Here is a 57,671-nt window from a genome sequence, read left to right on the forward strand (position 1 = left end):
TGGCTAAAGACCAAGGCGGTACGATTGCCGACATGCGTCGCTCAGTGGAAGCTTCCGGTGAAAGCTTCGCCCAATTCCGTGAAGATATTCGTAAAGAGATCACCACTCAGCAGGTACTGCGCGCTAACGTTGATCGTCGTATCTACATTAGCTTGCAAGAGATTGAAAACCTTTTGCAAATTATGGAGCAGCAAGGCGGCAACAGTGAAGAATATGATATTGGCCATATTCTTATCGACATTCCCAGCTCTGCAACGCCAGAGGAAATTGCCAGTGCGCAAGACCGTGCAGCTAAAGTTATTGAATTACTTGAAGAAGGCCGAGAGTTTAAACGTATCGCAATCGCCTCATCCAGTGGCTCGAAGGCGCTCGAAGGTGGACAGCTAGGGTGGATGAGCACCAATGAAATGCCTTCATTATTTGCCGAGGCAGTCAAAGGTAAGAAAAAAGACACGATTGTTGGCCCATTGCGCAGTGGCGCGGGCTTTCACATAATTAAAGTACAAGACGTGCGTGGCCGCCAAGTGGTGGAAACAGTCGAGATGCGCTCACGTCACATTCTTCTCAAGCCCTCAATTATATTGAGTGAAGAGAAAGCACGCTCAATGCTTGAAGGCTTTGTCAAAGACTTGCGTGCCGGTGATGCTGACTTTGCCGAATTGGCGAAAGAGTACTCTGAAGACCCGGGCTCAGCGCTTAAAGGGGGTGAGTACGATTGGACCGACCCTACTACCTATGTGCCTGCGTTTCGCGATACGTTAATGTCGCTAGAAAAAGGCGAGATCAGTGAACCGTTCCGTTCCACTTTCGGCTGGCACATCGTGCAGCTGTTAGATAAACGCGTCGCCGATAAAACCGATTTAGCGAAGAAAAACCGTGCTCAGCAGCTGCTCTATAATCGTAAGTTCAAAGAAGAGAGCTTTGCGTTCCAGCAGGAGATCCGCGAGCAAGCGCACATTGAGATCTTCGCAGAGGATTAATGGTTATGACCTTACGTATCGCCATTACTCCGGGGGAGCCGGCTGGCATAGGCCCGGATTTATTGCTTGAATTAGCACAGCAGCAGTGGCCCGCACAGCTGGTCGCTATTGCTGATGCTAAGCTATTGCAACAACGAGCCAAAGCGCTGGGTCTGCCTCTACGGTTAACGCCTTTTGATGAGCAAGCCCCTGCCCAGCCCAGCGAAGCGGGTGAGTTGTATATCCATCAAGTCGATTTAGCAACGCCTGTGGTGGCTGGTGAACTTGATGAGAAAAATGGCGAATACGTGCTTGATACTCTGCGTATCGCCTGTGAGAAAAACATGGATGGCACGTTCGATGCCATCGTCACAGGCCCAGTTCACAAAGGTATCATTAATAAAGCGGGTATTTCTTTTAGCGGGCACACCGAATATTTTGCACAACAATCAAATACCCCGGATGTCGTGATGCTGTTAGCAACACAAGGACTGCGAGTTGCGTTAGTCACCACGCACATCCCGCTGGCCTATGTAGCCAAAGCTATTACAGAAGATCGCTTGAAAAAGGTAATTGGTATTCTTGAGCACGATTTACGTACTAAATTCGCAATTGCCAAACCCCGCATTTTAGTCTGTGGTTTAAACCCACACGCTGGCGAAGGCGGGCACCTTGGCCGTGAAGAAATTGAAGTGATCACTCCGACCTTGGAAGCGCTAAATCAACAAGGTATGAACTTAGTGGGCCCCCTTCCTGCAGACACCCTTTTCCAAGATAAATACCTCAATGAGGCGGATGCAGTACTGGCTATGTATCACGATCAGGGGTTGCCTGTGTTAAAATATAAGGGTTTTGGAAATTCCGTAAATATCACCCTTGGCCTTCCTTTTATTCGCACCTCAGTCGATCACGGCACTGCCCTTGACTTAGCTGCGAGTGGCCAAGCAGACGCTGGCAGTTTTCGCGTTGCTTTAAATGAAGCAATCAAAATGGCGAGCAAAAAAGCTAAGAGACAATGACAGATAAATTACACCTAGGCCACTATGCTCGAAAGCGATTCGGGCAAAACTTTCTTCATGACGAAACCGTCATTGATAAAATAGTCACCGCTATCGACCCGCGTCCGGGCGATAACCTAGTCGAGATTGGCCCTGGTTTGGGCGCAATCACCGAACCGGTGTGCGAGTTGACTGACCACCTTAACGTGGTTGAGCTTGATAAAGACTTAGCCGAGCGCCTGATTCACCACCCTTTTATGGCGCCGAAGCTAACGGTACATCAAGGCGATGCGATGAAATTCGATTTTTCCTCGCTGCTACGCAACGACGCCAAATTAAAAATATTTGGTAATCTGCCTTACAATGTTTCAACACCACTGCTATTCCATCTATTCAACTTTGTTGATGAGGTAGAGCATATGCACTTTATGCTGCAAAAAGAGGTGGTTAATCGTATGGTCGCAGGTCCTGGTAGCAAAGCCTTTGGCCGTTTGAGCGTAATGACACAATATTACTGCCATGCCATTCCTGTTATTGAAGTGCCGCCTAATTGCTTTAAACCAGCACCTAAGGTGGATTCGGCCGTGGTACGCTTAGTGCCTAAAGACAAAGCACAACGCTGCGCTAAAGATACTAAGTTACTTAATACCGTGTGTTTAGAAGCGTTTAATCAGCGCCGTAAGACACTGCGAAATAGCTTGAGCAATTTATTGGATGAAGCGCAGCTAAAAAGCCTAGGTATCGATCCAAGTTTGCGAGCAGAAAGCCTGAGTTTACAACAATTTATTGAGATTGCGAATTGGTTATATGACAACAAGCAGTAGTACAGATTCAGCGATTAAAGTGAATGTCGAGACCTTCTACGTTGAAGGTCAATCGGAGCCAGAGCAAGACAAATACGTATTTGCTTATAACATCACGATAAAGAATCACAGCCTGAGTAGCGCCAAGCTCGTCAGTCGTTATTGGCTTATCACCGACGCTAATGGCAAAGAAGTCGAGGTAGAAGGTGAAGGCGTGGTTGGTGAACAGCCAACCATCGGCCCGGGTGAGAGTTACAGTTATACCAGTGGCGCTGTGTTAGAAACTCCCGTGGGCACCATGCAAGGCTACTACGTGATGCGCAGCGAGTTTGGCAATGAGTTCCAGGCGCCCATTGATGTTTTCCGCCTGAACTGCCCCAACATTTTACACTAAGCTCATGGCGTTATATGCAATAGGTGATCTGCAAGGCTGTTATCATGAATTTGATGCACTGTTGCGGCGCGTTAATTTCAACCCCAGCCAAGATCATCTCTATTGTGTAGGTGATATCGTTGCGCGCGGCCCCGACTCGCTGTCATGTCTGCGCCGACTTGTGCAATTGCAAGGCAGTGTGAGTGTCACCTTAGGTAATCACGATTTACACCTACTGGCTTGTGCAGCATTAAATAAAGAACCCAACCCAAAAGACAAACTCGCCCCTTTATTTGCCGCCGACGATTTTGATTCCTTACTCGCGTTTTTACGTAACCAACCCTTAGCTCTTTGGTTAGCGCCACTGAACACGCTGGTATGTCATGCTGGCTTGTCTCCACATTGGTCACTTACGCAAGCTCTTGAGCAAGCGCAACAAGCGCAGCGCTGTTATCAAGGAAAAGACGCGGCTCATTATTTCGCGCACATGTATCAAAACAGGCCTGTAAAATGGTGCGATTCTCTCAGCGAAATGGAAAAGTTTGTCTATACTATCAATAGTTTCACCCGCATGCGCTTTGTGGAACCCAGCGGTGCTTTAAACCTAAAAGAAAAAGGTAAACCAGGGTGCGATGATCAGCTTGTACCTTGGTTTGCTCACAGCCATCGTCAGCATGATGATTTTGACATTGTATTTGGGCATTGGGCGGCACTAGAAGGTAAAACAGGGCGAGATAATGTACATGCTTTGGACACAGGATGTGTTTGGGGTGGCAGCATGACTCTGATGGACTTGCAGAGTAAGAAAAAAGTTGTAAAGCAATGCGAATTTTTATCGCAATAAGCTGATAAAAACGCAAAAAGTTGTTACATTTTAGCAATAGTTACCTTAATTTATCCTTAATCCTGCCGATAAGTTAAGATATTTTATGTAGTTAGGAACATCTATGAAGCTTACTGTGAGTCAACGTATCTGGGGTGGATTCATCTTTATCACCCTCCTCCTTTTGGTTATAGGTGGCAACTCTCTTGTTCGCATTGCGAATATTGATAGCTCGACGCAAAGTGTTAACCAACTTTCTTTACCTGCTTTAGATAAAAGCTCTGAGCTACAAGTTGAATTTGTGCTCATGAGTAAAGCAGCATTGGGCGCCTACAATAGCGAGGATGAAAAGTCCCTTGCTGAGCTAAAGCAAGCTTACAATAAAGAGCAAAAGCGCTTTGATAAGTCCATGGCTAACCTTATGGATGTGGTTGCTAATGAGCCAGAATTAAAACAGCTCGCGCAAACCGTAGAAAAAACTTACACACAGTTTGAGAGCCAAGTCACTCAGCTGTTTAACAACAAAGCGAAAGCGCTGGCACTTCGCAATACACTGCGCAGCCAGTTTGACGATATCGACTTAAATGCAGAAGATGCCATTTCTGTGGTTCTTGATATTTCTGACTTAGACGGCCTAGAAGAAGACTCACCACGCGCTTACCAGGCAGTTACGCAATTGGAAAATAACCTCACCGCGATTGCCACCACAGGCAACGATATTCTGTCTGTTAAGAATAAACAAACACTGGAAATTATTAAGAACGACCAGCTGTTTTATATGGACGAGCTTGAACGCTCAATGGGACTGATTGAAGAAGCTGTAAGCGCTAAAGATGCGTCGCTGTACAGTGATTTAAATACCTATGTGAGTACCATTAGCGATGCGGTTAAAGGCTCAAGTTCACTTGCCGCAAACAAGTTGGAATTACTTAACACCTTAGATAAAACCACGGTTAATCTTGAAAACTCAGAAGTAACCACTGAGCAGGCGATCAAAAACCTGACCACCTTAGTGAAGCAAGTGAATAACCTTGCCTTCAAGCAACAAGAAGGTGTACGTGCTGATGTCAGTGCCGCTAACCTGTGGACTTGGTTAGGCATGATCATAGCCACCATCATCGCAGTGATTGTTGCTTATTTCACCGTAAGCCGTATTACTAAACCATTGAGTGAGGTAAACAGCGTGCTTAATATTGTTGCCTCAGGAGATATGACGCAGCGCTTAGACGACAGTGCACAAGATGAATTCGGTGAGCTGGCACGCAGTTGTAATACCCTAATTGACAGCTTGCGAGCTTTGATTCAGGGCATCATCTCGCGTTCAACGCAACTTGCTGCAGCATCAGAGCAGACGTCGACCATCACCTCTGAGTCAAGCCACGCAATTCAATCGCAGCGCGCTCAGGTAGAGCAAGCCGCGACTGCCACAACCGAAATGAGTAGTACTTCTCAGGCGGTGAACGACAGTGCTCAACAAGCACTGAGTGAGATTAAGAATGCCGACAGCGAAGCTAGTCGTGTTAAAGGGATCTCTAACCAAAACAAAGAGACTATCGAACAGTTGGCTATTGAAGTTGATAACGCCTCACAGGTTATTAATCAGCTGCATCAAGACAGCGCATCAATTGGCGGTATCTTGGATGTTATTCGTGGCATTGCCGAGCAAACTAACCTCCTGGCATTGAATGCTGCCATCGAAGCCGCACGAGCAGGCGAACAAGGGCGAGGCTTTGCCGTTGTAGCTGATGAAGTACGCTCATTGGCAAGTAAGACACAAGAGTCGACGCAAGAGATTCAAAACATGATTGAATCGCTGCAAACCGGCGCTCAAGCTGCTGTAGAAGCGATGTCGAAAGGCCGTCAACAAGCCGAGTCTTGTGTTGAGCAAAGTGAACATGCAACCACTGCGCTAGACTCAATCACTCACGCCGTTGCCACCGCACACGATGTGAGCGAGCAAATCTCATCGGCAGCGATGGAGCAACAGCAAGTGTCGCAAGAAATAAGTGAGCGCTTGGAGCAAATTGTTTCTATCGCTGAGCAGACAGCTCAAGGGGCCGACCAGACTTCAGAGTCAAGTACTGAAGTGGCCAAGCTCGCTGAAGAACTGCGTCAGTCTGTAGACCGCTTTAAGGTTTAAACAGCCAAGTGCTGATGATAAGGGCCGCTTTAGCGGCCCTTTTTGTTGCTGCTTAATTATCCTCCCCTTCCCGGCTGTTCCCTTGCGTATAAATTTGCTACATTCACAAAGCTGCTAACAGAGGATAAAAATGATGAAAAACAAACTCGTTGCACTATTAATGATGTGCTCTATACCTTGCACAGTATTGGCACAAACCACGGTTATTCATAACATAAAAGGCTATACACCCACTCAAAAAGGCGAGCTTGAGACCTTTGCAACCTTAGTGATTAAAGATGGCCGAGTGATCAATCGCGGCAAAGCACAACTTAGTAAAAGCTACCCAGATGCAAAGCGCATCGACGGCCAAGGTAAGGTGCTACTTCCTGGCCTTATCGATGCACACGGTCATATCATTGGCTTAGGGCAAAACCTAATGCAGCTTGATTTACGCGGTGCAACCTCGGTTGCAGAGGTGGGAAAGCGTCTTCAAGCGTTCGCCGCACAGTCTGAACAGCCATGGATTATAGGTCGTGGCTGGAACCAGGAACTTTGGCCTGGAAAAACCTTCGCCAGTGCCGCAGATTTAGACAAGTTCGTAAGCGACAGACCCGTGGTATTAAGTCGCGTAGATGGTCATGCTATTTGGGTCAACTCCAAAGCCATGGAGTTAGCAGGTCTTGATAGTGAGGTAACAAGCCCAGCCGGAGGTGAGATAATACGCACTGCTCAAGGGAATCCGAGCGGCGTGTTTATAGATAAAGCAGAGCAGTTGATCACAGCACACATTCCCAAGCGCAGCGAGCAAGCCCTCGCCACAGCCTTAGATAAAGCCGGTCAACATTTATTAAGCTTAGGTATTACCAGCGCCCATGATGCCGGCATCGATTTTGATACTTGGCAACTGTATAAACAACGTGCCAAAGACAACAACCTTCCGCTGCGCATTTACGCTATGCTCGGGGCCACCGATGCCAAGCTCGAAGCCATGCTCAAAGCTGGTAAAGTCGATGATAATGAAGACATGTTGGCTATTCGCAGTGTGAAAGTGTACGCGGATGGCGCGCTAGGCTCTCGTGGTGCCGCCCTACTGCAAGACTATGCCGACAGAAAGGGGCATCGAGGCCTGATGCTTGAGGACCAACAACAGCTCGAGGATATTTTCAGTTTATGCTTTAAGCATGGTTTCTCCGCTCATACCCACGCTATAGGCGACAGAGCCAACCAAATAGTGCTTAACGCCTACGAGAATGTCTTTAAACGCACAGGTGGTATTTTGCTACGTAACCGTATTGAGCATGCGCAAATTGTTGATACCGATGATATCCCGCGCTTTAAAGCACTTAAGATTATTCCTTCTATGCAGCCGGTTCATGCCACCTCTGACATGCATATGGCCGAGCAACGCTTGAGCGACTCACAGCTAGAAGGCGCTTATGCGTGGCGCACATTTCTAGAGCAAGGCTCTCGTGTGGCAGCGGGTTCAGACTTTCCCGTGGAGCTTGCGAACCCTTTCCATGGTCTTTATAGCGCTATCACACGTCAAGACCATCAAGGCTTACCTGAGCAAGGTTGGCGTCCTAAAGAATTGCTCTCGCGCGAACAAGCTTTGCGAGCATTCACACTAGACGCTGCCTACAGCGCCTTCCAAGAGTTTAAGGTTGGCAGTTTAGAAAAAGGCAAGTGGGCAGATTTTATCCTTGTCGACACCGACATTATTCATGCCCCGGTGCAACAGGTATGGCAAACCAAGGTGTTAGAAACTTGGTTGGCAGGCCAGCGTCGCTACCAGCGTCAGCCTGCGCTTTGACGTTTAGCCTGTGCTAATTTGTGCAAGTGATAGATGTTAACAACAGAGAGTAAGGCGTTGGTCAGTGCCACTGGCCACGCCGCAATGGCGACCCCATAGGCAGTGAACGCGATACAGCCGGCGAGATTAAACCAACGCAGTTTCACGACATCGCTCATCGCCAGTGACGTAACTAACAAAGCAGAAGCGACATAGCCTAAATATTCCCAGGTCATTTGTTCTCTCCTCTGCTTTAAGTTAGCATAAACCTCGCTTGTTATAAGCCATTGTCGGCGACATCGCGAGAATAAGATAAAAAAGCCAATTCACACCACTGAGTAAAAACGAATAAGTAAACACGGGAATGATTAAACCTATGACGGACTCAGTCTCTGTGCGTAAATTGGCATAAAAAACGCTACATTTTCATCGTAGCGACATATTGGTGTAACAAAAAGGACAATTGTCCCAACGAGTTTTGACTATGTTTCAATATCATTTTTCTACCGACTTGGTAGAGCAGCTACTTCATTTCACTGGCAATCGCTACCAGCAGCAAAAAAAGGAAGTGCTATTACACCAAGATCAACCGCTTAAAAAGCTGGTACTGGTGCGCAGCGGTACCGTGTCTTTTAGCTACGATGTGGGCAATGGGCGACGTTTGCTTTTAGGTCAGCTTGATTGCAACAACACCCTTATTGGGGAAATAGAAGCGCTCAACAATCAGCCCTGTATCTATACCGTAACCTGCTTTAGCGATGTAAGTTATAACCTTATTGAGCTCAAGCATTGGCGCCAAGTATTGTTAGAGAACCCCCAACTGAGCTTGTACACAGCGCAAACTATAGCCGCGAAGTTTCAGGAAAACCAAAAGGTTAACCTTGATAAACTGTTACTGCCGCTAAGCTATAATATTGCCAAAGATTGCTTAATGCGGGCACAAAACAACAACCCTACCTTGTTACGCGCCTATCCCACTGTGAGCGCCGAGGCTGAGCGCTTTGCCACCACAGAGCGGGCTTATCGACGCGTGGTTACCGAGCTGGTTGATAAAGGGCTTATTGTACGCAGTAAAGAAGGCTTACAAACAATTGATGTGTCAGCTTTAGAGGAGTTTGTAGAAAGCTTCACGTAAGTGAGCTCAGAGCACAAGCTTGCCCCCACTTGGGTTGTAAAAATGGGATAAACAAAAGCAGCTTACGCTGCTTTTTTTAATCGACTAATAAGTCTTTAATGTTGGCTAAATCCGATTTACCTTCAATCAATTCCTCAGTGGTTAACCCTGAAAGTTCATGAGGGAACACCAGCCACTCATCCGATTCATGAATGTAATAGTCAGGCTTCATAGGAACTTTAGTATTTTTCGGCTTATAGTATGGGCAAGCTACGCGAATGTCTTTAGGCAGATTCAAACGCATCAATTCTGCTAACTTTTCTTTTAATGCAAAAATACTGCGTCCTGAGTCGAATACATCATCCACAATCAGGAGTGAATCACCTGCATTGGCATTTTCAATGATGTAATGCAAACCGTGTACTTTGATCTCTTTCGATTGCTTACCAATACCATAGTAAGAAGAGGTACGAACGGCGATATGATCGGTCTCTATCCCTTTATAATCATAAAACTCTTGTACAGCAATCCCAATAGGAGCACCACCGCGCCAAATACCAATAATAAAATCTGGACGGAAGCCGTCCTTATAGACTTGCGCAGCAACACGAAACGAATCTTCCAATAGTTGCTGTGCGGTAATATAAAGCTTATCTGACATAAGTTGCCCCTAGTTTGTGGTGGCTGAAGTTGAACACTGTGTCTTAGTGTGCCGCCACCAAACGATAACGTGTGGCGGCAAATTCTATCGCATTTTCAGAATAAATGCTCTAGCCTTGCACTGACGATTGCTTTTTACTGGGTAAAACAAGATTGAGCACAATGCCAAATATGGCGCACAAGCTAACGCCTTGCAGGGCAAATTCATTACCACCTATTTGCATACCGCCAATACCCAACACCAAAATAAGTGCAATAATCACTAAGTTGCGTGGTTCACTCACATCCAAATCAGCCTTTAATAAGGTTTTTAATCCAACCACAGCAATAGAGCCAAATAACAAAATCATAATGCCCCCCATTACTGGGACCGGAATAGTTTGCAAACCCGCCCCCATTTTGCCTATAAACGCCAGCAAAATCGCGATAACGGCGGTCCAAGTCATAACCTTGGGATTGAAGTTCTTGGTCAGCATCACTGCACCGGTGACCTCTGAATAAGTGGTATTGGGCGGTCCGCCAATACTGGCAGCAAGGCTCGTCGCGACGCCATCTCCCATCAGTGTGCGATGTAAGCCCGGTTTTTTTAGGTAGTCTTTACCGGTAACCTGACTAATAGCCATCATATCGCCAATATGTTCAATAGCAGGCGCAATGGCCACAGGGATCATAAACGCCACGGCCTGCCACTTAAATTCTGGCGCGCTGAATGCAGGCACTGCGAGCCATTGGGCATTGTTGATCACCGCAAAATCGACTACGCCAAAGGCCAACGACAAGCCGTAGCCAACAACAACACCCGCTAAAATAGGCACTAAACGCCACACTCCTTTGCCAAACACAGCAAAAACCAGCGTTGCCATCAGAGCCGCCATGGATATCCAAATTGCATGATCATAGGCCACTAATTGGGTGCTGCCATCACCACTTTTGCCCATGGCCATATTCACTGCCACAGGCGCCAGCGCCAAACCTATAACCATGATCACCGGGCCAACAACCACCGGTGGTAACACGCGGTGCAGCATGTCCGTGCCTTTCAAGCGAACAAGTACGCTCAGTAACATGTAGGCGACACCTGCAGCCATTAACGCACCCATGGTAGCGGCACTGCCATACAATTGGTTACAGGCAATAATAGGTGCGATAAAAGCAAAGGACGAAGCTAAAAATACCGGAACTTGCCCGCGAGTAATAAGCTGAAATGCCAATGTGCCAGCCCCGGCAGTAAACAATGCGACGTTCGCATCAAGGCCAGTTAATAAAGGAACTAGAACCAAAGCACCAAAGGCGACAAACAACATTTGCGCGCCGGTGAGGATGGTTTTAGGTGCAAATAAAGGCGTCATTAAACGGTACCAAAAATCTTGTCTCCGGCATCTCCAAGCCCTGGCACAATGTATCCTTTTTCATTGAGGTGGTTATCAACTGATGCAGTATAAATATCAATATCTGGGTGTGCTGCCAGTGTCTTTTCTATCCCCTCTGGGGCAGCGACTAACACGATCACTTTAATTTGTGTACAGCCTGCTTTTTTCAACATATCTAAGGTCGCAATCATTGAGCCACCGGTGGCCAACATCGGATCGATAACTAGGCTCAGGCGCTCATCAATATTGCCGACCAGCTTTTCGAAGTAAGGCACCGGCTCTAAAGTTTCTTCATTGCGCTCAAGGCCAACAACACTTACTTTCGCCGCAGGGATCAGGTGCATCACCCCCTCTAGCATCCCCAAACCAGCGCGCAAAATAGGCACTACGGTAATCTTTTTACCTTTGATGCTTTGCACTGACAATTCATTTCCTTGCCATCCATCAATGGTTTTATCTTCTAACTCTAAGTTTTGAGTTGCCTCATAAGTAAGTAATGTACCCACTTCCGATGCTAACTCACGAAAACTTTTGGTACTAATGCCGTGTTCGCGCATTAAACCTAGTTTATGTTGAACAAGAGGATGATTGATTACATGAACTGCCATATTGATTTCCTGAAATGTTGTCGTAACTGCTATTTTATCTCAGTATAGGAAGAGAACTGAATGGCTATCGCCAATTATAGGCAAAAAAAAACCATGGACTTGGCCATGGTTTCTTTTTTGTAGACGGTGCTTAAAGACCGGCACGGTCCTTAATGGCTGCGATCAGCGGTGAACCCGCGTGATTGCTTGTTGCCCAATTTAAATCGGCGCCATCTTCTAGTGAACTTTTCGGTAAGCTTTTAATGATGTACTCGCCGGTGTCAACTGCGTTGCTCGCAACTGCGTGACGGACTAGGTTGTTGCCATTACACTTTACAGCATCGCTGATATCACGAATCTTAAGGCGTGCTGAGCGCAGCGTCTTACGTAAACGGTTTTTATCATCTGCAGCAATATACTCACAGATACTAATAGCTAGGCGATCATTCGCACTTGCAGGAGTGGTATACAGCGCACTTCCAGCTAATACGGCAGTAGCGATAAGCGTTGACATTAATTTCATTTGTAGCACCCTTTAATACTTTTTTCTTACAAAGTAGACTAATAGTTTACCAACAAGCACTAATTTTATCAATCAACTCACACTTCTTTATTAAGTGTAACAAACTCGTAGTTATGTGGATTCGTCGCATCTTTACTATGGCTAACCCGCTCTACACAGCGCCACCGGCCAACTTGCTCATAATCAGGGAAACGAGTGTCGCCTTCTACTTGCAAATCAATAAAGGTCAGATATAAGGATGAGGCTAAGGGTAAAAACTGCTCATAGATATGCCCGCCACCGATGACCATTACCTCTTCAACATCCTCAACTTGCGCTAGCGCTTGTTGCACCGACGTAACCACTTCGGCTCCTTCAAAAGCATAGTCTGAGTTGCGGGTGATGACAATATTGCGTCGTCCTGGAAGCGCTCGCCCAATAGACTCTAGCGTCTTACGACCCATAATAACGGGCTTACCTAAGGTCACTTGCTTAAAATGCTTTAAATCGGCTGGAAGATGCCATGGCATATCGTTGTCTTTGCCAATTATGCGGCCTTTGGCCATGGCCGCAATCATCGATATTTTCACTACAGATATCCTATATACAAAAGGGCGCAAGTGCGCCCTTCATAACAGTTGTTAACGTTCGTAAATGATCTCTACGTCGTAGTCGTCATCATCCCAATCGTCCCAATCATCGTCATCACTGTCTTTAGTGGCATGACGGTGGTAGGTGTCCCACTTAAACTCAACTTCTTCTTGTTCCTGCTCTTGCGCGAATTTTTCTTTCGGCATGGACTCAAGAAGTTGCATAATATCTTGGCATAACGCTTGGGTGTTCAAGCCGCTCGCCGCTGAAATTTTATAAATATCATGCTCGACACCTAGCTCATTAGCAATGCGGTTACATACCTCATCTACTTCGCTTTCATCGAGTAAATCAATCTTATTAAAAACTAACCAGCGCGGCTTGTCAGCCAACTTAGGGCTGTATTGGTGTAGCTCATTAATAATGGCAAACGCATTGTCTAAAGGGTCTGAGCCGTCAACAGGCAACACATCGATGATGTGTAATAACACTCGGCAACGCTCTAAGTGTTTCAAAAAGCGTATCCCTAAACCGGCACCATCAGACGCCCCTTCGATAAGCCCTGGAATATCAGCAATAACGAATGACTGCCCAGAGGCCGGGCGTACTACACCGAGGTTGGGTATCAAGGTCGTAAATGGATAATCGGCCACTTTCGGCTTGGCTGCGGAAACGCTGCGAATAAAGGTCGACTTGCCGGCATTAGGTAAACCTAACAATCCCACATCAGCAAGCAACATCAATTCAAGCTTGAGATTACGTACTTCGCCTGGTGTTCCTAGGGTCTTTTGACGTGGTGCACGGTTGGTGCTTGATTTAAAGCGCGTGTTACCAAGACCATGAAATCCACCTTTTGCTACCAGTAGTTTCTGTCCATGCTTGGTTAAATCCCCTAACCCTTCTTGCGTATCAACATCGGTGACTCGCGTGCCGACGGGCACTTTCAAGGTAAGGTCTTCACCTTTTTTACCTGTACAATTTCGACTTTGGCCATTGGTACCACGTTGGGCCCGATGAAAACGCTCGAATTGGTAATCAATTAAGGTGTTAAGGTTTTCGTCTGCTTCTAAGTAGACACTGCCACCATCACCGCCGTCGCCACCATCAGGGCCGCCGTCTGGGACATATTTTTCGCGTCGGAATGACACCACGCCGCTGCCGCCGTCGCCAGCTTCTGCACGGATTTCGACTTCATCAACAAATTTCATGATTTTTCACTTAGCGGATCTGCGATTGAATACCTGTATTATACAAGTTTATATGTATTGAAAACAAAAAACCCCGCAAAAGCGGGGTTTTTCTGTAAGCTGGGTTACTGATTATTCAGCAACGATGCTTACGTATTTGCGACCTAGGGGACCTTTTTGTTCGAATTGAACTTTACCATTTGATGTTGCAAATAGTGTGTGGTCTTTACCCATGCCTACGTTTGAACCCGCGTGGAAACGAGTACCACGTTGACGTACGATGATGTTACCCGCAAGAACTGATTCACCGCCAAAGCGCTTAACACCTAGACGTTTACTTTCTGAATCACGACCGTTACGAGTACTACCAGCTGCCTTCTTATGTGCCATCTTTCTGTACCTCTAAATTAAGCGCTAATGCCAGTGATTTTAACTTCAGTGAACCATTGACGATGGCCCATCTGCTTGCGAGAGTGCTTACGACGTCTAAACTTAACAATCTTCACTTTCTCGCCACGACCGTGAGAAACAACCTCAGCTGTTACTTTACCACCGTTTACGAACGGGGTACCGATCTCGATTTTCTCACCATCAGCAACTAAAAGTACTGTGTCAAATTCAACCGCTGCACCAGTTTCTACGTCTAGTTTCTCTAGACGAATTGTTTGACCTTCAGTCACACGGTGCTGTTTACCACCACTTTGGAAAACCGCGTACATAATTAACTCCGTCTGTGCGCCCTCAAATCGACGCAACTAAATATTCTTCAATAGGGCGCGAAGTCTACGCTAAAACGCCCGGCTTGACAAGCTGTTTTTTCAATAAAAACTTGAAAAAATGGCGTCGATGAGGACATGAAAAAAATTTTCCTTATTCTATCTGTTTTTAGCCGGTTGCCAAGCAGATTAAGCAGTTTTTAATCACTTTTTTTAGCTTTAGCTTATTTTTACTGCTAAAGCTTATAAAAATGATGCTTTACTGTGAAAGTGTCGAGCAATGGCAAAAATTCATGTACAATTCATCGCGCATTTCCTTGAACAACCGACAGTGGGCACGGAGTTAAATGGATATAAAAGCTATCCAGACGCTTATCGCTGACGATATGAACAGCGTCAATCAGTTAATACATGCGCAGATGCAATCTGACGTCGCACTGGTTAACCAGCTTGGTTTATACATAGTAAATAGTGGCGGCAAACGCGTACGCCCCATGTTAGCGCTGCTCGCAGCCCGGGCCTTAGGTTACCAAGGCGATAAACATGTCACCCTAGCGACTATCGTTGAGTTTATCCATACGGCGACCTTATTACATGATGACGTGGTAGACGAATCTGACTTACGTCGCGGCGAACCTACCGCTAATGCCGAATTTGGTAACGCAGCCAGCGTACTTGTAGGGGATTTTATCTACACCCGCTCTTTTCAGCTCATGGTCGGGTTAGGGCAAATGCGGATCATGGATATCTTGGCCGATGCCACCAATGTTATCGCCGAGGGCGAGGTTTTACAGCTAATGAACTGTAACGACCCAGATACCACCGAACAAAGCTATATGCAGGTCATCTATTCGAAGACCGCTAAACTATTCGAAGCAGCCACTCAATTAGCGGCAGTGATCACCGAACAAGATGCACACGTTGAAGAAGCAATGCGCTTGTACGGTATGCACCTCGGTACCGCTTTCCAGCTCGTTGATGATGTGTTGGATTACAGCGCCGACGCCCACACGCTGGGCAAAAACATTGGTGACGACTTAGCTGAGGGTAAGCCGACGTTACCATTAATTTATGCTATGCAGCATGGCGAAGCGGCGCAGACACAACAAATACGCGAAGCAATAGAGCAAGGAAATGGCTTAGATTACCTCGATGATATCTTGGCAACATTAACACAAACCAAAGCGCTTGATTTCACTATGCAGCGCGCTCAACAAGAAGCCGACAAAGCCATTTCGGCATTGGATTTTTTGCCTGAAAGCGCAGAGAAAGAGGCGCTTGTTGCCTTAGCGAATATCGCAGTCAAACGCGACCATTAATAGGTGCAAGTAAAAACACACTATAAGTAGTGCTTTGATAAAAGATTACTTAGATCGAAAAAGGCCAGCTAAGCTGGCCTTTTTTGAGCACGGTATTACTACTTATGCCATCGCATTTTGCAGCTTTTTCATCGCCGTTTTTTCTAGCTGGCGTACACGCTCTGCTGACACTTCATATTTTTGTGCCAACTCTTGTAGTGTCGCTTTCTCATCTGCAAGCCAACGCGATGTAACGATATCCTGCGAACGATCGTCCAGCGTTTTCAGTGCTGAGAATAAGCGTGCATGAGATTGCTCTTGCCATTGCTCCTGCTCTACACTTTCGGCTAAATCCGAAGCGTTGTCAGTTAAATATTGCACTGGCGAATAGCTTTGCCCAACACTGCTATCATCTTCGTCAGCACTTAAATCGAAGCCCATATCTTGGCCGCTCATACGTGATTCCATTTCACGTACTTCTTTTTCACTAACGCCTAGCTCGCTGGCCACTGTGGCCACCTCTTCTTGGTTGAACCAACCTAGACGCTTTTTGTTTTTGCGTAGATTAAAGAACAGTTTACGCTGCGCTTTAGTGGTCGCAACTTTTACGATGCGCCAGTTTTTAAGCACATATTCATGGATTTCAGCTTTGATCCAGTGTACGGCAAAAGACACCAAACGCACTCCCACACTGGGATCGAAACGTTTAACTGCTTTCATAAGGCCAATGTTGCCCTCTTGGATTAGGTCTGATTGTGGCAAACCATAACCACTGTAACTTTTGGCAATATGGGCGACAAAACGCAGATGCGACATAATCAGGTGCTTTGCAGCCTCTAGATCGCCTTCTTGCTGTAATCGAGTCGCTAACCGACGTTCTTCCTCGGCCTCGAGCATTGGGATGGTGCTAACAGCCTGCAAATATCCTTCGATGCTCGCGCTTTGTTGGCCAACCGTTAATGCCATTGCATTTAAATTCGTGCTCATTTTTCACCTCGGGTGATCAATCTGTCCATTTAATTTAGCACTCTTTAACCGAGAGTGCTAATCGCATTGTAACCTTTGACCTTATGCATATCAAGAAGTTCTACAAATCTTCTTAATGCGCTCTAACTTAATGATAAAAAAGGAAAATAAGTTGAGATATTCAATTGTAACTAAGAAAGATGACAAAAGAATAACAACAACTTTTAAATTCAACCTAGCAAAGAAGCCCTGAATTAGAAGTGAACTATAGCACCGCCTCACGCACTTGCCACAAGCAAAGCTGTGAGCATCACTTGATGAAACAACCGTGCTTACAAGCAGTGCCAGCCCATTAAACTTTATCCGGTTCAATTTCCTTAATGTACCGACGCACAGATAAGTACGAACCACTAAATCCTAAGATCACCGCTAGGCCAATAAGAATGAGGAATTCGTTCGCATCGAGCCCTTCTAGAATGAAGTTCGACTGATATATTCCGGTCACTTGCACAACGGCCGACTCTAGCCACCACATCATCAGCAGGTTGCAAATTAGCGCCACAAAACCGCCAATAATGCCATACCAGATGCCTGTCCATAAGAACGGAGCTTGAATAAAGCCGTTGGTAGCACCAACTAACTTCATTACTTGAATTTCACTGCGCTTATCAATAATAGACAAACGAATGGTATTGCCAATAATAAGAATGACAGAAGTGAGTAATAATAGGGCAATAGTGATCACGCTTTCCTTGAGAAGATTCAAAATTGCATTTAGACGCTCCAGCCACTCGATATCCAACTTACCAAAGTCGACCTCTCGCTCTTGTTGTAATTTATCTAGTAGCGCATTAGCAGCATCTGCATTACGGTAGCGTTCACCCGGAGTGACCAGCACCACATCAGGCAAAGGGTTGTCATCCAAATAATCTAACGCATTAGCAAAGCCAGACACCTGTTTAAACTCTTCTAGCGCTTGGCGCTTGCTAATAAAGCGCACTTCTTCAACTTCTTTATAGAGCGCCAAACGTTTTACCAAACTTTGTGTTTGTTGCTCCGACATTTGTTCTTTAACAAATAAGGAAATCTCCGCTGCATTATCAAAGCCACTACTGACTTTCTGTACATTTTTAACGACTAAGTACAAAGTAGAAGGTAAGGTTAAACTTAGTCCCAGTACGAGGATTGTCATCATTGATGCGGTGGGTGTACGCCACATCTCCCCTAAGCTCTGCACCCCTTGACGAATCGTATTAATAATACCGAAGTACATGCGTGCAACGGGCGAGTGGCCTTTGCGCTGATAATCAGTTTCCCGACCTTTAAATAATAGACTCATGAGAGCGCCTCCTGAGCCAGTGGATCACTGAGCAGACGGCCTTCTTTAAGCGTCAGGCTACGATATTTCATCCGCGCTATTAAACCAAGGTCGTGAGTGGCGATAAGCACAGAAGTACCATGGCGGTTAAAGTCTTCAAATAATTGCAGAATTTCCATCGATAACTCAGGGTCTAAGTTACCCGTGGGCTCATCCGCGAGCAACAAAGGTGGGGAGTTAACGATTGCGCGGGCTATGCCCACCCGTTGTTGTTCACCCCCAGAGAGAGTTGTTGGGTTACAGCGGGCTTTATCACTGAGCCCCACTTTATCCAACGCAGCATAGACACGCTTTTCTAATTGTTTGCGATGGGCCCCTTCAATAATCAGCGGTAACGCGACATTATCAAAAACGGAGTAACGTTCAAGAAGTCGATGATTTTGAAAAATAATACCTATATCGCGGCGCACAAATGGAATTTGCTTTGCTTTGATAGCAGCGAGGTCTACGCCATTAATGGCGACTTTACCAGCTGAAGGGCGCTCCATTAAGCTAATAAGCTTAAGCAGTGTACTCTTACCGGCGCCACTGTGCCCGGTGAGAAAAGCCAGCTCTCCTTTTTCGATATGAAAGCTGATTTTCTCTAAGGCTCGATGCCCCCCCGGATAGGTTTTACTGACCTCTTGGAACTTTATCATTGTTATTATTTCCCAATGTTAGGGTAATTATTGTTCGTTGCTAAACAGCGCCTCTATAAAGTCATCACTTTTGAAAGTGCGCAAGTCATCGATGCTTTCACCCACACCAATATAGCGAATAGGTGTTTTAAACTGATCGGCTATAGCGAATATGACTCCCCCTTTCGCCGTACCATCTAGTTTAGTCAAAGTGATACCGGTCAAACCAACGGCCTGATCAAATAGTTTTACTTGGCTTATCGCATTTTGACCTGTTCCCGCATCAATGGTCAACATCACTTCATGGGGCGCTTCAGGGTCTATTTTTTTCATCACTCGCGCTATTTTTTCAAGCTCTTGCATTAGATTGTCTTTATTTTGCAAGCGCCCGGCGGTGTCAGCAATCAGCACATCAACATTGCGCGCTTTTGCAGCTTGGAAAGCATCAAAGACCACAGAAGCGCTATCAGCTCCGGTATGCTGCGCGATAACGGGAATATCATTACGCTCTCCCCACACCTGCAGTTGTTCCACCGCTGCGGCACGGAAGGTATCCCCTGCGGCAAGCATTACCGACTTCCCTTGTTGTTGATACTGTTTAGCAAGCTTACCTATGGTGGTGGTTTTACCGACACCGTTAACACCGACCATAAGTATGACAAACGGTCCATCTTTGCCCTCAAGGTTTAATGGCTGTTCAGCACTTGCCAACATTGTTGCCATCTCTTGCTTCAGTAGCTCATATAACGCCTCGCCATCTTTGAGCTGCTTGCGATCTGCTGCATCAGTAAGGCTATCAATCAACTTCACGGTGGTATCAACACCGACATCGGCTGTTAGTAATTGTGTTTCTAACTCTTCGAATAATTCATCGTCAATTTTTTTGCCGCTAAATATAGACGCAAAACCGGAACCGATGTTGGACTTAGTTTTTAATAGTCCTTTTTTGAGTCGTGAGAAGAATCCTGGCTTTTTCTCAACTACGGCCGTTTTTTCTGCCTGCTCTTGGGCGAGGCGTTCTTGTTCTTCACGCTCTGCTTTCTCTTTCGCTAGGCGCTCCTGCTGTTCACGCTCTGCTTGCTCTTTCGCTAAGCGTTCTTGCTCTTCACGCTCTGCTTTCTCTTTCGCTAAGCGCTCCTGCTCTTCACGCTCGGCTTGTTCTTTCGCTAGGCGCTCCTGCTGTTCACGCTCGGCTTGCTCTTTCGCTAAACGTTCCTGCTCTTCACGTTCTGCCTGTTCTTTCGCGAAACGCTCCTGCTGTTCACGCTCGGCTTGTTCTTTCGCTAAACGTTCCTGCTCTTCACGCTCGGCTTGTTCTTTCGCTAAACGTTCCTGCTCTTCACGTTCGGCCTGCTCTTTCGCTAAACGCTCCTGCTCTTCACGTTCTGCCTGCTCTTTAGCTAAGCGCTCCTGCTGTTCACGTTCTGCTTGTTCTTTCGCTAGGCGCTCCTGCTGTTCACGCTCGGCTCGTTCTTTCGCTAAACGTTCCTGCTCTTCACGTTCTGCTTGTTCTTTCGCTAAATGTTCCTGCTCTTCACGCTCTGCTTGCTCTTTCGCTAAGCGCTCCTGCTCTTCACGTTCTGCCTGCTCTTCACGTTCTGCCTGCTCTTCACGTTCTGCCTGCTCTTTCGCTAAACGCTCCTGCTCTTCACGTTCAGCTTGTTCTTTAGCTAAACGTTCCTGCAGTTCACGTTCTGCCTGCTCTTTAGCTAAGCGCTCCTGCTCTTCACGCTCAGCTTGCTCTTTCGCTAAACGTTCCTGCTCTTCACGTTCTGCCTGTTCTTTAGCTAAACGCTCCTGCTGTTCACGCTCAGCCTGCTCTTTTGCAAGACGTTCCTGTTCTTCTTGTTTTGCTTGCTCTTCTTTTTTACCTAATCCAAACCAGGACAGAAACTTACTTTTTTTAGCCATTGTATGAAACCATATTTCCAGTCATGGCGATGCACTCGCCTTTTAAAGCAGCTGTCGTTAGCCACAAATATTATTTATAATTGCGCGTTATATTACCATTTTCCCAGCCTGTGGAAAAAGCATATAGTGAGTAAATGCATGTCCATCAATAGAAAAGCCGCAAAACCCGCGCATAAACGCACAACAAAAACAGGGCAAATACGCATTATTGGTGGTCAACATAGAGGCAGAAAGTTACCAGTACATGATATTGAAGGCCTAAGACCAACCACAGATCGCGTAAAAGAAACCGTTTTTAATTGGCTCATGATGGATATTCGTGATGCCCAGGTATTAGACTGCTTTGCAGGTGCCGGCAGCCTAGGGTTTGAAGCCCAATCACGATTTGCCAAACAAGTGACTCTGATTGAGTTGGAGCCTAAAGCAGCACAGCAACTACGCGATAACGCAGCACTCCTTGACATGCTAAACGTGAGTGTACAACAAGGGGATGCGTTATCTCTGTTAACTCAACCAAGCAGTGCGGCGTATGATATTGCGTTTATTGACCCACCTTTTAATAAGGGACTCGCGAATAAATGTGCCCAAGCCTTGGAAGAAAATGGTTGGCTAGCTGACGATGCTTTAGTGTATGTGGAAGTGGAGGCGAATAACGCCGACTTCACTGCTCCTGATAACTGGCAGTTGCGAAAGGAAAAACGCGCTGGGCAAGCTTGGGGACGCTTATACCAGCGCATGTGATATGTGGCGTTGGGCTAAATTTCTACACCAATGTTAGTGTGCCCATCCTCTAGCGCAAGATGGCGCAAGGCTTTAACATTGTCTTTATCAATGCGATTCAAGGCCGAGACAAAGTCAATTAACTCACTTAGCACCCCAACCTCGTATTCCATTAATGGGTGTTGGTTTACATCTTTGGCTTGATAAGGTTGCTCGTCCAGCTCAAACTGATACTCAATCAATCGTGCTACTGTACCTTGAGCAATCTTGCATACGTTGACGTACTCTTGCTCATCCTTGCTTTGAATCCCATGCAAAAGCGTTAGCAGCGCGGTTGCAGCATCGATAGCTGGATATACACCGAAGACATCAAAATCAGACACTTCTGGCACATTTGGCTCAACTTTCTCGACTAACTTCTCGATACTAATCTTACTTTTTGGCAAAAGAATTTTTTCCCAACATAAAGCGAGTGCATTTTTGAGTACTGCGGGATCTCCAAATTCAAGGGCATCACTGAATAGCGAGTAGTTAGGAAGCATACGTTCCATTAAGGCTGCCGCTAACGCAGCCTTTTGCACCGTATTCAACTCACGAATACGCTGAAAGTTATTGGGCTTGTTCATGTTTTTCTTTCATGCAGGACCAACACAGATCAAAGCTTGCAGGGTTCCACTGCTGACAATGGTGGCATTGCCACTTCTGCGCGGATGTTTTCGATTGTCGATATTCTAACAAGATTTGTTGGGCGGCGGACAGTTTTATATCGTACACCCACACACCAACGCCAGCCTCTATGAAAGGGATCTCTCCCAAGGCCCCTTGCAGAGCCTCGCCAGTCAAACGACTTTCTATACCAGCATGTTGTAGGCGACCTTTAATGATATTGGCCTCGACGCCGTGCTCAGCGTCGAAGACCTTAACCCACTTGAAATCCACTACGAATCGCTTTGCAGCTGCTTCTGGGCGTAGTCAAATTTCAGTTTGTATTCCATCATTTTCTCTTGTGCTTGCTCTAGCTCATCTTTGAGTTCGATGTGCTCAGAACGTAAGCTATCAAAAGCTTGGCGAGCTTGTCGTGAATCATTATCAATACGTGAACGCAAGCTTTCATTACGCTCTCGCTCATCGCGATGGCGGTTGGTCAGCTCTTGAATTTGCTTCTTCAACTCTTCAATTTCTTGCTCTTCTTGCTCACAACGTACTTTATGTTGCTCAAGCTCTTCAGCAAGCGATTGCTTCTGTTGATCCAGCTCTTCGGTTTGCGATTGCTTCTCAGCTAAGCCCTGCTCTAATTCCTCTAACCGCGCTTGCCACTGTTGCTGCTGCTGTTCAAATTGAGCTTGTTGCTGTTGCGCTTGTTCTTGCAGAGCTTGCTCATGCTGCTCGCTTTGCGCTTGCATTTGCTGCTTCAACTCATCAATGGTGCCCAGCTGTGCCGTAAGTTGCTCGATTTTCTGCTGCGACTGCTCAATTTGCTGAGCCATATCGCCGCTACTCGCATCTTGGCGCTCTAAACGCTCAATGAGTTGCTGATTTTCTTCCTTATGTTGAGCAACCGCAGCTTGTTCCTCGCTGAGCTGTTCACGTAGCTGCTCACCTAGTTGCTGTAAGCGCTCAACAGTAAGCTGGTGATTTTCACCTTGCTGCTCTGTTTCATTAAGCTTTTCAGACAGCTCCGAGAGTTGCTGATTCTGACGGCTAACAAGCTGTTCGTAGTGAGCCAGTTGCTCTGCAACAGCTTCATTTTCTTTTTGCAGATCAGTGAGCTGCTGTTCGAGCTGCTCGTTACCTTGCTGTTGCGAAGACACTTCTTGCAGTTTTTCTTGCCACGCCATATTGCTTTGACGTTGGCTCTCAAGCGCCTGCTTCAACGATTGGTTGTCTTGCTCCAACCGTGTTTTTTCCTCTCGCAACGCTGTTACGGCATCCAGTAACTCTTGGCGCTCACTTTGCGAATTGTAATTATCGCTCTCAAGCTCCGTTAAACGATGCTTCAATGCCGCCAGTTCATGTTGTTTTTGCTTTAGCTGAACATGCTCATCGGCATACTGCGCATTTTCCTGCTGCGCTTCTAGTAACTGACGATTCTGTTTGGCATAGCGCTCTTTAATAGCACTGAGCTCATTACGCAATTCGTCTAGCTCTGCGCTATCTCCACCACGACCCAGCTGCGCTGCAACGAGAGCAATGCTCAGCTGCTGACTTAATTGCGCGGCAAGTTGATTTACTTGTTGATCACTGGATGAAGCCGCCAAGGCTTGATTTAACTGCTCTGGCTCAACATTGAACAAATCAGCACAACGTTGTGCGAAGTCACTTGCTAATTTATCCGTTACTTCATTGTGATGGTATTCACCACTGTTGATAGCCATCTCTCCCCCTTTGCATCAACGTGCGGCACCGTATCACCGACACGAGCCCTCTACGCATACGCATATTCTTGATTAATCTTGTCTTTTGCCTTAGCTTTTGAATTGGCGAGCGGCAAATTGTTAACATTAAGCCCGTTATTTGTAAAAATGTCTAGCCCATAGTTAACATTCCCTAATTATACACATAAAAATTGGAAAAAATGATGACATTAACCACCCCTGCACTGCTTTTTCCAGCGATTTCTCTTCTCCTGTTAGCCTACACCAATCGTTTTCTCGTACTGGCACAACTGATCCGCGAACTTAATGCCCGCGAAGGCGAGCAAATCCGGCCCTTCGTGATTGAGCAAATATTAAACTTAAAGAAGCGAATTCGACTTATCCGCAGTATGCAATTTTGGGGGGTAGCGTCGTTTTTACTGTGTACCCTAGCGATGTTTGCGTTATTTGTTGAATTTACCCCTCTAGGCACGGCCTTATTTGGCATAAGCTTAGTGGCGCTTATGATCTCTTTGCTCACCTCTTTATACGAAATACATATTTCCTGTGATGCGATTGCCATTGAATTAGAAAGCATAGGAAAACATTCTCACTCACCAGAGAAATAAATCTCACCTATACTCAGGTTACATTGACCTGAGATGGTGGAACCCAGTGTGAGTGAGTATCTTTTTAGTGAAGTCGATGATGCAGAAACACAAACAACAGAAACTAGTTTACCGCCTTGGCGTGTACTTGTTGTTGATGACGACCAAGATATTCACCATGTCACCCGGTTAGTGCTCTCTAACTTTGAGTTCGAGCATCGCTATGTAGAATTAACACACGTCTATTCAGCACAAGAAGCTATCGAATTACTGGAACAAGATAGCACTTTCGCTGTCGCGCTAGTCGATGTGGTTATGGAAACCAATCACGCCGGATTGATGCTCATAAAGCATATTCGCGAGCAAATTGATAACCATGATATCCGCCTTATTTTACGCACTGGGCAACCAGGAGAAGCTCCCGAAGAGTCGATTATCCGCGACTACGACATTAACGACTACAAAAATAAAACTGAGCTTACCGCTATAAAACTCAAAACGTTGGTTTATTCGGCGCTGCGCGGATATCGCGATATTCAATTGATTAACCGGCAGAAACAAGGGTTAGAACGCATTATCAACGCCTCTACGGTGTTTCTCAAGTGTGACAGCATCCACCAATTTGCGTCCGTGGTGCTCAATAACATTTCCCATATACTGGGCCTAGAAGATGCCGAGCTATACTGTGCTGCGGTGACCTACAGCAGCAACCAAGAAGATACTGAGTTTAAATTGCTCGCGGCTTCAGGACACCCTCCCGAGTCAGACATTAGTAAACTACCACACAATGTGCGCCAAGATTTTCACAGTGCTCACCAGCGCAAACGTTCAATAAAAAATGATAGTAACTATGTCGGTTACTTCCCAGGTCAAAATGGCATGGAGACCATGCTATATGTAGATCGCGGCGCCCACTTGAATACTCATGAACATCAATTACTAGAGTTTTTCGCCAATAACGTAGCGCTGGCTTACAACAACTTAAAATTACGGGAAACGGTAAGAGAGTCGCAAAAAGAGCTTTCGTATATTCTCGGTGAAGCCGTGGAAAAACGCTCGAAAGAGACCGGCTCTCATGTAAAAAGGGTGGCTAATTACAGTTATCTATTGGCAACACTTTATGGCTTAAGTGATTATCAAGCTGAAGTACTTAAACTGGCATCACCGTTACATGATATTGGCAAAATCAGCATCCCGGATCATATTTTAAATAAGCCCGGAAAGCTCAATGATCAAGAATGGGAAATAATGCAACAACATGCACAAGTAGGTTACGAAATACTCCACAGATCCAGCAACGAAATTTTACAATGTGGTGCAATAATCGCTGGCCAACACCATGAAAAATGGGATGGCTCTGGATACCCTAAAGGCCTTGCCAAAGAGGCCATTCACATTGTTGGCAGAATTACGGCTCTGGCAGACGTATTTGACGCACTAGGGAGCGAACGCTGTTATAAAAAGGCTTGGCCTATGGAGGATATAATAGACTTTATAGAACAACAAAAAGGGCATCATTTCGACCCGACTTTAGTCGAATTAATGATCAAAAATATTGATGAATTCATTGCTATAAAAAACCGCTACCCCGACTAATGACTTTTATTAATTAACCCCACGATGAACTTGAAAAATTTGTTACAAAAGACATCTTTTTATTTCAGGTACAATGTACTAGTATTGAGGAGGATTAACCCCAATCCATACACCTAATAACTTACTTAAAAGGAATTAAAAGTGAGATTCGAACAACTTAAACAATTCCTCGCCCTTGGCTCTTTGCGCCATTTTCGCCAAGCGGCAGAAAAAACCAACATTAGTACCTCCGCATTAACACGAAGCATTCAAACTTTGGAAGAGGAAGTTGGTCATCAACTAGTATCACGCTCTACACGCTCAGTCATATTAACGAAGGAAGGCGAAGTTTTTTTACGTTTTTGCCAAAATACCCTAGATGAATATGCACGCACCAAACAATTACTCGACAAACTCAGTGGCAAAAGTGAAAACCGTGTTGTAATTGGCTATACCAGCTCTGCGAGCTCCATTGTGCCCATGTCTTGCGGTCAGTTTATGGCACAGCATCCTGAAGTGAAAATCGAGATGCAGCTACAAGATCAGCAAGAGTTACATTCTCGTCTGAAACGAGGCGAAATTGATATTTTTGTCAGTGAAGAAAACGCCTGCCTCGGTGGCAGCGATATCCATCTACCGGATCAGCTCGTACTCTTTGCAAGTCGCAACCACCCTTTAGCACACAAAGCCAGCGTCACCTTACATGACCTTGATGCCTATCCGCTGTTTGGTTGTTTTTCGCAAAGCCAACATGTGCAAAGCATGATAAAAGAGGCTGCAGACGTACTGCGCAAAGGCAATGGCCTGCGTTTAGGTAGCTTAGAAGAAGTGATAAACGCGGTGACCAACGGGCAAAGCATTGCCATTGGCGGTATTGAACATACAAATGCTATCAACAACCACGATGACCTTATATGTCTACAAGCCAGTGATGAAGCGCACTCACGTTTAATCGTCAAAACCCAAGAGCAATTGGAGCAGCAACAGCACATTATTCAACTATTAGATGTGATTGAACAAGTTGCCAGCGCTCGGCACTTGAGTGCTTAACTCTTCACAGCTTCTAAGTAAACACCTACCTACTCGCTCAAACTTGGGCGAGTATTACTGCCACTCCTTAAGTGCCAAACCATTAAAAAATAGCAGCCAAGACCAGGCGGTCGAGGCTTATCTATCAATGTGCCCACATTTACACCAATAAACAGTAGAGCTTTGTCATTTCAAAGGTATACTAAGCCACCTTTTAACTTGAATTTCCTCATGTGAATCAAGAACCATTATTTGCACAGATCATCGATGATGTGCATCAGCACGGTTATGCAGTGATTGAACAGGCATTACCGAGCTCTTTAACCAGCCAGCTCCTGAATACAGCGCAACAACAATACGATGCTTTTTCACCAGCTGGAATTGGCCGCCGCCAAGAGTTTCAACATAACGAGCAAATAAGAAAAGACAAAACTTTGTGGTTTAGCGGACACTCGCAAGCAGAGCAAGACTACCTAGCTTTAATGGAAGCATTGCGCCTGCACATTAACCGACACTTTTTCCTTGGCCTGTTCGATTATGAATGCCACTTTGCCCATTATCAGCCTGGGGACTTCTATAAAAAGCATTATGATGCTTTTAAGGGGCGCTCGAACCGTGTATTTACTACGGTTTGCTACCTAAACACCCCTGATGAGGGAGGCGAGTTAGTGATCTATCAACCGCGCTCCAAATTAGTGGCCCGGCGCGTAGCCCCTCGCTGTGGCACACTGGTTGTGTTTGAAAGTGAGCTATTTATGCATGAGGTATTGCCAGCAAAGCAGTCACGCTTCTCTATCGCTGGCTGGTTTCGCAAGAATAATTCTGTCGCCGGCTTTGTTGACCCGCCGAATTAAAGCAAGCTAACGGCAATACCAATAAAAATGGCTAGGCCGACATAGTGGTTATTCAAAAATGCATTGAAACACGCGGCTCGCTCTCGGTGGCGACACAAGTAAAGCTGTCGCACCAACAGCATAGTAGCAATGCTGAGACCAAGCCAAAATGGCCAAAAGAGTTGCATATCCAAGCCGATATAGGCCAACAGTGCAATAAAGGTGGCATCCAATAAAGCCACCGCCAGAAGGTCGTAACGACCAAATAAGATAGCGGTGGATTTTATACCTATTTTAACATCATCATCCCTATCCACCATCGCATATAAGGTGTCATACGCCACAGTCCACACTACATTGGCAAAAAACAGTAACCATGCATATATCGGCAGCGCTTCGATAGTGGCCATGTAAGCCATTGGAATTGCCCAGCTAAACGCAGCTCCTAACACCACTTGGGGTAAATGGGTATAGCGTTTCATAAAGGGATAACACGCAGCCAAGGCAAGCGCCCCAAATGACAGTAATATCGTCTGCCAGTTAAGTAATAACACGAGCGCAAAAGCCATAACCACCAGCAAAGCAAATAAGCTCAGCGCCTCACCGGCACTCACGGTTCCTGCAGCCAGAGGGCGCTGTTGAGTGCGCTGCACCGCACCATCAACATTACGATCGGCAAAGTCATTGATCACGCACCCTGCGCTACGCATAACCAACACCCCCAAGGCAAAAATAACCGCGAGACTCACCGGCGGCCAATCTGCACCAGCAAGCCACAAAGCCCAAAAAGTGGGCCACAGCAGTAGCAAGGTGCCGATAGGCTTATCAATACGCATCAATTGCTTATAGTAAGGCCAATGCATCGCCTTAAGTGGTGCTAGTTTCATAGGTAAGGATAGGCTCCGGGTAAAAAGATCTCGCACACCATTATTTGTTGGTTCGTTAAATTGAAGCAACTACGGCGTCCCCATAGCGGCTCACTAGGCAGCTTTAACGAGTGTGTAAGCTCAGCCAGACTCTGACTGTCAGCGAAATCAGCCACCTCCATACCTACTCGTTGGATTTGCGGGTCTTGGAAAATCACTTCGCCCAATGGGTTATTGCCCAAATGGGCTAAATCAACCCCTTGCTGCGACTGCTGTTCAGGAAGCCAGGTTTGCGCATAGACCATAGGTTCATTATCGCAAAACAGCAACACTTCACGCACACGCACATTCGTACTGGGGGGCTTAAAAACAGCGTGATCGCAAAAGCGACTGGCTACCACTTTTTCACTTAGAACTTCCACCGCAAATTGTTGGCATTGTGATTTTAAACGCTTCGTTAGCGAGCCAGGCTCCAGTAGCCAATCGGCTAGTGTGTCAGTCACCTTAGCGTGCTCGATGCTTATCCACTGCGCGCGAAGAGGTATAGGGTGTGCAGGCAAAACATACTACCTTGATTCGACTATTGCTTCGATCATACCACTGCTACACTAATGGCAAAAGCTCTCACAGAGCACAGTAACCCCTTTACTAATAAATCTGGACGATAAATCGCTAAGCGCGCTAAAATATGGATAACTTGATGAAAACTAGCACACTAATTATTATGCCTCGAGCGCTCAAACTATTACTTGTCAGTGCCTTTACCCTGCTCATGTTCAGCCCCGCAAAGGCGGCGGGAGATGTTGGTTATTATGGCTTTGAGCCTGATATCGTCGCGAACTACATTAGCCAATCAAGTAAGAAGCTCGGCTATGTGCGAGTGACTGTCGATCTGATGTTAGAAGATGTTGGCAATATTTCAGTGGTTGAACATCACATGCCACTGCTGCGTGACGCCATTGTTGAAATCTTATCGCAAGAGCCAGAGGATAAAATCAAAAGTTTAACGGGCCGCGAAGAGATAAGACAGAAATGCATCGAACGGCTTAAAACCTTACTGAAGCAGGAAACCGGTAAAGATATTATTCGCGATGTACTGTTTACCAAATACCTTTATCACTAACATCACGAGTAATAAAAAAGCGGCTTAAGCCGCTTTTTTATTACTTCCAAAGGCCATCACCAGCGCTAACACGATACCGCTGACTAAACCGCCTAAATGCGCCCAGTTGGCCATAGGCATAAAGAAAGTATCGGTAAAACCAAAAACTAGCCACAGTAGCAGAAAACCAATCATCGCCTTGGTCATCATCGGTTTAGTTTTCGCTAGCAAAGGATAAATCCAACAAAACCCTACCTGCGCATACACAACACCTGAGAGACCACCGAAATTAGGGCCGACCATAGTATATTGCGCCCACGCGCTGGCCAAAGAGCCAAGTAAAAACACACTCAATAAAGTGAGTTTCGATGTCTGGCGTTCGATAGCCGGCCCTAAGGTCAACCACCACAGCACATTAAATATCAAATGAATTGCAGAGAAATGAACGACAGCTGGCGTTATCCAAGAGAGCGGCTGCGATGCTTTAAACTGTAACAATGGGAATATATGGCTAAACTGGCCCAATAAAAACAGCGCATAGATAATCACACTGATAATACTGACGCTTTTAACCAATAAACTTAGCCCGTTAAAGCGTTGCCACAAATTAAGCTTATTGCCACTGTAAACCAAGCCTGAATCGGTACGCCCGCTTTGCCATGCGGCATCACTGTATCGCGGATGATTCGGCTCTGTTTTAAACTCATTCCATAACGGCTGAACAGCATGAAAATGCTCCGGATCAACAGCAATAATCACATGCCCCTGCTGTGCAGGTTTGAGCTCGCCATGCAGCCCTTGAGTACTCAAGTAATCAATAAACCCTTGAGCAGCACGCACGTTATTGGTGCTCCCTAGTTCAATCATTTTTCAACCGATTGTGGAAATTGTTTCGCCCAGGCGTCAAAGCCGCCATCCATACTGTATACGTCATCAAACCCTTGCTCAGCTAAGTAACCAGCAGCACCTTGCGAGCTAATACCGTGGTAACACACAACAATAATAGGTTGCTCATACTCCTTATGCAGCATGAACTCACCGATATTACTATTACTTAAATGCTCGGAACCAGGAATATGGCCGCTTGCGAAACTGTTCGGGTCACGTATATCAGCAATAACGACATTATCGTCGTTTAGTAATTCATGTGTCTGCGACACCGAGATATGTTTAAAAGCCATGGGACTCCAAATTTACTAAACACTGAAAAGGCGGCTTAGCCGCCTTCATAGGCTACTTACTGCCAATCGAGAATAACTTTACCTGACTGCCCCGACAACATCGTGTCGAAACCTTGCTGAAAGTCATCGATATTGAATTGATGGGTGATCACAGGGGAAATATCAAGACCTGACTGAATCAAGCTGGCCATTTTGTACCAGGTTTCAAACATCTCACGGCCATAAATTCCCTTGATTACCAAGCCTTTGAAAATAACTTGGTTCCAGTCTACAGCCATATCTGAAGGTGGAATACCCAGCATGGCTATCTTGCCGCCATGGTTCATGTTATCAAGCATAGAGTTGAATGCCACCGGCACCCCTGACATCTCTAAGCCAACATCAAAGCCCTCTGTCATCCCCAGCTCTGTCATCACGTCTTCGAGCTTTTCTTCACTGACGTTAACAGCCCGTGTAGCGCCCATCTTACGGGCCAAATCAAGGCGGTACTCGTTGATGTCGGTGATCACCACATTGCGTGCGCCAACGTGCTTAGCTACAGCTGCAGCCATAATACCAATCGGGCCTGCGCCGGTGATCAATACATCTTCACCGACCAAATCGAACGACAAAGCAGTGTGTACAGCGTTGCCAAACGGGTCAAAAATAGAGGCCAGCTCATCGGAGATATTATCGGGGATCTTAAAGGCATTGAACGCTGGAATAACCAAGTATTCCGCAAAGCTACCTTCACGGTTAACGCCCACACCTGTGGTATTACGACACAAATGTACACGCCCGGCGCGACAATTACGGCAATGACCACAGGTAATATGACCTTCACCAGAAACCCGGTCACCCACTTCAAAGCCACGCACTTCCTGGCCCATATCGACAACCTCACCGACATACTCATGACCTACCACCATAGGCACTGGAATGGTATTTTGCGCCCACTCATCCCAGTTGTAGATATGCACATCGGTGCCGCAAATAGCGGTTTTACGAATTTTAATCAATAAATCGTTATGGCCCACTTCCGGTTTTGGCGCATCAGTCATCCAAATCCCAGTTTCAGCCTTTAATTTTGATAATGCTTTCATCACTGCGCTCCTAAATTACGCCCAACTCTTTGCCGATACGAATAAAGGCATCAATGGCTTTGTCGAGTTGCGCTTTGCTGTGTGCAGCAGAGATTTGGGTACGAATACGCGCCTGCCCTTTTGGCACCACTGGGAATGAGAACCCGGTGACATAAATGCCTTCAGCCAGTAGTTTATCGGCCATTTGCCCAGCGAGCTTGGCATCTCCTAACATCACAGGAATAATGGCATGATCTTTACCAGCACAAGTGAAACCCGCCGCTTCCATTTGCTCACGGAAGTAAGCCGCATTGGACCATAAAGTATCGCGCAACTCTTTGCCATCAGCCAGCATATCCAGCACTTTTATTGACGCAGTCACAATGGATGGCGCCAGCGAGTTCGAGAATAAATAAGGACGTGAGCGTTGGCGTAGCCACTCGACGATTTCTTTCTTACCTGAGGTATAACCGCCTGATGCGCCGCCTAAGGCTTTACCTAAGGTGCCAGTGATAATATCGACACGGTCTAACACGCCACAGTACTCAGGCGTACCACGGCCATTTTCACCAACAAAGCCTACAGCATGAGAGTCATCGACCATAACGAGGGCATCGTACTTATCAGCCAAATCACACAGCGCTTCAAGGTTACAAATTACGCCATCCATCGAGAACACGCCGTCAGTGGCAATCAGCTTGGTTTTAGCACCTGCTTCATCAGCAGCAATCAGTTGCTGCTCAAGGTCGGCCATATCATTGTTGGCATAGCGGAAACGCTTTGCTTTACATAGACGCACACCGTCGATAATTGAGGCATGGTTTAGGGCATCGGAAACAATGGCGTCTTCAGGGCCAAGAATGGTCTCAAAAAGACCCGCATTAGCGTCAAAACAAGAAGAGTAAAGAATGGTGTCTTCGGTTTGTAGAAAGTCACTGATTTTGCTTTCAAGGGTTTTGTGAATGTCTTGCGTACCACAGATAAAACGCACGGAAGCAACACCGAAACCATGGTCGTTCAAGCCTTGTTGCGCTGCTTTAATAAGCTCTGGATGATTCGCTAAACCAAGGTAGTTATTGGCACAAAAGTTAATCACTTTATCGCCGCTGGCAACGTCAATTTCAGCCTGTTGCTGCGAGGTAATAATGCGCTCGCTTTTGTATAGACCATCGGCTTTGACTTGCTCGATTTGCGCTTGCAGTTGAGTATAAAACGCAGAGGCTCTCATAGATTTCTCCAATACTTGAACGGGGGACCCATGCTACGTCAAAGACGTGGGTAGGTTCGCTTGTTAAACAAAGTTAGGGGTATTGTAAAAGGTTACACGTACAATTGCATTGTTTGTACACGCGGTTGGACCACAGCACAGCGTGGTAACCCATACCGGATGTAAAGATTCCCTCACAGCAGTGCAGGCACATCAGCGAGCGAGTCGCAGGTGTAATCAGCATCACTTTGCGCCTTTTGGTCAAACTTTTGGCCGCTACGCACCAACACTTTAGTGCCAATGCCACAGCGCTGTGCAGCTTGGATATCGCCATGTTTGTCGCCGACCATGACACAGTGCTCGGGGTCGAGGTTAAACGCAGCAATGCCGCGTTGCAACATGCCCGGCTCAGGCTTACGACAAGTACACTGCTGACGGTAGTCGCCTATCCCCTTAGTGGGGTGATGAGGACAGTAGTACACCTCATCAATGCGCACATCATGCTGTAAAAACTGCTCTTTCATCCACGTAGTAAGTTCAGCAAATTGTTGTTCGCTGTAATAGCCGCGGGCAATACCCGATTGATTCGTGACAATAATCAGTCGATAGCCACGCTGTTGAAAGCTACGACAGGCGGCAAATACGCCATCAATAAATTCAAAGTCTTCGGGTTTGTGGACATAGGCATGGTCGACATTAATAACGCCATCGCGGTCTAAAAAAACGGCTTTATTGCTCATAATCGGTGCTCGTGTACAACTTTATCAAACATCGCGGTCACAGCTTCAACACTAATGCGATGCATTAGCTCACCTTTAACTCGCGTGCCCCAAGGTAACTGCTCAGCAGGCTTACCATGCTGTTCTTTAACTGCGTCAAAATAGCTTTCCACTACGTACTGCTGCGATAGGTAGGGCCCGGTGCGCTTCGGGTTTGAGTGCGCATATAAGCCAATAACGGGTGTGCCTTGGGTCGTTGCCATATGCGCCGGACCGGTATCGGGAGCCAGTACCACAGTGGCCAAAGCCAACACGCAGGTCAGCTCTTTAAGCGAGGTTTGGCCCACCAAGTTATTCACCTCAAAATCGCACTGGCTGATAATATCAGCGGCTAAAGCGCGCTCCATGCCGGTCGGGCCGCCGGTGAGTGCCACCTTGAAACCTTTACTCGCCGCATACTTAGCAACAGCAGCATAACGTTCAGGTAGCCAATTACGCTCTGCTTTACTTGCCGCAGGGCTTATCACCAATAACGGATCGCCATTGTCGCCCACCAGCTCAACGGCTTTGGCTTTATCTGCCCCGCTCAAGGGCAACTGCCAGTGCGGGGTAAAATCTTGCACCCCTAATTGCTCGGCAAATTGCATAAAGCCTTCGAGCACATGAGGTTCACTCTTAGCGTCGATGCGTTTATTAATGAATAAGCTGTGCAGTTCTTTTGAGCGTGCTTTATCGAAACCGATTTTCACCCTCGCTGGAATACAACGGCTAACCAAGCCCGCTCTAAAAGCCACTTGCATGTTCAATAACACGTCAAAGCGCTGGCCTTTGAAGCGTTGCTTTAAAGCTTTAAAAGCTGCCCTTCCCTGCTTTTTATCAAACACCACCAGCTCTACCCCCGGCAATCCTTGCAACAGCATGGCCTCAACCTTGCCAATCACCCAGGTAATCTTGGCATTAGGGTGCACTTTTTGAATAGCTTGCACGGCACTGACGGCATGACACACATCGCCAATCGCAGACAAACGAAGGATACAAATGGATTGCACAGACTCTAGTGGCACGCGGTATTTCCTAATAGCAATTAATCTTCGCAAATGGTAAAGCAACCCCAGCGCAATGCAAGCGTGAAGCGGTTTAACCTGACTCCAAAAGCAGCTACACTAGCGCCATTATTTTGTTTGCCTTGTAACACTCATGCATACTCGCCCACTTTCTTCCAAGCACACGCTATTAACGTACAAATACCCAGCGCAATCTGTGCAGGAAAATTGGTTCGAGCCGACGTTTTGGTTAAAGCAAAATAAGGTCTATGCACAAAAAAGCGGCCGAGCAACCACCTATTTTTTCGAACATCAGGGTTTGCGGGCAGTGCTTCGCCACTACTGGCGCGGCGGATTGATTGGTAAGGTGCTGAGCGATCAGTATTTTTATACTGGTTTAGCCAACACCCGAGTATACAAAGAGTTCGCTCTCACCTGCCAACTTCATGAACAAGGCCTGCCTGTAGTTGAACCCATAGCTGCCATGATTCGTCGCAACGGCTTAATTTACCGGGGCGACATTATCACCCGGGCACTACCAGGGGCGCAAAGTTTGTGTGAAAAGCTAGTTGCCGCGCCCCTAGAAGATACGCTGATAAGCCATATCGGCACCACCCTTGCTCGCTTCCACCAAGCCGGGGTGTATCATGCCGATTTAAATATTAATAATATTTTGTTTGGCGCTGACAACCAGGCCCATGTTATCGATTTTGACCGTGGCGAGCTGCGCATTCCCAAGCAACAATGGCAGCAGCAGAATATCGCCCGCTTACAACGTAGTTTCGCTAAAGAAGCCGCTCGACAGCCCAGTTTTCATTGGCAAGAACACCATTGGCAACGCTTAGAGCAAGCTTACCTCAACACCCTAAACGCTCTATAACGCCAATAACTCTTGAAATTGCTTGGCAATGAAATCTTGGCTATGCAATTGCGCACGCCCCTGCAAAGCGTTTTGTATGTTTGCCCACTGCCGTTCATCATTGAGCAGTGCTACCGCTTGTGCAGTCAGCTTGTCACGATTTAACGGCGCAGCATGCACTACCCCCTGTGCAGAGCACATTGCTAGGCGCTTGGGCTGATCTTTAGAAACGGGCGCGGCAACACAAGGGAGCTGCAAAGCAATCGCTTGTAATAAAGCATCGCCGGCACTCAGCAGACCCATTTTGGCATTAGCCAGTAAAGCAATAAACTCAGCATTACTCAAGCCACCGACAACATGCACCAAGGGATCGCTCGATACCGGCAAAGCATCAGGGTAATTCGCCCCAAATACGACCACCGTCGGGATATTTAAGCGCTCACTTAACTCTTGTGCAGCCTTATAAAACACATCGGCACAGACTCCTTGCTCACTGAGGTGCCCGCCTGAGCCGGCGTTAACAACAACGTATTGACCCGCTTGAATCCCTCTATCGGCCATTACTTGTCGCGTTGATTGAGCATCAGGGAGCGCAAAGTAAGGGCCTATGTTGATTGGCTCAACTAAGTTGAAACAGCGAATTTTAAGGCGTTCCAACCAACTTAGTGGTTCGATGCAAAAGTCTGGCTGCACCACCCAGTGCTTATCAATACAATCAACGCGATTTAGCTTGAGCCCTTTGGCGCGCTTTTTAGCGTGCTGAGAAATAAACACAACCTGGGCTCCCGCTGCTCGGGCACTGCGCATCTGCGATGCTCTTCCAGCACAATCAAAAATCACCACATCGGGCTTATAATCTTGGATTAACGCACACACACGCGTATTTTCTTTTGTCGGCGACTGCGCCAGTAAGGTGGTATTGAAGGGACAGGTACTGGCGTACTGGGTGTGCTGATTAAGAGCAAAATGCACATCAATAGCATCCGCGTAGCGCTGCTTTAAACTCAGGGCTAGGGTTAGAGAACGTATATATTCGCCGATACCTTCAGTGGATGAGACCGGAATGAATAGCAGCCGTTTTACACTTGTTGGTGCTATTGGGCTAATGCGCTCGGAATGTTCCATTTACTCCACATTCTGGCTTGCGTTAATCGCCTCATTATATAGGGGGTTGATGTAGTTTTCGATACCCTCACGGTCGCTGTATTGAATATTTAATAAATTATCAAAGCGTATTTCAACTGCTGCAAACTTACTATTAGCTTGGTAGACTACCCGCTCGTTTTGTATTAGGGACTAATAACGTGCGCTTCTCTACTTCTTCATTATGCACTTTTTTGTGTTTAGTTAGTTCTTCAGTTTTTGCTGAGCCTTGGGTTAAGCCTGATGATTATGGTCTTCGTGCAGATATCCAACGCCTTGCCGATGCCGGTGTAATCTCAGCCCCGGTAACCACATTTCCACTTATGTGGAATAGCTTTATCGACGAGTTGCGCGCGGCACCGGTTGCGTCATTAAGTGCTGAGCTTCAAGATACGGCACTGCGTGTGCGTCACCGCTTTGAATCCGAAAATGGCCAACCTCACAACTTTCAAGTGCATAGTTTTAAAGCCACCGATCCCCGTGCAGTCACCAGTTTTGGGATGAGCCACTCTCAGCAAACAGAAATGCTTGCAAGTTACAGCTACTTAGGAGAGAACTTTGCGGCAAAACTAGCAGTTAATCACCGCGAAGACGGACGTAATTGTTATGTCAAAGATAAAGGCCAAGCGGATATCGTGGCCAATGAGCAAGCACTCGAGCAATGTGATGACACGACTTTGGATCACAGTTATATCGCTTATCGTTTAGGAAACTGGATATTTCGTGCCGGTGCGGTTGAGCAGTTTTGGGGGCCGGGTATTGATAACAGCTTGATTATGTCCACCAACGCCAAGCCGCTACCAGCGATTAGTGTGAGCCGTGAAAAGGCCACCGCGTTTGAGACGCCGTGGCTAAGTTGGATTGGTCCTTGGTCATTTACCGCACAAATGGCGCAACTTGAGTCAACACGGGTCGAACCTGATGCGATGCTATGGAGCACCCGCGTTAATTTCCGCCCGCTACAACAACTTGAAGTCGCTTTATCGTGGTCAGCGCAATGGGCAGGTGAAGGCCAGCCAAGCTCCTTAGGAGACTTTGTTGATATGATCTTAGGTAAAACCGAATGTGCAAATGGCGCTGACAGCTGTACCTCTGAGCAGGAGACCAAACTCGGTAACCAACTCGCGGGGCTCGATGTGCGTTGGTCAGACACGCTTTTTTCTCAGCCTTATGCCTTGTATGTCAGCACAATTGGAGAAGATGCAAGCAGTTACTTTAAACCGGCAGACAGAGCTTATGTCTTTGGCGCCCAAACCAGCGCATATGCATTCGCGCAAAACCTGACTTTTAACCTGGAATATATCGATACTGGCGTCAGCTGTGCCGCCGAAGCACCGGATATTGAAAACTGCTATTATGAGCACTCTATTTATCTATCCGGCTATCGTTATCAAGGACGGACTATTGGCTCGGCTTACGATAACGACACGCAATCTTGGGTATTTACTGTTTTAGGCCAACAAAGTAATGGTCATGACTGGCAAGTCAAGTTGCGCCAAATCGACTTTAACAGTGACAACAGTGATCGCTACCCCAACAACCCTGACCTTGGTCATAGCATTACCAAAACACCGATTGATAGCCAGCAGCTGGAAGCTCGCTATCGCTTTTTAGCGATGAAAGGACGTTTCACTGTCGGCGGCGTTGTTGCTAACAATGATACCGTTGAGGGCTCAGAAACAGACACCAGCGCATACCTAAAGTTTGAATACAACTTTTAAACCTGACTCATCAAAAAAGGAGCCGTAGCTCCTTTTTTACTGTCCTTTTTTAATTCGCTCTATCACGTTGGAAGTTGAGCAACCATCGAGAAACTCCAGCACTTCAACATGGCCGCCATGGCGCAGCACATGTTCGGCCCCTGCAATTTCTTCTACGTTGTAGTCTCCGCCCTTGACTAAGATATCCGGGCTGATTTGCTCAATCAGTTTTGCTGGCGTGTCGCCCTCGTGCTCTTTGCCGAAAGGGATCACCCAGTCCACAGAGTTCAGCGCACTCAATACCATGGCCCGCTCAGCTAAAGGATTGATAGGACGTTCAGGCCCTTTCAGCCGGGCAATCGAGTCATCGGTATTTAAGCCAACAACGAGCCTGTCTCCCATGGCTTTCGCTTGTGCCAAATAGCGCACATGACCGGCGTGGAGGATATCGAAGCAACCATTGGTGAATACAATTTTCTCACCATTTTGTTTCGCAAACTCAATATGCTGGATTACGGATTCAAAAGGCGTTTGGTAATGCTCGCCATTCGCACGCAGGTACTGCCCTAGTTTTGCACTGAGTTCCTCAGGCGACACGGTAGCCGCACCTAGCTTACTCACAGCAATACCCGCTGCTAAATTGGCCAGCTCTACTGCATCAGAATCTGGCATTCCTGCCCCGAGCATCACCGCTAAAGTTGCGATTACAGTATCGCCAGCGCCTGTGACATCACTCACTTCTTGCACTTGTGCGGGATAGTCGTGTTTAGCGCTGGCACTAATCAACGACATACCTTGTTCTGAGCGAGTCAGCAACATCGCGCCAATTCCCGCCTCTTTTATTAATGCCCGCGCCGTATCAGTCAATGCCTGCTCGCTGCTGGCATCGCCTCCGGCGAGCTTAAACTCATTTAAATTAGGCGTGATGTAGTCGGCACCACGGTATAAACCTAACTGCGGCGACTTAGGATCTACCAATACGGTTTTTCCCGCGTCTTTGGCCACCCGGATCATGGCCTCAATGAGCGTCAATGAGCCTTTGTTGTAATCTGAGAAAACAATGAAATCATAGTCACCCACCACACGCTCTAAACGATTCAACAATAACTGCGAATGCTCTTTAGAAAACTGTTCTTCTTGGTCTAGGCGCACCACTTGCTGGTGTCGACTAATCACCCTGAGCTTGGCTATCGTCGGCAATTCCACAGCATGGACTAACTGTGAGTCAATGTGTTCATCAGCAAGAATGCGCTCTAGAATTTGACCACTTTCATCCTCACCAATAAGCCCTAGCAGGCCTACCTGACCATCAAGGCGCGCGATATTCTTGGCGACATTGGCAGCGCCACCGGCTTTGTCTTCAAGCTGGTTCACTTTGACCACCGGTACCGGCGCTTCAGGGGAAATACGCCCGGAGTCACCATGCCAGTATCGGTCAAGCATGACATCCCCAACCACCAAGACCTTGGCATTGTGCAGCTGTTTTAACAGACCTAAATCCATGTTGCTTACTCCGCCACTAGCATATCTAGGGCTTCGCACAACCAGTGGCCGATAAACATATGGGCTTCTTGGATACGCGCGGTCTCATCATTGCTGATGATAATGGGAAGTTTAGCAATATCTTTAACGGTGCCGCCTTCACGGCCAGTCAAAGCCACGGTATAAGCACCGATGTCGTTGGCCGCTTGGAGCGCAAGATTGATGTTGGCGCTGGTTCCCGAAGTCGTCAGGCCAATAACCAAATCCTGTGGTTTACACAACGCCTGAACTTGACGCTCAAATACAGTATCAAAATGATAGTCGTTAGAGTGCGCGGTTAAAATGGAAGTATCCGTTGTCAGAGCAATGGATGCCAGTGGCCCGCGCTCTTTTTTATAGCGCACCACAAACTCTGCAGCGAGATGCTGTGCATCTGCGGCGCTGCCACCATTACCGAACCAGATCACCTTACCACCAGCAGCAAGTGCCTGATGACAGGCGCTCAACAATTGCGATACTTGCGGTTGGTATTGTTCCATGGTGTCGAATAGTGCGCGGTGGCGCGCAAGGCTATCGAGGTAAGTGTTGGCGGCGTTGTCAATATTAGCCATAAAGCGTCCTCATTCACGGGTTTATCGGCATTATTCCAAAGAGTACTGATAAATGCACGTTTTTGTCAGCCAAGCTTTGGCTTGCCCTATTGCCTGCGGTACACTTTAGTCGAATTTCACAATTAGGCTTTATCGTGTTTGCCCGTTTTCTTTATTCGCTTATTTTAGTACTACTGATCCCCATAGCCTGGGTATACCTATATTGTTTACGTGGCCGTAAGAATCCTGGTTATCGCCAACACTTTGGCGAGCGCTTTGGCTACGCTCAGGCCACTGGCGATATTATTTTGCATTGCGCCTCAGTCGGTGAAGTGCTTGCCAGCGCACCACTGATAAAAGCCTTGCTCGGTGCCAAGTACCGCTTAATCATTACTTGCAACACCCCCACCGGGCGTGAGCAAATCACCACTTTATTCGCCGACGCCATAAGCCAAGAACGTTTAAGCTGCTGCTACTTACCGTTCGATTTGCCTTGGTGTCAACGGCGCTTTATCCGTCGTACACAAGCAAAAGTACTGTCTATAATAGAGACCGAACTGTGGCCGAACTTATTAAAGCAGGCGAAACAAGCAGGTTTAGCGACCGTGATTATTAACGCGCGACTGTCGGCGAAATCCGCCAACGGATATGCCAAAGTAGCTCCCCTCACTCGAGATATAATGCGCCATATTGATGTGCTTGCCTGCCACCATCATGATGACGCCGAGCGATTTGTAAAGCTGGGTCTGGCCCAGCATAAAGTGCATGTTACCGGCTCCATCAAGTTCGATATCACCGTCAGCGAAAAGCACAAACAACAAGCTCAGCAATTGCGCCACAAGTTCAATAAGCCCTTTGTTTGGATTGCCGGCTCCACTCACCCTTGCGAGCCGGAATTACTCCTTCAAGCACACCAGGAATTACTGAAGCAACAGCCCTCGGCTTTACTGATCATTGCCCCGCGTCATCCGGAGCAATTTGACAATGTTGCCACCGTGCTTAAACAGCAGAATTATGATTTTTGTCGTCGTAGTCACAACGACTACCAAGGGCAGAGCGTCATGCTCGCAGATACTTTAGGAGAGCTGACCATGCTTTATGGCTGCGCTGACCTCGCTTTTATCGGCGGCAGTCTTATCGCGCGCGGCGGACACAATCCATTAGAAGCGTGCGCCCACGCCATTCCAGTTTTAACAGGCCCCCATACTTTCAACTTTGCTCACGTTTACCCAGAGCTCATCAACCAAGGTGGTGCGCAGCAAGTGCAAGCCGATAACTTAGCAGCACAACTGATTGCACTCAGCCATGACCCTCATAAGCGCCAACAAATGGGCGCGATAGGTCTTAATGTAGTGAAGAAAAACCAAGGGGCGATAGCGAAAACATTGGCGATTATAGAGGAATACACTGATGTCTAACTGTGTTGCAGCCATGCGTGAATGGGTCAGTGCGGTCATTGTTAAATACAACTTTTGCCCGTTTGCTCGCAAAGAAGTCGAAAGCCAACGCATTCATTATCATCCCAGTGATGCCGTTAGCGTTGATGAGGCGGTGCTTGACACCCTAGAGCAGTGTCGTGTGCTTGATAACGATAGCGACATTGAAACCACCTTGGTGATTTTTGCTAAGGGTTTTAACGATTTTGATGATTTTCTCGAGCTGATAGATTTAGCTAATGCTTTATTGGTTGCACAGGGTTTTGAGGGCACCTATCAATTAGCCCACTTTCATCCTCACTATGTGTTTGCTGACGCCGAGCCTGAGGATGCCGCAAATTACACTAATCGCGCCCCCTACCCGGCCTTACATATTATTCGCGAACACAGTATGGAGCAGGCACTCGCACAGTACGATGACCCTGAAAGTATTCCCGAAAACAACATTCGTTTGGCTCGGCGTAAAGGTAGTCATTTTTGGCAGCAACTGTTGCAACACTGCACTAACGCAGCCGATAAGTAAAAAAGACCATTAACTGGTGCGTATAATGTGTCGATACTAAGGGGCTGTGATAAATTTCATCGTCCCAAAATTCGCTTCGGTAAGCGGCCACTGCCTGCCATTGCGGTGCGAATTGATAACTCAGGGCAATACGTGCAAAAGGGTTGATAGCGCCTTGGGAGTGATACTGCGTGCGCCCATACTGTGGGGCAGCTTGCACCCTACTTACACCATAAAAGTGTTGGGTATAATCTTCACTGAGCAACCGAACTCCGAATCTTGTGTGTACCCGGAGCTTGTCACTCAACTGCCAAGGAGACAGCGTGTAAGAAACGTTTGCCGCCAGCGAACTGGATTCATTGCTAATATCTTGGGCAAAACGGGCCGAGAAGCCATGATAGTTGAGCGCCATAGTTGCGACCAGCTCGCCACTAGGGTCGTCATAAGAGGTGAATACAGGGTCGTCAGAAAGGTCGCTTTTATATAACAGAACACTGTCGTAGCTGGGATCGCGAAAGTTAAGACCCATATCAATACCGACTTGACTATCCAACACGCGGTAGCTCACCAGCCCTTGGTCAACACCAAAGCGCCAACGTCCATATTGAGCACTTACAAACGGCAGTGACTGATGTTGTGTTGCCATCCCAGCCCAAGGGGTTGTGATAATGGCTCCGCCAGCACCGAGGGTGACCTGCCATTGAGTAGACTGCTCGGCCTGAGCCTGCACGGCGACTAACAAGAACCAGGCAGCGTTCAATACTTTTTTCATTGTTCGTATCCTGTGATGTGGTTGAAATGTCACTGTAAAGAGCAACACCCCATTCGACCTGTGCCAAATGTCACTGGATGCGAAAAAAGAAAAAAAAAGCGCCTTGAGGCGCTTTTCTATCTGTGCTTTATTACGGTTTCAATGCCGCTTTGCGCTCGTTATAGCCGCGTATCAATTCATCCACCGTGTCCTGACAATACTCACGAATCCCCGAGACCAGCATATGCTTTTCTCCTCGACCCACGACTTCACCCTGCGCCAGTAAATCAAAGCGCAAAATAATCTTGCCGCGCTTACCTTCGTAGGTAAATACATGTTCGGCTTCACGCAGTTCAGGAGCCGTTACTGCAAGAGTGTCCATATGAATACTCATTGATTCATAAATGATCATTGGCCGCGCAGGGTTAATCATTACACCTTGCTTTGCCATCAGTGGCACAACCACATGGGGAAAGGCCTTTCCCGAGAATTCAACATAGTTTTTGATCAGCGCATTGGTCAGGGTTTTACATTGGCTGTTTTCGCCCTCACGCTGCACGCTTAGATAGCATTTGTCACCATCTTTAATATCGAACTGTGCTTCTCCTTGCGGCATGCTTAGCTTTACACCCTCATCGACCATATTGGCGAAGGTGAAGTGCATTTGCTCATTAATTCCATATTTATCGAGTACCACCGAGAACAGTAAATCCCCAGGCACGCAAAATTTCTTCGCCTCGACATCATGTAACGGGTTGAAGTCATCGGCGACCGCTTTAGCAAATCGACTGCCTTGCTCACGAGAAATGCACACATGGGTACCAAAGTCTTGATAAAACTGCTCTAACATACCTGCTCTGCTTTAGTTCAAAAAAACTGCGGCAGTGTAACAAAATTTACGCATGGAGAGGTCGAATCTGTTGCAATTTATGGAAAAAAGGCACAAAAAAGCCGCAGCATAACAGGCTGCGGCTGTCTTTTTGCCAATGCTTAGTTAAAATCGCGGTAGGCTTTTTCTAGTTTCTTCGCTTGCTTCTTAGATACACCAATGTGCCCTAGCGCTACACGCAACCGTGCTCGCGACATATCAGAGCCAAGAATTTCCATCGCATCGATCACCGATGTAGATGACTTCTTGCCGGTAATAGCAACAAAAATAGGCTCTAAAAAGTCTTTGATCTTCAATTCATGGAAGGTCGCCACTTTTTTCGCAATGGCAAAGATCGCTGACTTTTCCCAGGTGCGCAGTGTTTCCAACTCCCAAATAAAGAACTGCAGTGCTTGACGCACCACATCTTCTGGCGCTTTACCATCGGTTAATAGCGCAGGGTCATATTCAGGCATCCCGGCGACAAAATGCCCAGCCAAGTCGACTAAGTCAGAGAGTGTATCAATACGGGTTTTCGCCTCAGGTAGTATGCGCTTTAGCGTATTAGCGTTATATTTCCAGTCGACAAAACGCGTAATCAGTTGCTCATCGCTAAACTCTTCACGCAACCAAGTGCCATTCAGCCACTTTAGCTTTTCCACATCGAATACCGGACCACCCAGAGAAACACGTTTCATATCAAAGTGTTCAATCATCTCAGCGAGGGTAAACTTTTCTCGCTCATCAGGCATCGACCAACCCATACGACCCAAGTAATTCAATACGGCCTCAGGAAGGAAGCCCATTTCCTTGTAGTAATTAATAGACGTTGGGTTTTTGCGCTTTGAAAGCTTTGACTTATCAGGGTTACGCAGCAAAGGTAAATGCCCCAATACCGGCGCTTGCCAACCAAAATCTTCATACAGTTTCAGCAGTTTGGGTGCCGAGTTAATCCACTCTTCACCACGGAAAATATGGCTAATCTGCATGTGGTGGTCGTCCACCACGTTAGCTAAGAAGTAAGTAGGGAAGCCATCTTGCTTCAATAACACCTGCATATCGACATTTTCCCATGGGATTTCAATCTCACCACGCAAATAGTCATTGAAAGTAAAGGTGCCTTGCTCCGGTATTTTCATGCGGATCACATAAGGCTTACCGGCATCCAGGTTGGCTTGAACTTCTTCTTCGCTCAAAAGTAACCCACGTCCATCGTATTTAGGACGCAAGCCTTCGGCCATTTGCTGCTCACGCATTTGCTCAAGCTCTTCGGCGCTGGCAAAACAATAAAAAGCTTTGCCCTGCTCCACGAGCTGGTGCGCATACTTTTTATAAAGCTCTGAGCGCTCTGACTGACGGTATGGGCCAAACTCACCACCGACATCCGGTCCATGATCCCATTGCAGGCCTAGCCATTGTAGGCTGTCCATGATCGCCTGCTCTGATTCTGCGGTACTGCGCACTTGGTCAGTGTCTTCGATACGCAATACGAATTCACCGCCTTGCTGCTTGGCAAAACAGTAGTTAAACAGGGCAATATAGGCAGTGCCTAGGTGCGGGTCACCCGTAGGTGAAGGGGCAACACGGGTGCGAACACAGGTGTGGTCAGTCATGCTAGCTTCTCTTTCAATTAGCAACAAAAATTTGCTGCAAATGCTAGCACAAAGGGGCAAAACTTCGTAGTGGAAAACGCCGCAATTGCGGCGTTAACGATAAATAGACTGGTTGCTTAAGCAGCTAAATCATCAAGGTAGGCAACAATGTCGGATGATTCATACAACCAGCGCACCTGCTGGTCTTGCTCAATACGTAAACATGGCACTTTTACTTTGCCCCCTTGCTCGGCAAGCTCTTGGCGGTAAGTGTCATTGTTTTTAGCGTCCCGTGTTTGTATTTTTAGGCCGTTACGCTTAATCGCGCGGCGAACTTTTACACAAAACGGGCAGGCGTGAAACTGATACAATGCCATATTCGCGGTTTGCGCATCTAACTGCTGCTGCGCTTCAGCAGGACGTTTTTTACTGCGCGGAGTAAAGACAAAATTAAAGAACAAAATAATACGGCCTAGCAACCAACGTACAAACTTCATAAGCACTCTCAAACAGAAAAATTCGGCGCAGAGTTTAGCACGCTCTGAAAGTGGTTAAAATAGCTCCAACATATCGTCGTCTAGATCATCGTCGCCTGCACCCTTGGTGTTATCAGGAATATTTAAGCTATGGAAATCGACCACTTGGTTGCGGCCATTATTTTTCGCATTGTAAAGGGCTAAATCGGCTTTATGCACCAGCTCAGGGACCATTGAGGTATCATCAAAAGCACAAAAACCAGTGCTAATAGTCAATCTTTTCACCTGCGGGAAGGTAAAATCCGCCACAGTTACGCGCAGTCGCTCTAACACTTGCATCGCTTGGTTTTTATTATCGCACAGCAATAGTACGGCGAACTCTTCGCCTCCATAGCGAAACACATAATCCTCACTGCGAAAGCTCTGTTTTAAAATTCGCGCTACAAGAATAATAACCTCATCACCAATCACATGGCCGTAGGTATCATTAACGCGTTTAAAGTGATCAATATCGAACATGGCAAGATACCATTGGCGCTCAAGTTCATTGTCACGATGATCAGCAAAGCCGTCGCCATTGATGATGTCCATCACCTGAGAGTCAAAAGTTTGCCGGTTAAGCAGTTCAGTGAGTGGGTCTAATCGCGAGCGATACAGTAAATACAGCTGGTTGGCGTAAATATTAAGAATATTAGTGATCACGAAGGGGAAATCATGCGTCAGCGCGAAGTCACTGCTGCTTTGCACAAAACCTATCACTGCACCAAGATGGTAGATAGGAAAGTACACATATTGTCCTTGGCTACCACTAATGCGCATGCGCTCAGCATCAATTTTTGCCACTAACTGCTGCGCTTGTTCATCATTGAGTATTGCTGCTGAGCACCCTGAATAGCTGCATCGTATGCGGCCCTGCGAAGTAAATTGTTTATTCATGTACAGAGCAAAATTGTTATCGGCAAACACTTGGCTAAGTATATCAATAAGCGCTGCATCCAACGCACGTTCACTTTGTTGCTGCGTTAGACGAATGATCCATTGATGACCACAGGAGTTACTTTGCATAGGCGCTTGTTTTGCTGCTTGATTCTCCTAAGTGTAGACGAACAAAAAGGGTTATGTGCCCAGTGCACAATGACTGTGTGCAGGCTAAACACTGTCAGTGAAATTGATAAAATCATCACGATGCACCAGCATAGCGCCATTACTGTAGCCCAATGTTTCGACGATAGTTTGCTCTTTATGAGCCAGCAATTGGGCCACAGCCACACTGTCATATCTCGCCACGCCTTTGCCTAAGTTAAGCCCTTGCTCGTCACACAAAGTGATGACATCACCACGACTGAACGGCCCCCTTAATTGCGTTATACCAACCAGAAGTACACTGGCCCCACCTTTTGCAATCGCTGCTGTCGCACCGTCATCGAGTACCACCTTGGCTTTGCTCATCGGCCCTGCTAGCAACCACAGCTTGCGACTGCGCCGAGGTGCTTTTAAGCTCAATACCCGGGTGCCTGTTTGCTGCTGCAAACAATTTATAATGACATTCTGGCCATGTCCTGCACTGATCACCACATCCACACCACCGTGACGGGCGATACTCGCAGCTTCCAGCTTAGTAGCCATCCCCCCTGTGCCCACAGTGCTGCCCGAACCTCCTGCTAACGCCTTTACCTGATCATCAATATGGCGGATTTCCGCAATCAGCTCGGCATCGGGGTGGCTGCGCGGATCGGCGGTGAATAGTCCAGGCTGATCAGTTAGCAACAACAAGGTATCAGCGCGAGCTAATATGGCTACCTTAGCGGAGAGGTTGTCATTGTCGCCCACTTTTATTTGTGTGGTTGCGACGGCATCGTTCTCATTGATGATGGGCACCGCTCCCTCTTGCAATATAGCTAGCAACGCATCACGAGCATTGAGGTAGCGCTCGCGGTTTTCTAAATCCGCTTGTGTCAGTAACATTTGCCCCACGGCAATTGAATAAAGCGCAAATAGGCTTTGCCAGGTATGCAGCAACTGGCTTTGCCCTATCGCAGCTAACATCTGCTTTTGTGCCAAGGTCTCAGTACCAGGCTGGCGGCCCAATAACTCTCGCCCCGCTGCAATCGCCCCGCTGGTGACGATAATTATACGATGGCCTTGTTGCTTCAATTGCGCGCACTGGCGCACTAAATCAACCATGTGCGCCTTATCTAAGCCTCGGCCATGATTGGTCAGCACGCTGGTGCCCAACTTAACGACAATAGTTTGCACTTAATTGCTTCACTTTGTGGAAATGATGACTAATTATTACCCTAGGACTAGGCGCACAAACAAGTTAAATTAATTCAAGTGTGCTAGCATCGCCGCAATTTTGCTTAACCCCACGTTTGTTTATGCCTGCAAGCTTATGTTTAATTATTGCCACCTTCTTATGGGGCAGTTCTTTTATCTCGCTAAAGTATGCCATTGGCGTGTACGACCCAGCCGTGGTTATTTTCTTGCGTATGCTCACCACGCTAGCCGTAAGCCTATGCCTGTGGCGTTTTATCACGCGTTTTGATTATCGCCGGGGTGACTGGAAGTACCTAGTGTCAATGAGTTTAGCCGAGCCTTGCCTGTACTTTCTATTCGAAGGCCACGCTATGGAGCACACCTCAGCATCACAAGCAGGGGTGATTGTGTCGTGTTTACCGCTGATCGTCGCTATACTGGCATTTTTTATGCTCAAGGAGCGTATCAGCCGCGCCATTATTGTCGGCTTCACGCTGTGTATCGGTGGCAGTATTTTGCTCACTATGCTCTCTCCTGCCTCTGAGCATGCGCCCAACCCCATTGTTGGCAACACCCTGGAGCTACTGGCGATGCTCTGCGCCGCTTATTACACTGTGAGCGTAAAACACCTCGCGGCGCGCTACTCACCGCTGAGCTTGATTGCTTTGCAAGGTCTGGCAGGCTCACTGTTCTTTGCGCCATTTTTGCTTTTTGTAGAAGTGCCGCAGAACCATGATCCCATTGCCTTTGCTCATATCCTTTATTTAGGCACCTTTGTAACCCTGGGCGGCTATGGCATGTATAACTATGCCATCAGTAAAGTATCGGTGCTCACTGCCGCCGCCTACTCAAACTTGATCCCTATCTTTACCCTGTTGCTCTCTGCCATTGTGCTCAGCGAGGTACTGACCCTAGGACAATGGTTAAGCATTGCCGTGGTGTTCGCTGGGGTGATGATAAGCCAACGACATCAGGCGATTGTCGTTGACTTGGAAGAGGGAGAAATCAATGAGGCAGAAACTAACAAGCGCAAATCCGTGCCAGAGGCGGGCGAATTAAAAGGGTAGCACGTCACCAGATGCAAACCGGGAGCACTGGCTGCTGCGGTCTGCTCCTGGTGCACCACTTGTTTTTGCTCAATGCGATAACTTAATTGACGACCATCAGCGAGCGACAACACCAGTGTGTCGCCCACCTGCACATGGCGTAAAAAAGCAAAGTGGGTATCATTATGCGCAGCAATCACGCTGCTACCATCACTGCCTAATGGGCTCGAGGCCAAAGCATGAGCGGGGCCGAACGCCAAATTTCGGCCGCTGGCTCCGGCCAGCACATAGCGCTCAAGCGCTAAGTCCGGCACACTGAGCTTTGCCACCACATGGGTATCAGCGTAATACCAAGGCGCGACTGCGGCGCCTTGGCGTATCAAGCTTTGCTGCCAAGCTCGCTCAATAAGGTGCTGAGCCAACCATGCTTTGGCTTGTACATAGCCCCCTTGAGTAAAGAGCAACAACCCCAGTGCAAACACCCCATATAGGGCGTAACGCCCCCTCTGTTTACCCATGTTGACCTCGCACTTTAAGCCAAGCGGATGCGATCACCATCAGCACCATGCCCAGTAGTACATGCCACAATGACTGACCATCTGTTTGCGCAAAGCGCATAAGACGCTGCCCTTGGGCCACAGGGTTAGGTACTTGCTCATCATGCATTGCTGGGCTTTTAGCTGGCGTTTCATCAACCGCAATAAAGGCAGTGAACGGGCTTAACAGCTGATGCTTCAGCGCTAATTCCAAGACTTGCTCACGCACCGCTTGCTGTTCATTATAAAGTAACAGTGAAGCTATTTGTTGACGCGCCCAGACTCTCGCAATGGCTTCGCTACGCTCATAATTACGCGCACTCTCATGCATCGGCATACTCAGACGTAATGGACCATGTTGCGACGTGGCGTTAATGTGAATATCTTGCTGCTGACTGTCGAGCTTAATTGCCACCATTAACGGCTCGCCAAAATAAAGATCCGGTAGCGGTTTGGGCCAGTAGTCTAATTCACCACTGCGCGCGCCAGCGAGATGCAAGTCTCTCAGTGCAGGGTTGGCAAGGCGTGCTATCAACGCTTGCATTTGCGCTTGCACCTCAGAGCCATCACTAATAAACGTGTAGCTACCACGACCCACTTGCGCAGCGCGGCGCATAAAGTAGCTATTGGGCGCGCTGCCGATGCCCACCGTAAATAAACGGCTATCGCCTAATCGCGCTTTGATCAAATCAAACAGCGCTTGCTCATTACTCACGCTACCGTCGGTCAAAAACACCACCTGACGAACAAACCCCGGGTGTTGCTTGGCGTCTAGCGCGTGATGCAACGCACCGGCTATTTCGGTGCCGCCATCGGCGTCAAGGTTATAAACAAATCGCTCTGCCTCATTGCGGTTAAACTCATTAGCCGCCACGGCACTTGGCCGGAATAAACGCGCCGTAGAGTCAAAGTCGATGATATTAAAGCTGTCATTTTCATTCATGTTGTCCAGCGCATAAAACAGTGCCTGTTTTGCCGCCTGCATGGAGCTGCCATGCATTGAGCCGGAACTGTCAATCACGAAAATGAGCTCTCGCGCTAAACGCTGCTGAGCACTAAATTCATCGCTCGGTGGTAGCAGCATTAACAGCCCATAATCACCACTTTGCGCTGTCTGCCTAAAGAAAGCGGCACGTGCTTTGTCGCTTTGCTCCACTTTAGCGCGTAGCACAAAATCGCGGTTCATACTTTCGTCACTCACTAAAAGCTGGTAACGACCAAAGCTAGGGTTGCGAATATCCGCCTTATAATGAGGGGTGCGAATGCTGTGCAATGCGAGGCCAAAATCGATATCTACCTGCAGCTGCAACTTCGGCTGTGTATTGGTCAGTGGCTGCTGAGCGGTAGCTTGCTGAACAAAACGCGGGCTCATCCAGCCTGACATTAACCCTGTTACCCCACTTGCAGTCGCCCCTGCGGTCGCCCCTGCAGTCTTTTCTAGTTCAGGGCTGCTAACCGTTGCAACCTTATCAGCCCCATCAAGACGATACTGCCTTGGGTGATAACGCGGTGTGAAGGTCATCGGCAAACGCACGCTGAGCTGGGCATCGCGTAAAGACACCATTTCTTGATACTGCAAGGTAATGCGCACTTGCTCACCGGGGCCAAGATTGGCCAGTCGCGAGGTAAACATATTGGCACGTTGCTGGTTAACTAAAGCCGCACGCTTACCGGCACGTTTAGCCGCTTGATACTGACGCTCCGCCGCTTGTTTCTCAGCAATTTTACCGACAATTTTGCGCTCTCCCACAGTCATAACCATGGCGTGTACCGCACTCTCACTGGGTAGCGGAAACACATACTGAGCATTGACCGCAAACGGGTGACGATTGATAAAGGTTTGCGTTACCTCAACGTGGTTAATTAACCCGGTAATACGCATTTTTGCTTGCGTATTCAGTAACACTCCGGGCGCTACATGGGCGCCATGGGCATCACTTAAGCGCAGCTGCGCTTTGTTGTTTGCATGACTATCATTACTGGCTAAAGCTGGCGAACATAGAAGTAGAGAAAAAAGGCCCACAGCGAGAGCTGTGAGCACTTTGCTAGGACTACTCAACATAATCGGGTCCTCGTGATGATTGGCAAACTTAGTTTTTAGCCATTTGGCTTTGCGTCGCACCACGGGCCGTTAATGTTACGCGACGATCGAAGAAGTTAGTTTCATATTCATTGCCGTTATCGACCAGTTTCTGCTCACCATAGCCTTGAGCATAGAGTTGTTCGCCACTCACGCCTTGGTCAACAAGGTAAGCCTGCACTGCATCAGCACGACGCTGCGATAAACTCAGGTTTGCGCTTTCATCGCCCTGAACATCGGCATAGCCGTTCAAGTTCAGACTCAATTCTGGCTTACGCTTAAGGATTAAAGCGAGCTGGTCGAGCTGCTCGGCGAAATGTGGCTCGATACGCGACGAACCCGAACGAAATTGCACCGTCATTGCCAGTAAGTTATCAATGCGCGCTTGTTCTAAGCGATTTTGTTCATTTTCTAATGCGTCGATTTGCGCTGTCAGTGAACGGTTACGGTCTAAGGTGCTACGCAATTGTTGGTCAGTGTCTTTATATTGGCTGAGCATCACTTGTTGTGATTCAACGGTGTTCTCTGCAGCTTCTTTCTCGCCGATGATGCCGCCGATAAATGCGCCTGCGAAAGCGCCAATCGGGCCACCGACTACGGCACCAATGGTGGCGCCCGTGCCAAGTCCCCATGCAGTTTCTGAGGCCATTTCTTTTTTCTCTTTCGCCATCGCTGGTGCAGCCATTAGGGTCGAAATAAGTGCAGTTGCAAGTAGTTGTTTTTTCATCGTCTTCATCCTTCAATACTTAATTTGGTTGGTGTATTGCAAGCAACAAAGTGGTTGGTGACTGTGCTGTCTTGCTTAGGAGTTATTAAAACAAGACACAGTGGCAATAAAGGGGAGCAAAAAAGGAAAAATGAAGGGCAATTATGGCAATAAAATGGCAAGCCTGAGCGCCAGCTTAAAATGGCAGTGAAACCACCTCTGTAGAGACGTTTTGCGGCCATAAACACCGCAGCTGATGATGAAAGTAGTCGGGGCAAGCGGAAGTTGCGAAGCGTGTTTTCCCCACTTTAGAGGCCGGATTGATTGCTTGGCTGGGTAAGCACCGTTGCAGTTGCAGGGCCACCGCTTGCTCGGTGGTCAGCACATCGATACGTGGGCCATATAGCTTGCGCAAAACAGGAGCAATAAAGGCATAGTGTGTGCAGCCCATCACCAAAACATCGGCTCCTTGGTCAATCAACGGCTGCGCGTAGCTGTGCAGCAGTTGCTCCACCTTTTTGCCACTCAGTTGCAGTTGCTCTATGGTGCCTGCCAGCTCAGGGCAAGGTTGGAAAACAATACGCCCCGAGGCCGCGCCTTGGCGTTGACACAATTGAATGAATCGTGGCGAAGCCACGGTATTGGGCGTTGCCAACACCCCAACCACCTTGGTTTTGCTCAATGATAATGCCGGTTTCACGCCGGGCTCAACACCCACAATAGGCAGCGTGAATTGTGCTCGTAAGGTATCAATGGCTGCCATCGTCGCAGTATTGCAAGCCAAAACAATCGCACTGGCCCCATGCTCGCATAAGTAAGAAGTAATACGCGAGCACCTTGATATCACTTGCTCGGGGCTTTTGTCGCCATAGGGCATAAAGCCACTGTCCGCGACATAGTGAATATCATACTGGGGCAGCAATTGTCGCACTTGTTGGGCAATGGCAAGACCACCCACGCCAGAGTCGAAAATACCGATAGAAGAGTGGAACAAAATAGCGCGCTCAGGGTTACTAAGGCGGCCAAGTGTAGAGCCTTTATGACACAAAGCCAAGCGACAAAAAACGGCTTAGCCAAGTATTTAAAGGTTCCAGTTGCTTGTCTATAAAGTACTCTTCGACATCATCTTTAATATCGAGGTAATCGTCATTTTCGAGGTCGAGCACGGCTAAGGCCGACGCCTCAAAGTACTGCCAATCCTGAGACGGTGAAAACCGCCGCTGTAAATGCACGAAGTTTTCCGCCATTTTCAACGTTGCCATGGTCATGCGCAGAGTTTCATCTTGGCAGCTATTGAAAAAGTGGTGATCATGGTGGCGTAAAATAAGCTGACAGGTGTCTTTTGGTAAGTTCCAAGCACTGGCCAAGTAATAGCCGATAACGGCATGATTAGTACGATAAGCAGCTTCTTCATAGGCCACTAAACTACAGCTATGATCGCTGTTCGCTTGCTCTAATACATTAATATAGTCCGGATACTGAACGGCTAAGGCAGGGATCCCTGCATCGTGGAATAAACCGAGCATATGTAGATTTTCGGTGGGCACTCTAGATTTAATCTTTTTGCCAATTAACACCGCCATATCAGCCACTTCCGTGGCGGTGTCCCAAAACCGCTCTAATTTGATGCAACACTGATGTTGTGAGTAGGCTTGCTTTAGTAAAAACCCCGTCACTAATGTGGCAATACTGTCAAGACCAAGAAACATCACCGCTTGGCGAATATCAGTGATTGACCTTGCCAGGCCATAGCAAGGAGAGTTTATCACTTTTAACACCGCCGCTGAGGTGGCCACATCTTGGGAGATGAGCTGAGCAATATCATGCAATTCAGGCTCTGGCTGTTCAAGGCTATGCTGTAGCTGGGTGAGCAGCTCGGGTTTGGGAGGTAAGCTAAAGCCGCGCTCAACATCTTGTAGCACGGAGCTGTCAATATTTATCATATTCAATGCACTCGTAAATGGGTTATCGCCATCCACTAGCTGAACCTTGCGTTAACGAGATAATAGTTTAGCTGGTTATTTTTTACTACTATTTTGTTAATTAAATTTTAAAAACCAATACAAAATAACTATTACCTATATGCATAACATCTGGCCCTAGTTGCAGGGCACAAAAAAGCCGAGCATGGTGCTCGGCTTCGTTAAAAAACATCCCAGTTTAAAGTTGAATTACCGCGTCAGTGCCTAGCCCAGGGCCGTAGACAATGGCATTGAGCAGTAACCGTGCGGTGCCTTTAGTGGCACCACGGAAGTTAGGCATATTGGCAAACATGATCACTTGGCCATTGCCCTTTTTCTCGCGCGTAAGGTAAGCGGCATTACTCATGCGCTGCGCCGCTTCAGGCCACAACAAACCACTCATACGCACGTACAAGTCTTGCCCTTGCGGAATGGTCGCCCAGCCAATCATGCGCTGCTCGGCCTTACTATTTTCTTGCAGCACACCGTAGCGCACCACCGCATCAACACCTTGCTTGGCCATAAACAAGGGCACATCACCGGCCAATACCGGCAGCTGCTGATTAACCCCATAACTGAGCCAATGCTTTTGATCTGTGCGCCCAGCAACTATTGCTCCAGAAGGCATAAATGCAGCACTCCAATCATGCCAACGCTCAAGTTGCTCCTTGTTCAAAGGCTTCACATCGTCGCTTTTATCCCAAGGAAAACTCAATTGTGCAGAAACCTTATGAGCAGTAATCAAATCAGCATTGGCGATACGCTGCTGCTTGGCTTGCCACTCGCGCATCAGCGCCAGGTCATACTCATCAGCCTTATCAAAGCTCTGCTTCAATAGCGCCACTTTCGAGAAGTCTTCTGCTATGGCTAATTGTGCAGCCGAGTTGCCATTAACGATTAAGGTGCCGCCCTGCGCGACCCATTTGTCCAAAGCGCTAATATGGCTTTTCGATAACTCACCATACCAACGACTAGGGACAATGATGACATTGTAGCCACGAAGATCGCTGTAAGAGAGCATCTCTTGGCTTAAATGGCTATGACGAATACCGAGTTCGGTATCAAGCATATGCCACATCGAGCCAATATCGCCCGGAGCAATGCCATTTTGGCTAATAAAGGCTATTTTTGGCGCCTTCAATAACTTAAAGTTTTCGCCGCCAATATCGGGTAAGTCTCCTTTACCCAAGCCTTGGTCTATAGCGATGGCAGATACGCCGACTTCCTTTGCTACCTTATCCAGTAAGGCGCTCAGCTCGCTGCTCTCTAGGGTGTTATCATAATTATTGACCACCACCGAGCCTCGGTTGAAGCGGGTGTCGTTAAACACACCTGGCTTAGCCAATACGCGCACTTTTACGCCTTGCTCAAGTAAGCGCGCGGCAAACGCCACAGAGGCATCGCTGGCACCATCAACAACATAAGCTATGGCATTATCACGAGGTTGTACACCGGCTTCGCTGGGGCGCTGATAGGTGGTGAGATCATCATCAAGGTGCTCAGGTACTTCTAATGCCGGCAGACCAAACATCATCGATACATTCCACGCGGTGGTGTCATACATAATTGAGCTGCCATCACGCAGGGTCTTTTGTCGCTCCTCCAATAGCACCGCATCATTTAACTCTGCGTCAAACTCCATGATGGTTGCCAGTAACGGCGCATCATACTGGCGATTGGGGATGACAATCGCGCCCTTAGGGATGGTCGCATCACGCACCTGCCCGAGGTGGTTTTTGGCCTTGCGTACCTTCAGCTCTTCAGTGGTTGCATAATAATCGATGCCCTGCAAATCAAGGATATCCAACAGCTTGTGCAAGCGTGCGGTGTTATCGGTCGGAAGAATAACAAAACTGCGCTCACCATATTTTCCGTCGGGGTCAATATGCGCTAAGCGATTACTGACAAAATCACGATACATGGCTTTGCTGTGCTGTTGCAGGGTCTTAAGGTTAGCCAAAGAGCTAATATATTGATGGTCAACAGACTCTTTGTAACTACGCACATTGCCATTTTTTAAGCGCACGCCATCTTCTGCGGTACGTGCTTGCTCATAAAGAATATGTACCGACCCTTTGTACTCGGCATAGTTAGAATAACCCGGGTAGAGGTTTTCAAACCACTCGCCGGTGTAATAAGGCCAGTTTTTATCGTCAAAAGCGCTGGCGTGATCGCCGGCGAATACCTTGCTCCATTTACGCGTACTGGTGGGAATATTCACGTTCAGCGGCTCACGCGGCGGGCCCATTAAAAAGGTGTCTAAGGCACCCATTTCATGGCCATCGATCATCAGTTGCGGAAACCATTCATTGATGGCTTGTATACGGCCCTTTGATTCTGGATTTACGGCAAAGTAAAAGTCGCGATTGAGGTCGAAGTAATAATGGTTAGTCCGCCCAAATGGCCATGAACCGCTGTGCAGCAGTGATTGCGTGTCAAAGTTAGGCGCGGCACTGCGGCTTTCTTGCAGGCGTTTAGTAAATCGGGCGCGACCATCGGGGTTCATTAATGGGTCGACCAGTATCACCAAATCGTCTAGGAGCGATTCTATCTCTGAGTCTTGTGAGGCAAGTAATTGGTAAATAAGTGCTAAAGATGCATCGGCACCGGAAGATTCATTGCCAT

General features: G+C 47.4%; 59 protein-coding genes (2 of these 59 running past the window's edge). 20 read left to right on the plus strand and 39 right to left on the minus strand.

From position 1 onward, the window contains the following. The 7 genes from surA to EXT46_RS16350 all read left to right on the plus strand — a co-directional run. Positions 1 to 980, plus strand: partial view of a peptidylprolyl isomerase SurA gene (gene surA / locus EXT46_RS16320; protein ID WP_022946348.1) — the 3' portion only. Its footprint begins 313 nt before the window's first position; the window shows 980 of its 1,293 coding nt (coding positions 314–1,293); its start codon lies beyond the left edge, outside the window; the stop codon is at positions 978 to 980. Positions 981 to 985: 5 nt separating this feature from the next. Continuing rightward, a complete protein-coding gene (gene pdxA, locus EXT46_RS16325; protein WP_130148555.1) occupies positions 986 to 1,978 on the plus strand; it encodes a 4-hydroxythreonine-4-phosphate dehydrogenase PdxA in 993 nt (330 codons plus the stop codon). Continuing rightward, positions 1,975 to 2,781: a 16S rRNA (adenine(1518)-N(6)/adenine(1519)-N(6))-dimethyltransferase RsmA gene (rsmA, locus tag EXT46_RS16330; RefSeq protein ID WP_130148557.1), complete on the plus strand. Its 807-nt coding sequence runs from the start codon at positions 1,975 to 1,977 to the stop codon at positions 2,779 to 2,781. Before pdxA ends, rsmA begins: the two co-directional genes overlap by 4 nt. After that, positions 2,765 to 3,154: a Co2+/Mg2+ efflux protein ApaG gene (gene apaG / locus EXT46_RS16335; protein ID WP_022946351.1), complete on the plus strand. Its 390-nt coding sequence runs from the start codon at positions 2,765 to 2,767 to the stop codon at positions 3,152 to 3,154. Before rsmA ends, apaG begins: the two co-directional genes overlap by 17 nt. Before the next feature lie 4 nt (positions 3,155 to 3,158). Next, positions 3,159 to 3,977: a symmetrical bis(5'-nucleosyl)-tetraphosphatase gene (locus EXT46_RS16340; RefSeq protein WP_053911388.1), complete on the plus strand. Its 819-nt coding sequence runs from the start codon at positions 3,159 to 3,161 to the stop codon at positions 3,975 to 3,977. A gap of 103 nt (positions 3,978 to 4,080) precedes the next feature. Then, a complete protein-coding gene (locus EXT46_RS16345) occupies positions 4,081 to 6,096 on the plus strand; it encodes a methyl-accepting chemotaxis protein (RefSeq protein WP_130148559.1) in 2,016 nt (671 codons plus the stop codon). Positions 6,097 to 6,226: 130 nt separating this feature from the next. After that, the gene (locus EXT46_RS16350) at positions 6,227 to 7,888 is read left to right on the plus strand and encodes an amidohydrolase (RefSeq protein WP_130148561.1); all 1,662 of its coding nucleotides are present in this window, start codon (positions 6,227 to 6,229) and stop codon (positions 7,886 to 7,888) included. On the opposite strand, the gene EXT46_RS16355 is transcribed toward EXT46_RS16350, so the two are convergent. Next, positions 7,873 to 8,103, minus strand: a complete 231-nt coding sequence (locus tag EXT46_RS16355; RefSeq protein ID WP_045979623.1) for a YgjV family protein — start codon at positions 8,101 to 8,103, stop codon at positions 7,873 to 7,875. The two genes, EXT46_RS16350 and EXT46_RS16355, sit on opposite strands and share 16 nt — an antisense overlap. Before the next feature lie 248 nt (positions 8,104 to 8,351). On the opposite strand from EXT46_RS16355, the gene EXT46_RS16360 reads away from it, so the two are divergent. Next, the gene (locus EXT46_RS16360) at positions 8,352 to 9,002 is read left to right on the plus strand and encodes a Crp/Fnr family transcriptional regulator (RefSeq protein WP_022946356.1); all 651 of its coding nucleotides are present in this window, start codon (positions 8,352 to 8,354) and stop codon (positions 9,000 to 9,002) included. A gap of 76 nt (positions 9,003 to 9,078) precedes the next feature. On the opposite strand, the gene EXT46_RS16365 is transcribed toward EXT46_RS16360, so the two are convergent. The 8 genes from EXT46_RS16365 to rplU form a co-directional block, all read right to left on the minus strand. After that, positions 9,079 to 9,642 (minus strand): phosphoribosyltransferase family protein, encoded by a 564-nt coding sequence (locus EXT46_RS16365; protein WP_130148563.1) that lies wholly within the window; start codon positions 9,640 to 9,642, stop codon positions 9,079 to 9,081. 109 nt (positions 9,643 to 9,751) lie between these two features. Continuing rightward, positions 9,752 to 10,990: a uracil-xanthine permease family protein gene (locus EXT46_RS16370; RefSeq protein ID WP_130148565.1), complete on the minus strand. Its 1,239-nt coding sequence runs from the start codon at positions 10,988 to 10,990 to the stop codon at positions 9,752 to 9,754. After that, on the minus strand, positions 10,990 to 11,619 hold the full coding sequence (gene upp, locus EXT46_RS16375) for a uracil phosphoribosyltransferase (RefSeq protein WP_053911398.1): 630 nt from the start codon (positions 11,617 to 11,619) through the stop codon (positions 10,990 to 10,992). The genes EXT46_RS16370 and upp overlap by 1 nt, the downstream gene beginning before the upstream one ends. A 130-nt stretch (positions 11,620 to 11,749) precedes the next feature. Then, entirely contained in the window at positions 11,750 to 12,121 is a 372-nt protein-coding gene (locus EXT46_RS16380; protein WP_022946360.1) for a DUF3718 domain-containing protein, read from the minus strand. 77 nt (positions 12,122 to 12,198) lie between these two features. Beyond that, positions 12,199 to 12,690, minus strand: a complete 492-nt coding sequence (gene folA / locus EXT46_RS16385; RefSeq protein WP_240701156.1) for a type 3 dihydrofolate reductase — start codon at positions 12,688 to 12,690, stop codon at positions 12,199 to 12,201. 51 nt (positions 12,691 to 12,741) lie between these two features. Next, positions 12,742 to 13,899, minus strand: coding sequence for an Obg family GTPase CgtA (gene cgtA, locus EXT46_RS16390; protein WP_045979625.1), 1,158 nt, complete (start codon positions 13,897 to 13,899; stop codon positions 12,742 to 12,744). Between the two features lie 111 nt (positions 13,900 to 14,010). Next, positions 14,011 to 14,268, minus strand: coding sequence for a 50S ribosomal protein L27 (gene rpmA / locus EXT46_RS16395; RefSeq protein WP_022946363.1), 258 nt, complete (start codon positions 14,266 to 14,268; stop codon positions 14,011 to 14,013). 17 nt (positions 14,269 to 14,285) lie between these two features. After that, a complete protein-coding gene (gene rplU, locus EXT46_RS16400) occupies positions 14,286 to 14,597 on the minus strand; it encodes a 50S ribosomal protein L21 (RefSeq protein WP_022946364.1) in 312 nt (103 codons plus the stop codon). 344 nt (positions 14,598 to 14,941) lie between these two features. Here rplU and ispB point away from each other — a divergent pair, with 344 nt between their 5' ends. After that, positions 14,942 to 15,913: an octaprenyl diphosphate synthase gene (gene ispB, locus EXT46_RS16405; protein ID WP_130148567.1), complete on the plus strand. Its 972-nt coding sequence runs from the start codon at positions 14,942 to 14,944 to the stop codon at positions 15,911 to 15,913. Positions 15,914 to 16,015: 102 nt separating this feature from the next. Here the strand turns inward: ispB and rpoH are convergent, their stop codons facing one another. From rpoH to ftsY, 4 genes are all read right to left on the minus strand, one after another. Continuing rightward, positions 16,016 to 16,879 (minus strand): RNA polymerase sigma factor RpoH, encoded by an 864-nt coding sequence (gene rpoH / locus EXT46_RS16410; RefSeq protein ID WP_053911402.1) that lies wholly within the window; start codon positions 16,877 to 16,879, stop codon positions 16,016 to 16,018. 331 nt (positions 16,880 to 17,210) lie between these two features. Next, positions 17,211 to 18,197: a permease-like cell division protein FtsX gene (ftsX, locus tag EXT46_RS16415; protein WP_022946368.1), complete on the minus strand. Its 987-nt coding sequence runs from the start codon at positions 18,195 to 18,197 to the stop codon at positions 17,211 to 17,213. After that, the gene (gene ftsE / locus EXT46_RS16420) at positions 18,194 to 18,874 is read right to left on the minus strand and encodes a cell division ATP-binding protein FtsE (RefSeq protein ID WP_022946369.1); all 681 of its coding nucleotides are present in this window, start codon (positions 18,872 to 18,874) and stop codon (positions 18,194 to 18,196) included. Before ftsE ends, ftsX begins: the two co-directional genes overlap by 4 nt. 27 nt (positions 18,875 to 18,901) lie before the next feature. Then, positions 18,902 to 20,764, minus strand: a complete 1,863-nt coding sequence (gene ftsY, locus EXT46_RS16425; RefSeq protein WP_130148569.1) for a signal recognition particle-docking protein FtsY — start codon at positions 20,762 to 20,764, stop codon at positions 18,902 to 18,904. Between the two features lie 138 nt (positions 20,765 to 20,902). On the opposite strand from ftsY, the gene rsmD reads away from it, so the two are divergent. After that, positions 20,903 to 21,505, plus strand: a complete 603-nt coding sequence (rsmD, locus tag EXT46_RS16430) for a 16S rRNA (guanine(966)-N(2))-methyltransferase RsmD (protein WP_130148571.1) — start codon at positions 20,903 to 20,905, stop codon at positions 21,503 to 21,505. A 14-nt stretch (positions 21,506 to 21,519) separates the two neighbouring features. On the opposite strand, the gene EXT46_RS16435 is transcribed toward rsmD, so the two are convergent. Genes EXT46_RS16435 through EXT46_RS16445 form a run of 3 tightly spaced genes read right to left on the minus strand, consistent with a single transcriptional unit; the run spans position 21,520 to position 23,859 of the window. Beyond that, positions 21,520 to 22,110: a YjaG family protein gene (locus tag EXT46_RS16435; protein ID WP_053911408.1), complete on the minus strand. Its 591-nt coding sequence runs from the start codon at positions 22,108 to 22,110 to the stop codon at positions 21,520 to 21,522. Beyond that, complete coding sequence (locus EXT46_RS16440) at positions 22,094 to 22,423, minus strand: DUF2007 domain-containing protein (RefSeq protein ID WP_022946475.1); 330 nt, start codon at positions 22,421 to 22,423, stop codon at positions 22,094 to 22,096. The genes EXT46_RS16435 and EXT46_RS16440 overlap by 17 nt, the downstream gene beginning before the upstream one ends. Continuing rightward, the gene (locus EXT46_RS16445; protein ID WP_130148573.1) at positions 22,423 to 23,859 is read right to left on the minus strand and encodes a hypothetical protein; all 1,437 of its coding nucleotides are present in this window, start codon (positions 23,857 to 23,859) and stop codon (positions 22,423 to 22,425) included. The genes EXT46_RS16440 and EXT46_RS16445 overlap by 1 nt, the downstream gene beginning before the upstream one ends. A gap of 203 nt (positions 23,860 to 24,062) precedes the next feature. Between EXT46_RS16445 and EXT46_RS16450 the strand changes: the two genes are divergently transcribed. The 4 genes from EXT46_RS16450 to EXT46_RS16465 all read left to right on the plus strand — a co-directional run bounded on the left by EXT46_RS16450 (position 24,063) and on the right by EXT46_RS16465 (position 27,904). Continuing rightward, positions 24,063 to 24,467, plus strand: a complete 405-nt coding sequence (locus tag EXT46_RS16450; protein ID WP_130148575.1) for a DUF2721 domain-containing protein — start codon at positions 24,063 to 24,065, stop codon at positions 24,465 to 24,467. A 48-nt stretch (positions 24,468 to 24,515) separates the two neighbouring features. Further along, positions 24,516 to 26,042: a DUF3369 domain-containing protein gene (locus tag EXT46_RS16455; protein WP_130148577.1), complete on the plus strand. Its 1,527-nt coding sequence runs from the start codon at positions 24,516 to 24,518 to the stop codon at positions 26,040 to 26,042. A 141-nt stretch (positions 26,043 to 26,183) separates the two neighbouring features. Then, the gene (locus EXT46_RS16460) at positions 26,184 to 27,071 is read left to right on the plus strand and encodes a LysR family transcriptional regulator (protein ID WP_022946479.1); all 888 of its coding nucleotides are present in this window, start codon (positions 26,184 to 26,186) and stop codon (positions 27,069 to 27,071) included. A 212-nt stretch (positions 27,072 to 27,283) separates the two neighbouring features. Beyond that, positions 27,284 to 27,904: a 2OG-Fe(II) oxygenase gene (locus tag EXT46_RS16465; RefSeq protein ID WP_053911415.1), complete on the plus strand. Its 621-nt coding sequence runs from the start codon at positions 27,284 to 27,286 to the stop codon at positions 27,902 to 27,904. On the opposite strand, the gene ubiA is transcribed toward EXT46_RS16465, so the two are convergent. Continuing rightward, the gene (ubiA, locus tag EXT46_RS16470) at positions 27,901 to 28,770 is read right to left on the minus strand and encodes a 4-hydroxybenzoate octaprenyltransferase (protein WP_130148579.1); all 870 of its coding nucleotides are present in this window, start codon (positions 28,768 to 28,770) and stop codon (positions 27,901 to 27,903) included. The two genes, EXT46_RS16465 and ubiA, sit on opposite strands and share 4 nt — an antisense overlap. Next, entirely contained in the window at positions 28,767 to 29,309 is a 543-nt protein-coding gene (locus EXT46_RS16475) for a chorismate lyase (protein ID WP_053911419.1), read from the minus strand. Before EXT46_RS16475 ends, ubiA begins: the two co-directional genes overlap by 4 nt. A gap of 212 nt (positions 29,310 to 29,521) precedes the next feature. Here EXT46_RS16475 and EXT46_RS16480 point away from each other — a divergent pair, with 212 nt between their 5' ends. Beyond that, positions 29,522 to 29,872, plus strand: a complete 351-nt coding sequence (locus EXT46_RS16480; RefSeq protein WP_231658170.1) for a flagellar basal body-associated protein FliL — start codon at positions 29,522 to 29,524, stop codon at positions 29,870 to 29,872. A 24-nt stretch (positions 29,873 to 29,896) separates the two neighbouring features. On the opposite strand, the gene glpG is transcribed toward EXT46_RS16480, so the two are convergent. The 6 genes from glpG to EXT46_RS16510 form a co-directional block, all read right to left on the minus strand. Then, positions 29,897 to 30,718 (minus strand): rhomboid family intramembrane serine protease GlpG, encoded by an 822-nt coding sequence (gene glpG, locus EXT46_RS16485; protein ID WP_022946484.1) that lies wholly within the window; start codon positions 30,716 to 30,718, stop codon positions 29,897 to 29,899. Further along, complete coding sequence (gene glpE / locus EXT46_RS16490; RefSeq protein WP_053911422.1) at positions 30,715 to 31,032, minus strand: thiosulfate sulfurtransferase GlpE; 318 nt, start codon at positions 31,030 to 31,032, stop codon at positions 30,715 to 30,717. The genes glpG and glpE overlap by 4 nt, the downstream gene beginning before the upstream one ends. Before the next feature lie 56 nt (positions 31,033 to 31,088). Next, complete coding sequence (gene tdh / locus EXT46_RS16495) at positions 31,089 to 32,114, minus strand: L-threonine 3-dehydrogenase (RefSeq protein ID WP_022946486.1); 1,026 nt, start codon at positions 32,112 to 32,114, stop codon at positions 31,089 to 31,091. A gap of 10 nt (positions 32,115 to 32,124) precedes the next feature. Then, entirely contained in the window at positions 32,125 to 33,321 is a 1,197-nt protein-coding gene (locus tag EXT46_RS16500) for a glycine C-acetyltransferase (RefSeq protein ID WP_053911424.1), read from the minus strand. 173 nt (positions 33,322 to 33,494) lie between these two features. After that, on the minus strand, positions 33,495 to 34,040 hold the full coding sequence (gmhB, locus tag EXT46_RS16505; protein ID WP_053911426.1) for a D-glycero-beta-D-manno-heptose 1,7-bisphosphate 7-phosphatase: 546 nt from the start codon (positions 34,038 to 34,040) through the stop codon (positions 33,495 to 33,497). Beyond that, positions 34,037 to 35,083: a glycosyltransferase family 9 protein gene (locus EXT46_RS16510; protein WP_053911428.1), complete on the minus strand. Its 1,047-nt coding sequence runs from the start codon at positions 35,081 to 35,083 to the stop codon at positions 34,037 to 34,039. The genes gmhB and EXT46_RS16510 overlap by 4 nt, the downstream gene beginning before the upstream one ends. 133 nt (positions 35,084 to 35,216) lie before the next feature. Here EXT46_RS16510 and EXT46_RS16515 point away from each other — a divergent pair, with 133 nt between their 5' ends. Beyond that, positions 35,217 to 35,942: a 3-deoxy-D-manno-octulosonic acid kinase gene (locus tag EXT46_RS16515; RefSeq protein WP_053911429.1), complete on the plus strand. Its 726-nt coding sequence runs from the start codon at positions 35,217 to 35,219 to the stop codon at positions 35,940 to 35,942. On the opposite strand, the gene EXT46_RS16520 is transcribed toward EXT46_RS16515, so the two are convergent. Next, positions 35,937 to 37,046, minus strand: a complete 1,110-nt coding sequence (locus EXT46_RS16520) for a glycosyltransferase (RefSeq protein WP_053911431.1) — start codon at positions 37,044 to 37,046, stop codon at positions 35,937 to 35,939. The genes EXT46_RS16515 and EXT46_RS16520 overlap by 6 nt on opposite strands. A 179-nt stretch (positions 37,047 to 37,225) precedes the next feature. Between EXT46_RS16520 and EXT46_RS16525 the strand changes: the two genes are divergently transcribed. After that, positions 37,226 to 38,785: a capsule assembly Wzi family protein gene (locus EXT46_RS16525; RefSeq protein ID WP_130148581.1), complete on the plus strand. Its 1,560-nt coding sequence runs from the start codon at positions 37,226 to 37,228 to the stop codon at positions 38,783 to 38,785. Between the two features lie 36 nt (positions 38,786 to 38,821). On the opposite strand, the gene hldE is transcribed toward EXT46_RS16525, so the two are convergent. Both hldE and EXT46_RS16535 read right to left on the minus strand, forming a co-directional pair. After that, positions 38,822 to 40,267: a bifunctional D-glycero-beta-D-manno-heptose-7-phosphate kinase/D-glycero-beta-D-manno-heptose 1-phosphate adenylyltransferase HldE gene (hldE, locus tag EXT46_RS16530; protein WP_130148583.1), complete on the minus strand. Its 1,446-nt coding sequence runs from the start codon at positions 40,265 to 40,267 to the stop codon at positions 38,822 to 38,824. 5 nt (positions 40,268 to 40,272) lie between these two features. Then, a complete protein-coding gene (locus tag EXT46_RS16535; RefSeq protein WP_022946494.1) occupies positions 40,273 to 40,857 on the minus strand; it encodes an SIS domain-containing protein in 585 nt (194 codons plus the stop codon). A 134-nt stretch (positions 40,858 to 40,991) separates the two neighbouring features. Here EXT46_RS16535 and waaA point away from each other — a divergent pair, with 134 nt between their 5' ends. Then, positions 40,992 to 42,254, plus strand: a complete 1,263-nt coding sequence (gene waaA / locus EXT46_RS16540) for a lipid IV(A) 3-deoxy-D-manno-octulosonic acid transferase (protein WP_130148795.1) — start codon at positions 40,992 to 40,994, stop codon at positions 42,252 to 42,254. Continuing rightward, positions 42,247 to 42,795, plus strand: coding sequence for a DUF1415 domain-containing protein (locus tag EXT46_RS16545; RefSeq protein WP_130148585.1), 549 nt, complete (start codon positions 42,247 to 42,249; stop codon positions 42,793 to 42,795). The genes waaA and EXT46_RS16545 overlap by 8 nt, the downstream gene beginning before the upstream one ends. On the opposite strand, the gene EXT46_RS16550 is transcribed toward EXT46_RS16545, so the two are convergent. The 6 genes from EXT46_RS16550 to proB form a co-directional block, all read right to left on the minus strand. After that, positions 42,776 to 43,546: a MipA/OmpV family protein gene (locus EXT46_RS16550; RefSeq protein ID WP_130148587.1), complete on the minus strand. Its 771-nt coding sequence runs from the start codon at positions 43,544 to 43,546 to the stop codon at positions 42,776 to 42,778. The two genes, EXT46_RS16545 and EXT46_RS16550, sit on opposite strands and share 20 nt — an antisense overlap. 130 nt (positions 43,547 to 43,676) lie before the next feature. Further along, entirely contained in the window at positions 43,677 to 44,375 is a 699-nt protein-coding gene (locus EXT46_RS16555) for a DUF3581 family protein (protein ID WP_022946498.1), read from the minus strand. Between the two features lie 140 nt (positions 44,376 to 44,515). After that, on the minus strand, positions 44,516 to 46,006 hold the full coding sequence (gltX, locus tag EXT46_RS16560) for a glutamate--tRNA ligase (RefSeq protein WP_130148589.1): 1,491 nt from the start codon (positions 46,004 to 46,006) through the stop codon (positions 44,516 to 44,518). A gap of 116 nt (positions 46,007 to 46,122) precedes the next feature. Further along, positions 46,123 to 46,482, minus strand: a complete 360-nt coding sequence (locus EXT46_RS16565; RefSeq protein WP_022946500.1) for a glutaredoxin — start codon at positions 46,480 to 46,482, stop codon at positions 46,123 to 46,125. Between the two features lie 54 nt (positions 46,483 to 46,536). Further along, complete coding sequence (locus EXT46_RS16570; RefSeq protein ID WP_130148591.1) at positions 46,537 to 47,526, minus strand: GGDEF domain-containing protein; 990 nt, start codon at positions 47,524 to 47,526, stop codon at positions 46,537 to 46,539. An 84-nt stretch (positions 47,527 to 47,610) separates the two neighbouring features. Further along, positions 47,611 to 48,717, minus strand: coding sequence for a glutamate 5-kinase (gene proB, locus EXT46_RS16575; RefSeq protein WP_130148594.1), 1,107 nt, complete (start codon positions 48,715 to 48,717; stop codon positions 47,611 to 47,613). Between the two features lie 122 nt (positions 48,718 to 48,839). Here proB and EXT46_RS16580 point away from each other — a divergent pair, with 122 nt between their 5' ends. Continuing rightward, a complete protein-coding gene (locus EXT46_RS16580; protein WP_130148596.1) occupies positions 48,840 to 49,784 on the plus strand; it encodes a DMT family transporter in 945 nt (314 codons plus the stop codon). Here EXT46_RS16580 and EXT46_RS16585 read toward each other — a convergent pair. From EXT46_RS16585 to EXT46_RS16610, 6 genes are all read right to left on the minus strand, one after another. Then, positions 49,688 to 50,281, minus strand: coding sequence for a class GN sortase (locus EXT46_RS16585; protein WP_130148598.1), 594 nt, complete (start codon positions 50,279 to 50,281; stop codon positions 49,688 to 49,690). The two genes, EXT46_RS16580 and EXT46_RS16585, sit on opposite strands and share 97 nt — an antisense overlap. Beyond that, positions 50,274 to 52,361 carry a marine proteobacterial sortase target protein gene (locus EXT46_RS16590; RefSeq protein WP_130148600.1) on the minus strand — a complete coding sequence of 696 codons (2,088 nt, stop codon included), beginning with the start codon at positions 52,359 to 52,361 and terminating at the stop codon, positions 50,274 to 50,276. Before EXT46_RS16590 ends, EXT46_RS16585 begins: the two co-directional genes overlap by 8 nt. Positions 52,362 to 52,389: 28 nt before the next feature. Then, on the minus strand, positions 52,390 to 53,106 hold the full coding sequence (pdsO, locus tag EXT46_RS16595; protein WP_022946505.1) for a sortase-associated OmpA-like protein PdsO: 717 nt from the start codon (positions 53,104 to 53,106) through the stop codon (positions 52,390 to 52,392). Between the two features lie 175 nt (positions 53,107 to 53,281). Further along, a complete protein-coding gene (gene murI / locus EXT46_RS16600; RefSeq protein ID WP_130148602.1) occupies positions 53,282 to 54,139 on the minus strand; it encodes a glutamate racemase in 858 nt (285 codons plus the stop codon). Continuing rightward, complete coding sequence (locus EXT46_RS16605; RefSeq protein WP_130148605.1) at positions 54,123 to 55,028, minus strand: HDOD domain-containing protein; 906 nt, start codon at positions 55,026 to 55,028, stop codon at positions 54,123 to 54,125. The genes murI and EXT46_RS16605 overlap by 17 nt, the downstream gene beginning before the upstream one ends. Positions 55,029 to 55,245: 217 nt before the next feature. Further along, on the minus strand, positions 55,246 to 57,671 hold the 3' portion of the coding sequence (locus EXT46_RS16610) for a M14 family metallopeptidase (RefSeq protein WP_130148607.1). The gene runs 451 nt beyond the window's last position; the window shows 2,426 of its 2,877 coding nt (coding positions 452–2,877); the start codon falls outside the window, past its right edge; the stop codon is at positions 55,246 to 55,248.

It is taken from the genome of Pseudoalteromonas sp. CO325X (genome assembly GCF_004208955.1).
Classification (GTDB): Bacteria; Pseudomonadota; Gammaproteobacteria; order Enterobacterales; family Alteromonadaceae; genus Pseudoalteromonas; species Pseudoalteromonas ruthenica.

Coding starts and splice junctions, on each gene's coding strand:
- pdxA (WP_130148555.1), top strand. CDS start 986: ATGACCTTACGTATCGCCATTACTCCGGGGGAGCCGGCTGGCATAGGC.
- rsmA (WP_130148557.1), top strand. CDS start 1,975: ATGACAGATAAATTACACCTAGGCCACTATGCTCGAAAGCGATTCGGG.
- apaG (WP_022946351.1), top strand. CDS start 2,765: ATGACAACAAGCAGTAGTACAGATTCAGCGATTAAAGTGAATGTCGAG.
- EXT46_RS16340 (WP_053911388.1), top strand. CDS start 3,159: ATGGCGTTATATGCAATAGGTGATCTGCAAGGCTGTTATCATGAATTT.
- EXT46_RS16345 (WP_130148559.1), top strand. CDS start 4,081: ATGAAGCTTACTGTGAGTCAACGTATCTGGGGTGGATTCATCTTTATC.
- EXT46_RS16350 (WP_130148561.1), top strand. CDS start 6,227: ATGATGAAAAACAAACTCGTTGCACTATTAATGATGTGCTCTATACCT.
- EXT46_RS16355 (WP_045979623.1), bottom strand. CDS start 8,103: ATGACCTGGGAATATTTAGGCTATGTCGCTTCTGCTTTGTTAGTTACG.
- EXT46_RS16360 (WP_022946356.1), top strand. CDS start 8,352: ATGTTTCAATATCATTTTTCTACCGACTTGGTAGAGCAGCTACTTCAT.
- EXT46_RS16365 (WP_130148563.1), bottom strand. CDS start 9,642: ATGTCAGATAAGCTTTATATTACCGCACAGCAACTATTGGAAGATTCG.
- EXT46_RS16370 (WP_130148565.1), bottom strand. CDS start 10,990: ATGACGCCTTTATTTGCACCTAAAACCATCCTCACCGGCGCGCAAATG.
- upp (WP_053911398.1), bottom strand. CDS start 11,619: ATGGCAGTTCATGTAATCAATCATCCTCTTGTTCAACATAAACTAGGT.
- EXT46_RS16380 (WP_022946360.1), bottom strand. CDS start 12,121: ATGAAATTAATGTCAACGCTTATCGCTACTGCCGTATTAGCTGGAAGT.
- cgtA (WP_045979625.1), bottom strand. CDS start 13,899: ATGAAATTTGTTGATGAAGTCGAAATCCGTGCAGAAGCTGGCGACGGC.
- rpmA (WP_022946363.1), bottom strand. CDS start 14,268: ATGGCACATAAGAAGGCAGCTGGTAGTACTCGTAACGGTCGTGATTCA.
- rplU (WP_022946364.1), bottom strand. CDS start 14,597: ATGTACGCGGTTTTCCAAAGTGGTGGTAAACAGCACCGTGTGACTGAA.
- ispB (WP_130148567.1), top strand. CDS start 14,942: ATGGATATAAAAGCTATCCAGACGCTTATCGCTGACGATATGAACAGC.
- rpoH (WP_053911402.1), bottom strand. CDS start 16,879: ATGAGCACGAATTTAAATGCAATGGCATTAACGGTTGGCCAACAAAGC.
- ftsX (WP_022946368.1), bottom strand. CDS start 18,197: ATGAGTCTATTATTTAAAGGTCGGGAAACTGATTATCAGCGCAAAGGC.
- ftsE (WP_022946369.1), bottom strand. CDS start 18,874: ATGATAAAGTTCCAAGAGGTCAGTAAAACCTATCCGGGGGGGCATCGA.
- ftsY (WP_130148569.1), bottom strand. CDS start 20,764: ATGGCTAAAAAAAGTAAGTTTCTGTCCTGGTTTGGATTAGGTAAAAAA.
- rsmD (WP_130148571.1), top strand. CDS start 20,903: ATGTCCATCAATAGAAAAGCCGCAAAACCCGCGCATAAACGCACAACA.
- EXT46_RS16435 (WP_053911408.1), bottom strand. CDS start 22,110: ATGAACAAGCCCAATAACTTTCAGCGTATTCGTGAGTTGAATACGGTG.
- EXT46_RS16445 (WP_130148573.1), bottom strand. CDS start 23,859: ATGGCTATCAACAGTGGTGAATACCATCACAATGAAGTAACGGATAAA.
- EXT46_RS16450 (WP_130148575.1), top strand. CDS start 24,063: ATGACATTAACCACCCCTGCACTGCTTTTTCCAGCGATTTCTCTTCTC.
- ubiA (WP_130148579.1), bottom strand. CDS start 28,770: ATGAAACTAGCACCACTTAAGGCGATGCATTGGCCTTACTATAAGCAA.
- EXT46_RS16480 (WP_231658170.1), top strand. CDS start 29,522: ATGTTCAGCCCCGCAAAGGCGGCGGGAGATGTTGGTTATTATGGCTTT.
- glpG (WP_022946484.1), bottom strand. CDS start 30,718: ATGATTGAACTAGGGAGCACCAATAACGTGCGTGCTGCTCAAGGGTTT.
- glpE (WP_053911422.1), bottom strand. CDS start 31,032: ATGGCTTTTAAACATATCTCGGTGTCGCAGACACATGAATTACTAAAC.
- tdh (WP_022946486.1), bottom strand. CDS start 32,114: ATGAAAGCATTATCAAAATTAAAGGCTGAAACTGGGATTTGGATGACT.
- EXT46_RS16500 (WP_053911424.1), bottom strand. CDS start 33,321: ATGAGAGCCTCTGCGTTTTATACTCAACTGCAAGCGCAAATCGAGCAA.
- gmhB (WP_053911426.1), bottom strand. CDS start 34,040: ATGAGCAATAAAGCCGTTTTTTTAGACCGCGATGGCGTTATTAATGTC.
- EXT46_RS16515 (WP_053911429.1), top strand. CDS start 35,217: ATGCATACTCGCCCACTTTCTTCCAAGCACACGCTATTAACGTACAAA.
- EXT46_RS16520 (WP_053911431.1), bottom strand. CDS start 37,046: ATGGAACATTCCGAGCGCATTAGCCCAATAGCACCAACAAGTGTAAAA.
- hldE (WP_130148583.1), bottom strand. CDS start 40,267: ATGGATTTAGGTCTGTTAAAACAGCTGCACAATGCCAAGGTCTTGGTG.
- EXT46_RS16535 (WP_022946494.1), bottom strand. CDS start 40,857: ATGGCTAATATTGACAACGCCGCCAACACTTACCTCGATAGCCTTGCG.
- EXT46_RS16545 (WP_130148585.1), top strand. CDS start 42,247: ATGTCTAACTGTGTTGCAGCCATGCGTGAATGGGTCAGTGCGGTCATT.
- EXT46_RS16550 (WP_130148587.1), bottom strand. CDS start 43,546: ATGAAAAAAGTATTGAACGCTGCCTGGTTCTTGTTAGTCGCCGTGCAG.
- EXT46_RS16555 (WP_022946498.1), bottom strand. CDS start 44,375: ATGTTAGAGCAGTTTTATCAAGACTTTGGTACCCATGTGTGCATTTCT.
- gltX (WP_130148589.1), bottom strand. CDS start 46,006: ATGACTGACCACACCTGTGTTCGCACCCGTGTTGCCCCTTCACCTACG.
- EXT46_RS16565 (WP_022946500.1), bottom strand. CDS start 46,482: ATGAAGTTTGTACGTTGGTTGCTAGGCCGTATTATTTTGTTCTTTAAT.
- EXT46_RS16570 (WP_130148591.1), bottom strand. CDS start 47,526: ATGCAAAGTAACTCCTGTGGTCATCAATGGATCATTCGTCTAACGCAG.
- EXT46_RS16580 (WP_130148596.1), top strand. CDS start 48,840: ATGCCTGCAAGCTTATGTTTAATTATTGCCACCTTCTTATGGGGCAGT.
- EXT46_RS16585 (WP_130148598.1), bottom strand. CDS start 50,281: ATGGGTAAACAGAGGGGGCGTTACGCCCTATATGGGGTGTTTGCACTG.
- EXT46_RS16590 (WP_130148600.1), bottom strand. CDS start 52,361: ATGTTGAGTAGTCCTAGCAAAGTGCTCACAGCTCTCGCTGTGGGCCTT.
- pdsO (WP_022946505.1), bottom strand. CDS start 53,106: ATGAAAAAACAACTACTTGCAACTGCACTTATTTCGACCCTAATGGCT.
- EXT46_RS16605 (WP_130148605.1), bottom strand. CDS start 55,028: ATGATAAATATTGACAGCTCCGTGCTACAAGATGTTGAGCGCGGCTTT.